The sequence below is a fragment of the Brevibacterium sp. Marseille-P9724 genome (assembly GCF_902500275.1).
In the GTDB taxonomy this organism is placed as follows: Bacteria; Actinomycetota; Actinomycetes; order Actinomycetales; family Brevibacteriaceae; genus Brevibacterium.
On record NZ_LR722991.1, the window covers coordinates 172719 to 229049 of the forward strand.

The 56331-nt window shown below is 62.0% G+C and carries 59 protein-coding genes and 4 tRNA genes (1 of these 63 cut by a window edge); 11 read left to right on the forward strand and 52 right to left on the reverse strand.

Features of this window, described 5'->3' with window-relative positions:
- The 25 genes from secY to rpsL all read right to left on the reverse strand — a co-directional run.
- Positions 1–73: the 5' portion of a preprotein translocase subunit SecY gene (gene secY / locus GC119_RS03550; RefSeq protein ID WP_070573456.1), read on the reverse strand. The gene continues 1229 nt to the left of window position 1, outside the view; 73 of the gene's 1302 nt are visible here — the first part of the coding sequence; it begins with the start codon at positions 71–73; its stop codon lies off the left edge, out of view.
- Between the two features lie 231 nt (positions 74–304).
- Positions 305–760 carry a 50S ribosomal protein L15 gene (rplO, locus tag GC119_RS03555; RefSeq protein ID WP_070573454.1) on the reverse strand — a complete coding sequence of 152 codons (456 nt, stop codon included), beginning with the start codon at positions 758–760 and terminating at the stop codon, positions 305–307.
- A gap of 1 nt (position 761) precedes the next feature.
- Entirely contained in the window at positions 762–947 is a 186-nt protein-coding gene (gene rpmD, locus GC119_RS03560) for a 50S ribosomal protein L30 (RefSeq protein WP_070573452.1), read from the reverse strand.
- Positions 947–1576 (reverse strand): 30S ribosomal protein S5, encoded by a 630-nt coding sequence (gene rpsE, locus GC119_RS03565; RefSeq protein ID WP_019174652.1) that lies wholly within the window; start codon positions 1574–1576, stop codon positions 947–949. Before rpsE ends, rpmD begins: the two co-directional genes overlap by 1 nt.
- Complete coding sequence (rplR, locus tag GC119_RS03570; RefSeq protein ID WP_070573450.1) at positions 1573–1953, reverse strand: 50S ribosomal protein L18; 381 nt, start codon at positions 1951–1953, stop codon at positions 1573–1575. Before rplR ends, rpsE begins: the two co-directional genes overlap by 4 nt.
- A 2-nt stretch (positions 1954–1955) precedes the next feature.
- Positions 1956–2492: a 50S ribosomal protein L6 gene (gene rplF, locus GC119_RS03575; protein WP_070573448.1), complete on the reverse strand. Its 537-nt coding sequence runs from the start codon at positions 2490–2492 to the stop codon at positions 1956–1958.
- A gap of 17 nt (positions 2493–2509) precedes the next feature.
- Positions 2510–2908, reverse strand: a complete 399-nt coding sequence (rpsH, locus tag GC119_RS03580) for a 30S ribosomal protein S8 (protein WP_070573446.1) — start codon at positions 2906–2908, stop codon at positions 2510–2512.
- A gap of 77 nt (positions 2909–2985) precedes the next feature.
- On the reverse strand, positions 2986–3558 hold the full coding sequence (rplE, locus tag GC119_RS03585) for a 50S ribosomal protein L5 (RefSeq protein WP_070573443.1): 573 nt from the start codon (positions 3556–3558) through the stop codon (positions 2986–2988).
- The gene (gene rplX / locus GC119_RS03590) at positions 3558–3929 is read right to left on the reverse strand and encodes a 50S ribosomal protein L24 (RefSeq protein ID WP_019174647.1); all 372 of its coding nucleotides are present in this window, start codon (positions 3927–3929) and stop codon (positions 3558–3560) included. Before rplX ends, rplE begins: the two co-directional genes overlap by 1 nt.
- A gap of 2 nt (positions 3930–3931) precedes the next feature.
- Entirely contained in the window at positions 3932–4300 is a 369-nt protein-coding gene (gene rplN / locus GC119_RS03595; protein ID WP_019174646.1) for a 50S ribosomal protein L14, read from the reverse strand.
- Positions 4301–4440: 140 nt separating this feature from the next.
- The gene (gene rpsQ, locus GC119_RS03600; protein WP_026022713.1) at positions 4441–4716 is read right to left on the reverse strand and encodes a 30S ribosomal protein S17; all 276 of its coding nucleotides are present in this window, start codon (positions 4714–4716) and stop codon (positions 4441–4443) included.
- The gene (rpmC, locus tag GC119_RS03605; protein ID WP_070573441.1) at positions 4716–4967 is read right to left on the reverse strand and encodes a 50S ribosomal protein L29; all 252 of its coding nucleotides are present in this window, start codon (positions 4965–4967) and stop codon (positions 4716–4718) included. Before rpmC ends, rpsQ begins: the two co-directional genes overlap by 1 nt.
- Position 4968: 1 nt before the next feature.
- Entirely contained in the window at positions 4969–5385 is a 417-nt protein-coding gene (gene rplP, locus GC119_RS03610; protein WP_070424739.1) for a 50S ribosomal protein L16, read from the reverse strand.
- Between the two features lie 3 nt (positions 5386–5388).
- Positions 5389–6192: a 30S ribosomal protein S3 gene (gene rpsC, locus GC119_RS03615; RefSeq protein ID WP_019174642.1), complete on the reverse strand. Its 804-nt coding sequence runs from the start codon at positions 6190–6192 to the stop codon at positions 5389–5391.
- Positions 6192–6566 (reverse strand): 50S ribosomal protein L22, encoded by a 375-nt coding sequence (gene rplV, locus GC119_RS03620; RefSeq protein WP_019174641.1) that lies wholly within the window; start codon positions 6564–6566, stop codon positions 6192–6194. Before rplV ends, rpsC begins: the two co-directional genes overlap by 1 nt.
- Positions 6567–6605: 39 nt before the next feature.
- Positions 6606–6887: a 30S ribosomal protein S19 gene (gene rpsS, locus GC119_RS03625; RefSeq protein WP_026022711.1), complete on the reverse strand. Its 282-nt coding sequence runs from the start codon at positions 6885–6887 to the stop codon at positions 6606–6608.
- A 15-nt stretch (positions 6888–6902) separates the two neighbouring features.
- On the reverse strand, positions 6903–7739 hold the full coding sequence (gene rplB, locus GC119_RS03630) for a 50S ribosomal protein L2 (protein ID WP_070573437.1): 837 nt from the start codon (positions 7737–7739) through the stop codon (positions 6903–6905).
- Between the two features lie 30 nt (positions 7740–7769).
- On the reverse strand, positions 7770–8072 hold the full coding sequence (rplW, locus tag GC119_RS03635) for a 50S ribosomal protein L23 (RefSeq protein WP_019174638.1): 303 nt from the start codon (positions 8070–8072) through the stop codon (positions 7770–7772).
- Positions 8069–8716 (reverse strand): 50S ribosomal protein L4, encoded by a 648-nt coding sequence (gene rplD / locus GC119_RS03640; protein ID WP_070573513.1) that lies wholly within the window; start codon positions 8714–8716, stop codon positions 8069–8071. Before rplD ends, rplW begins: the two co-directional genes overlap by 4 nt.
- 5 nt (positions 8717–8721) lie before the next feature.
- On the reverse strand, positions 8722–9396 hold the full coding sequence (gene rplC / locus GC119_RS03645) for a 50S ribosomal protein L3 (protein ID WP_070573435.1): 675 nt from the start codon (positions 9394–9396) through the stop codon (positions 8722–8724).
- Positions 9397–9410: 14 nt separating this feature from the next.
- Positions 9411–9719, reverse strand: a complete 309-nt coding sequence (gene rpsJ / locus GC119_RS03650; RefSeq protein ID WP_019174635.1) for a 30S ribosomal protein S10 — start codon at positions 9717–9719, stop codon at positions 9411–9413.
- Between the two features lie 436 nt (positions 9720–10155).
- The gene (gene tuf / locus GC119_RS03655; RefSeq protein ID WP_070573433.1) at positions 10156–11349 is read right to left on the reverse strand and encodes an elongation factor Tu; all 1194 of its coding nucleotides are present in this window, start codon (positions 11347–11349) and stop codon (positions 10156–10158) included.
- A 108-nt stretch (positions 11350–11457) separates the two neighbouring features.
- On the reverse strand, positions 11458–13563 hold the full coding sequence (gene fusA / locus GC119_RS03660) for an elongation factor G (RefSeq protein WP_070573431.1): 2106 nt from the start codon (positions 13561–13563) through the stop codon (positions 11458–11460).
- Between the two features lie 66 nt (positions 13564–13629).
- Complete coding sequence (gene rpsG, locus GC119_RS03665) at positions 13630–14100, reverse strand: 30S ribosomal protein S7 (protein ID WP_019174632.1); 471 nt, start codon at positions 14098–14100, stop codon at positions 13630–13632.
- Positions 14100–14474 (reverse strand): 30S ribosomal protein S12, encoded by a 375-nt coding sequence (gene rpsL, locus GC119_RS03670; protein ID WP_019174631.1) that lies wholly within the window; start codon positions 14472–14474, stop codon positions 14100–14102. Before rpsL ends, rpsG begins: the two co-directional genes overlap by 1 nt.
- A gap of 426 nt (positions 14475–14900) precedes the next feature.
- On the opposite strand from rpsL, the gene GC119_RS03675 reads away from it, so the two are divergent.
- Positions 14901–15584 (forward strand): DUF1707 domain-containing protein, encoded by a 684-nt coding sequence (locus GC119_RS03675; protein ID WP_151952459.1) that lies wholly within the window; start codon positions 14901–14903, stop codon positions 15582–15584.
- 145 nt (positions 15585–15729) lie between these two features.
- Positions 15730–16755, forward strand: coding sequence for an ATP-dependent 6-phosphofructokinase (locus GC119_RS03680; protein WP_070573427.1), 1026 nt, complete (start codon positions 15730–15732; stop codon positions 16753–16755).
- A 152-nt stretch (positions 16756–16907) separates the two neighbouring features.
- Here GC119_RS03680 and GC119_RS03685 read toward each other — a convergent pair whose 3' ends face one another.
- From GC119_RS03685 to rpoB, 4 genes are all read right to left on the reverse strand, one after another.
- Positions 16908–17090: a hypothetical protein gene (locus GC119_RS03685; protein WP_151952460.1), complete on the reverse strand. Its 183-nt coding sequence runs from the start codon at positions 17088–17090 to the stop codon at positions 16908–16910.
- A gap of 38 nt (positions 17091–17128) precedes the next feature.
- Positions 17129–17908 carry a hypothetical protein gene (locus GC119_RS03690; protein ID WP_151952461.1) on the reverse strand — a complete coding sequence of 260 codons (780 nt, stop codon included), beginning with the start codon at positions 17906–17908 and terminating at the stop codon, positions 17129–17131.
- 525 nt (positions 17909–18433) lie between these two features.
- Positions 18434–22312, reverse strand: coding sequence for a DNA-directed RNA polymerase subunit beta' (locus GC119_RS03695; protein ID WP_070776535.1), 3879 nt, complete (start codon positions 22310–22312; stop codon positions 18434–18436).
- Between the two features lie 59 nt (positions 22313–22371).
- Positions 22372–25854, reverse strand: a complete 3483-nt coding sequence (rpoB, locus tag GC119_RS03700; protein WP_151952462.1) for a DNA-directed RNA polymerase subunit beta — start codon at positions 25852–25854, stop codon at positions 22372–22374.
- Positions 25855–26320: 466 nt separating this feature from the next.
- Here rpoB and GC119_RS03705 point away from each other — a divergent pair, with 466 nt between their 5' ends.
- From GC119_RS03705 to GC119_RS03720, 4 genes are all read left to right on the forward strand, one after another.
- Positions 26321–29797: a proline-rich domain-containing protein gene (locus tag GC119_RS03705; RefSeq protein ID WP_151952463.1), complete on the forward strand. Its 3477-nt coding sequence runs from the start codon at positions 26321–26323 to the stop codon at positions 29795–29797.
- 24 nt (positions 29798–29821) lie between these two features.
- The gene (locus GC119_RS03710; protein WP_151952464.1) at positions 29822–30610 is read left to right on the forward strand and encodes an MBL fold metallo-hydrolase; all 789 of its coding nucleotides are present in this window, start codon (positions 29822–29824) and stop codon (positions 30608–30610) included.
- 152 nt (positions 30611–30762) lie between these two features.
- On the forward strand, positions 30763–31995 hold the full coding sequence (locus tag GC119_RS03715) for an amidohydrolase (protein ID WP_151952465.1): 1233 nt from the start codon (positions 30763–30765) through the stop codon (positions 31993–31995).
- Between the two features lie 10 nt (positions 31996–32005).
- Entirely contained in the window at positions 32006–33628 is a 1623-nt protein-coding gene (locus tag GC119_RS03720; protein WP_151952466.1) for an MFS transporter, read from the forward strand.
- Positions 33629–33792: 164 nt separating this feature from the next.
- On the opposite strand, the gene rplL is transcribed toward GC119_RS03720, so the two are convergent.
- From rplL to GC119_RS03795, 15 genes are all read right to left on the reverse strand, one after another.
- Positions 33793–34182 carry a 50S ribosomal protein L7/L12 gene (rplL, locus tag GC119_RS03725; protein ID WP_070573410.1) on the reverse strand — a complete coding sequence of 130 codons (390 nt, stop codon included), beginning with the start codon at positions 34180–34182 and terminating at the stop codon, positions 33793–33795.
- A 72-nt stretch (positions 34183–34254) separates the two neighbouring features.
- The gene (gene rplJ, locus GC119_RS03730) at positions 34255–34779 is read right to left on the reverse strand and encodes a 50S ribosomal protein L10 (protein WP_070573406.1); all 525 of its coding nucleotides are present in this window, start codon (positions 34777–34779) and stop codon (positions 34255–34257) included.
- A gap of 367 nt (positions 34780–35146) precedes the next feature.
- Positions 35147–35839, reverse strand: coding sequence for a 50S ribosomal protein L1 (rplA, locus tag GC119_RS03735; protein ID WP_070573405.1), 693 nt, complete (start codon positions 35837–35839; stop codon positions 35147–35149).
- 63 nt (positions 35840–35902) lie between these two features.
- Positions 35903–36340, reverse strand: coding sequence for a 50S ribosomal protein L11 (rplK, locus tag GC119_RS03740; protein WP_019174620.1), 438 nt, complete (start codon positions 36338–36340; stop codon positions 35903–35905).
- 204 nt (positions 36341–36544) lie between these two features.
- Positions 36545–37270, reverse strand: a complete 726-nt coding sequence (gene nusG, locus GC119_RS03745) for a transcription termination/antitermination protein NusG (RefSeq protein ID WP_070573403.1) — start codon at positions 37268–37270, stop codon at positions 36545–36547.
- Positions 37271–37336: 66 nt separating this feature from the next.
- Positions 37337–37594 carry a preprotein translocase subunit SecE gene (gene secE, locus GC119_RS03750; protein ID WP_151952467.1) on the reverse strand — a complete coding sequence of 86 codons (258 nt, stop codon included), beginning with the start codon at positions 37592–37594 and terminating at the stop codon, positions 37337–37339.
- A 64-nt stretch (positions 37595–37658) separates the two neighbouring features.
- A tRNA-Trp gene (locus GC119_RS03755) sits at positions 37659–37731 on the reverse strand.
- A 112-nt stretch (positions 37732–37843) separates the two neighbouring features.
- Positions 37844–38923: a UDP-N-acetylmuramate dehydrogenase gene (locus GC119_RS03760; protein ID WP_151952468.1), complete on the reverse strand. Its 1080-nt coding sequence runs from the start codon at positions 38921–38923 to the stop codon at positions 37844–37846.
- On the reverse strand, positions 38920–39378 hold the full coding sequence (locus tag GC119_RS03765; protein ID WP_070573397.1) for a MaoC family dehydratase: 459 nt from the start codon (positions 39376–39378) through the stop codon (positions 38920–38922). The genes GC119_RS03760 and GC119_RS03765 overlap by 4 nt, the downstream gene beginning before the upstream one ends.
- Positions 39371–39820 (reverse strand): MaoC family dehydratase N-terminal domain-containing protein, encoded by a 450-nt coding sequence (locus GC119_RS03770; protein ID WP_151952469.1) that lies wholly within the window; start codon positions 39818–39820, stop codon positions 39371–39373. Before GC119_RS03770 ends, GC119_RS03765 begins: the two co-directional genes overlap by 8 nt.
- Before the next feature lie 134 nt (positions 39821–39954).
- Positions 39955–40028 (reverse strand) — tRNA-Met (locus tag GC119_RS03775).
- Positions 40029–40054: 26 nt separating this feature from the next.
- Positions 40055–40127: transfer RNA gene (locus GC119_RS03780), tRNA-Thr, on the reverse strand.
- A 94-nt stretch (positions 40128–40221) separates the two neighbouring features.
- The gene (locus GC119_RS03785; RefSeq protein ID WP_176745876.1) at positions 40222–41013 is read right to left on the reverse strand and encodes a glycerophosphodiester phosphodiesterase; all 792 of its coding nucleotides are present in this window, start codon (positions 41011–41013) and stop codon (positions 40222–40224) included.
- Positions 41013–42350 (reverse strand): NADP-specific glutamate dehydrogenase, encoded by a 1338-nt coding sequence (gene gdhA / locus GC119_RS03790; protein ID WP_083304083.1) that lies wholly within the window; start codon positions 42348–42350, stop codon positions 41013–41015. The genes GC119_RS03785 and gdhA overlap by 1 nt, the downstream gene beginning before the upstream one ends.
- A gap of 186 nt (positions 42351–42536) precedes the next feature.
- Positions 42537–42618: transfer RNA gene (locus GC119_RS03795), tRNA-Tyr, on the reverse strand.
- A gap of 105 nt (positions 42619–42723) precedes the next feature.
- Here GC119_RS03795 and GC119_RS03800 point away from each other — a divergent pair.
- Together GC119_RS03800 and GC119_RS03805 are read left to right on the forward strand one after the other, a co-directional pair.
- Complete coding sequence (locus GC119_RS03800) at positions 42724–43494, forward strand: ABC transporter permease (RefSeq protein WP_218079158.1); 771 nt, start codon at positions 42724–42726, stop codon at positions 43492–43494.
- Between the two features lie 43 nt (positions 43495–43537).
- Complete coding sequence (locus GC119_RS03805) at positions 43538–44026, forward strand: YajQ family cyclic di-GMP-binding protein (RefSeq protein WP_070776544.1); 489 nt, start codon at positions 43538–43540, stop codon at positions 44024–44026.
- A gap of 99 nt (positions 44027–44125) precedes the next feature.
- On the opposite strand, the gene GC119_RS03810 is transcribed toward GC119_RS03805, so the two are convergent.
- The gene (locus GC119_RS03810) at positions 44126–45514 is read right to left on the reverse strand and encodes an FAD-dependent oxidoreductase (protein ID WP_226829230.1); all 1389 of its coding nucleotides are present in this window, start codon (positions 45512–45514) and stop codon (positions 44126–44128) included.
- Between the two features lie 119 nt (positions 45515–45633).
- On the opposite strand from GC119_RS03810, the gene rarD reads away from it, so the two are divergent.
- Entirely contained in the window at positions 45634–46674 is a 1041-nt protein-coding gene (rarD, locus tag GC119_RS03815) for an EamA family transporter RarD (RefSeq protein ID WP_151952470.1), read from the forward strand.
- A gap of 44 nt (positions 46675–46718) precedes the next feature.
- Here rarD and GC119_RS03820 read toward each other — a convergent pair whose 3' ends face one another.
- The 6 genes from GC119_RS03820 to GC119_RS03840 form a co-directional block, all read right to left on the reverse strand.
- Positions 46719–47789, reverse strand: coding sequence for a polyprenyl synthetase family protein (locus GC119_RS03820; RefSeq protein ID WP_151952471.1), 1071 nt, complete (start codon positions 47787–47789; stop codon positions 46719–46721).
- A gap of 79 nt (positions 47790–47868) precedes the next feature.
- Complete coding sequence (locus GC119_RS03825) at positions 47869–49191, reverse strand: geranylgeranyl reductase family protein (RefSeq protein ID WP_151952472.1); 1323 nt, start codon at positions 49189–49191, stop codon at positions 47869–47871.
- Positions 49188–49895, reverse strand: a complete 708-nt coding sequence (locus tag GC119_RS03830) for a demethylmenaquinone methyltransferase (RefSeq protein ID WP_151952473.1) — start codon at positions 49893–49895, stop codon at positions 49188–49190. Before GC119_RS03830 ends, GC119_RS03825 begins: the two co-directional genes overlap by 4 nt.
- An 89-nt stretch (positions 49896–49984) precedes the next feature.
- Positions 49985–50125, reverse strand: a complete 141-nt coding sequence (locus GC119_RS10920; protein ID WP_193215606.1) for a hypothetical protein — start codon at positions 50123–50125, stop codon at positions 49985–49987.
- Between the two features lie 117 nt (positions 50126–50242).
- On the reverse strand, positions 50243–50563 hold the full coding sequence (locus GC119_RS03835; RefSeq protein WP_151952474.1) for a hypothetical protein: 321 nt from the start codon (positions 50561–50563) through the stop codon (positions 50243–50245).
- Between the two features lie 84 nt (positions 50564–50647).
- Positions 50648–51709 carry a hypothetical protein gene (locus GC119_RS03840; protein WP_151952475.1) on the reverse strand — a complete coding sequence of 354 codons (1062 nt, stop codon included), beginning with the start codon at positions 51707–51709 and terminating at the stop codon, positions 50648–50650.
- Between the two features lie 257 nt (positions 51710–51966).
- Between GC119_RS03840 and GC119_RS03845 the strand changes: the two genes are divergently transcribed.
- Positions 51967–53310, forward strand: coding sequence for an isochorismate synthase MenF (locus tag GC119_RS03845; RefSeq protein ID WP_151952476.1), 1344 nt, complete (start codon positions 51967–51969; stop codon positions 53308–53310).
- Positions 53311–53385: 75 nt separating this feature from the next.
- Here the strand turns inward: GC119_RS03845 and GC119_RS03850 are convergent, their stop codons facing one another.
- The gene (locus tag GC119_RS03850; protein ID WP_226829232.1) at positions 53386–55296 is read right to left on the reverse strand and encodes a thiamine pyrophosphate-binding protein; all 1911 of its coding nucleotides are present in this window, start codon (positions 55294–55296) and stop codon (positions 53386–53388) included.
- Between the two features lie 34 nt (positions 55297–55330).
- Here GC119_RS03850 and GC119_RS03855 point away from each other — a divergent pair, with 34 nt between their 5' ends.
- Complete coding sequence (locus GC119_RS03855; protein ID WP_193215607.1) at positions 55331–56299, forward strand: CPBP family intramembrane glutamic endopeptidase; 969 nt, start codon at positions 55331–55333, stop codon at positions 56297–56299.
- Positions 56300–56331: the final 32 nt, after the last annotated feature.

Sequence of the window (56331 nt, forward strand, 5' to 3'; positions counted from 1 at the left end):
TAATGCCCAAAGTGAAGAGGAGTTTGTTCCTCAGATCCGGGGTCCGGAAGGCTCTACCGATAGCGCCGAACAAACGTCCTCCTGAGATCAAGAACCCGCACCCTGGACAAACTCAAGGCACGACAATTCCGCAGACAGATACCGCAGGTACTTTACTCCGCTCCAACAGGCCAAGCAAACCCGAATCTGACATACCAGGCGACCGGCACGTCGCCCAACGCTTCCCAAAACAAAAACAGACGAGGCGGAGATCAAGGTGACCTCCGCCTCGTCAGCGAAATCAGACAGCCTAAGCTGCCGTCAATCAGGCTTCAGTTGCAGTACCGCCGGCAGCCTTGATCTTTTCGATCGCGGAACCGGAGAACTTTTCAGCCGTGATGTTGATCTTCGCGGTGAGTTCACCCTCACCGAGAACCTTGACGGGCTGCTTGGCGCGGACAGCACCCTTTTCCACCAGATCGGCAACCGTGATGTCGCCGCCTTCCGGGAACAGCGCCTGCAGCTTGTCCAGGTTGATGACCGCGTAGGTCACCTTGTTCGGGTTCTTAAAACCGCGCAGCTTGGGCAGACGCATGTGCAGCGGCGTCTGTCCGCCCTCGAAGCCGTGGGGAACCTGGTAGCGGGCCTTCGTGCCCTTGGTTCCGCGGCCTGCGGTCTTACCGCCCTTGCCTGCTTCACCACGACCGTAGCGGTGCTTGGCGGTCTTCTCGCCCTCAGCGGGGCGCAGGTGGTGAAGCTTGAGTGCACGTTCTTCAGCCATGTCAGTCCACCTCTTCGCACTTGACCAGGTGGCGAACAGCGTTCACCATACCGCGAACCTCGGGACGGTCCTCGCGAACCACCGAGTGGTTCAGACGCTTAAGACCGAGAGTGCGGATGGTTTCACGGTGCTGCGGCTTGCCACCGATCGTCGACTTGATCTGCGTAATCTTCAGCTTCTTAGCCATCAGGCGCTTGCCCCGCTTTCTGCTGCGCGCAGAAGAGCGTGCGGAGCAACTTCGTCAACCGGCAGGCCACGGCGAGCCGCGACTTCTTCCGGACGCTCCAAGCCCTTCAGCGCTGCAATGGTGGCGTGCACGATGTTGATCGCATTTGCCGAACCCAGCGACTTCGAAAGGATGTCGTGGATGCCAGCGCAGTCGAGGACGGCACGGACAGGACCACCGGCGATAACACCGGTACCGGCCGAAGCCGGACGGAGCAGGACAACGCCCGCGGCGTCTTCACCCTGCACCGGGTGCGGGATGGTCTTCTCGATGCGGGGGACGCGGAAGAAGTTCTTCTTCGCTTCCTCAACACCCTTGGCGATGGCCGCGGGAACTTCCTTGGCCTTGCCGTAGCCCATTCCGACCATGCCATCGCCATCGCCCACAACGACCAGGGCGGTGAAGGAGAAACGGCGTCCGCCCTTCACAACCTTGGACACGCGGTTGATGGTGACAACGTGCTCAATGAACTGGTTCTTGTCTTCGCGCTCACCGCGTCCACCGCGGCGACCGCCCTGGCCGCGACCGCGACCGCGACCGCGATCGGGGTTCTGCTGCTCAGTCTGGTTTGTCTTCTCTTCGTTGCTCACAGCGCCAGACCTCCTTCACGTGCGCCCTCTGCGATTGCGGCCACACGGCCGTGGTAGGCGTTGCCGCCGCGGTCGAACACAACAGCCTCAACACCGACGGCCTTCGCACGTTCGGCGATGAGCTCGCCGACCTTGCGTGCCTTTGCGGTCTTGTCGCCGTCGAACGAACGCAGCTCGGCTTCCATAGTCGAGGCCGAAGCAACGGTATTGCCGGCTTCGTCGTCGATGACCTGGACGAACACGTGACGCGACGAGCGGGTCACCGAAAGACGCGGACGTTCGGGCGTGCCGTTGATGTGCTTGCGCAGACGGGCGTGGCGACGGTTGCGTGCAGCAGTCTTGGACTTGCCGCGGCTCTTCTTCAATCCGAAGGCCATGGTTACTTACCAGCCTTTCCAACCTTGCGGCGAACCTGTTCGCCTGCGTAGCGGACACCCTTGCCCTTGTAGGGTTCGGGCTTGCGAAGCTTGCGGATGTTCGCAGCGACTTCGCCGACAAGCTGCTTGTCGATTCCGCTGACGGTGAGTTTGTTGTTGCCCTCAACCGTGAAGGTGATTCCCTGCGGGGCGGCAACCGGGATCGAGTGCGAGTAGCCCAGCGACATTTCGATGTCGCTGCCCTTCGCCTGAACACGGTAGCCGGTGCCGACGATCTCGAGCTTCTTTTCGTAGCCCTGGGTCACACCGACGATCATGTTGTCGACCAGGGTGCGCGACAGACCGTGCAGGGCGCGAGATTCGCGCTCCTCGTTCGGACGCTCAAGGGTGATGACGCCGTCTTCGAGCTCAACCTTGATCGGTTCAGCAACCGTGTGGCTCAGTTCGCCCTTGGGGCCCTTCACGCTGACGGTCTGGCCGTCGATCTTGACCTCAACACCGCTGGGAACGGAGATGGGGCGCTTGCCGATACGTGACATTGTGCTCTCTCCTTCCCTTACCAGACGTAGGCGAGGACTTCCCCGCCCACACCCTTCTTAGCTGCCGTGCGGTCAGTCATCAGACCGGACGACGTGGACAGAATCGCGATGCCGAGACCGCCGAGAACCTTCGGCAGGTTGGTGCTCTTGGCGTAGACGCGAAGACCGGGCTTCGAGACGCGCTTGAGGCCGGCGATCGAACGTTCGCGGTTCGGGCCGAACTTCAGGTCCATCTCCAGAGTCTTGCCGACGCGGGCGTCTTCGACGCGGTAGTCGGCGATGTAGCCCTCGGCCTTGAGAATGTCGGCGATGTTCGCCTTCAGCTTGCTGTGGGGCATGCTGACATCCTCGTGGTACGCCGAGTTGGCGTTGCGCAGACGCGTAAGCATGTCTGCGACTGGGTCAGTCATAGTCATTGGGCTTTAGCCCTTCCTCGCTGCGGTTTCTGTGCCGTTTCCGATTGTGGATCGACACGGACCTTCAACGTAGTGGTTCAGTTTGCTTTAAAGGGGAAGCCCAGGTGCTTGATAAGCGCCCGGCCCTCTTCGTCGGTCTTGGCGGTAGTGACGATCGTGATGTCCATACCGCGAACGCGGTCGATGTTGTCCTGGTTGATTTCGTGGAACATCGACTGTTCGGTCAGGCCGAAGGTGTAGTTTCCGTTGCCGTCGAACTGGCGGTCCGAGAGTCCGCGGAAGTCGCGGATACGCGGCAGTGCCAGCGAAATGGTGCGGTCGAGGAACTCCCACATGCGCGCCCGGCGCAGCGTGACGTGAGCGCCGATCGGCTGGCCTTCGCGCAGCTTGAACTGTGCGATCGACTTGCGTGCGCGGGTGACAACCGGCTTCTGACCCGTGATGAGGGTCAGGTCGTTGATTGCGCCTTCGATGAGCTTCGAGTCGCGGGCGGCGTCACCAACTCCCATGTTCACGACGACCTTTTCGATCGTGGGAACCTGCATGGGGTTCGCGTAGTTGAACTCCTCCTGCATCTTCGCGACGATCTCGTTGCGGTAGAACTCGCGCAGTCGAGGTGCAGGACGGCTGGTTGCTGTTGCTTCAGTCATCAGATGTCCTCTCCGGTACGACGCGAGTAGCGGACGCGGACGGTCTTGGTGCGGCCGTCGCGTTCAACCTTTTCCTCGCGGAAGCCCACGCGGGTCGGCTTGTTGTCCTTGGGGTCAACGAGCATGACGTTCGAAACGTGAATCGGAGCTTCGTGAATCTCGATGCCTCCGGCAGTAGCGCCGGCTGCGGTCTGAGTGGCGCGCTTGTGCTTGGTGATGCGGTTGACGCCTTCGACCAGAACACGCTGGCGTTCGGGGTACACGGCCAGAACCTTGCCCTGCTTGCCGCGGTCGCCTCCGCGCTCCTGCTTTGCACCGGCGATCACCTGAACGGTGTCGCCCTTCTTGATGTGCAGCTTAGGTGCCGTCATTCTTACAACACCTCCGGTGCGAGCGAGATGATCTTCATGAACTTCTTTTCGCGCAGCTCACGGCCCACGGGGCCGAAGATGCGGGTGCCGCGCGGTTCACCGTCGGTCTTGAGGATGACGGCTGCGTTTTCGTCGAACGAAATGTACGAACCGTCGTTGCGACGCTGCGCCTTGCGGGTGCGCACAACAACGGCCTTGACGATGTCGCCCTTCTTGACGTTGCCGCCGGGGATTGCGTCCTTGACCGTAGCGACGATCGTGTCGCCGACGGACGCGTAGCGACGTCCTGAACCCCCGAGGATCCGGATGGCAAGGATCTCCTTGGCACCGGTGTTGTCAGCGACTTTCAGTCGCGACTCCTGCTGGATCAATGTCTTCTCCTGTCGTCTCGCTGGTTCTCTTTATGAGCCTTGCGGAACGGTTGTGTTTACAGTGCCCGTGTGCGGTTCCCCGGTAGCCGCCCCCAGGAGTGGGGGCGGGACCGGGGCGGACCGCAGCCGGTGGCCGCGAATTACTTGGCGCGCTCGATGATCTCTACGAGTCGCCAGCGCTTCGTTGCCGAGTACGGGCGGGTCTCAGCAACACGCACGAGGTCGCCAACACCAGCGGTGTTGTCTTCGTCGTGGGCCTTGAACTTGGTGGTCGTGCGCATGATCTTGCCGTACAGGCGGTGCTGCTTGCGGCGCTCGACCTCAACCACGATGGTCTTGTCCATTTTGTCAGACACAACGTAGCCGCGCGCGGTCTTACGGCTGCCGCGCTGGGTGGTTTCTGTCACTTCAGACATCACTTGCCCTCTTCCTTAGCGTCAGCCGGGTTGGTGCGGAGCAGAAGCTCGCGTTCGCGAAGCACGGTGTAGATGCGTGCAATGTCCTTCCGGACGGCCTTCACGCGACCGGGGTTGTCGAGCTGGCCGGTTGCGGCCTGGAAGCGCAGGTTGAACAGTTCAGCCTTTGCCTTCTTGAGCTCTTCGCCCAGACGTTCGTTGTTGTAGCCGTCGAGAACGTCCATGGTCAGATCCTTGGATCCTACTGCCACGTCATTCACCACCTTCACGAGAAACAATGCGGGCCTTCATCGGAAGCTTGTGGATGGCAAGCCGCAGAGCTTCGCGAGCCACTTCTTCCGAAACGCCGCCGAGCTCGAACATGATGCGTCCGGGCTTGACGGGTGCAACCCACCATTCGGGTGAGCCCTTACCGGAGCCCATGCGGGTCTCGGCGGGCTTCTTGGTAATGGGACGGTCCGGGAAGATGTTGATCCAGACCTTGCCGCCGCGTTTGATGTGGCGGGTCATGGCAATACGAGCAGCTTCGATCTGACGGTTGGTCACATAAGCGGCGTCGAGTGCCTGAATGCCCCATTCACCGAATGCCAGTTCGGTTCCGCCCTTGGCGTAGCCGTCGAGGCTGGGGTGGTGCGGCTTGCGGTACTTAACACGACGAGGGATCAGCACGTGTCAGCCCTCCGTTCCGGCTGCGGCTTCTTTCGAAGCTGCAGCATTGTCGTTCTTCTGCTGAGCTGCGCCCTGACCGCCGCGTCCGCGTCCACCGCGGCCGCGTCCGCGTCCACCGCGTCCGCCGCGCTGGTTGGTCTGTGCAGCTTCCTGAGCGGCAAGTTCCTTGTCAGTCATGTCGCCGCGGTAGACCCAGACCTTCACGCCGATCCGGCCGAAGGTGGTGTGCGCTTCGTAGAAGCCGTAGTCGATGTTCGCCCGCAGGGTGTGCAGCGGCACACGGCCTTCGCGGTAGAACTCCGAACGGCTCATTTCAGCGCCGCCGAGACGGCCGGAGCACTGCACGCGGATGCCCTTGGCACCTGCGCGCTGTGCGGACTGGATTGCCTTGCGCATAGCGCGGCGGAATGCCACGCGGCTGGCAAGCTGCTCTGCTACACCCTGGGCGACCAGCTGTGCATTGACCTCGGGGTTCTTGACTTCGAGGATGTTCAGCTGGATCTGCTTGCCGGTGAGCTTCTCAAGCTTGGAGCGCAGGCGGTCGGCTTCCGCACCCCGGCGGCCGATGACAATGCCGGGGCGTGCCGTGTGGATGTCCACGCGAACACGGTCACGGGTGCGCTCGATGTTGATTTTTGCAAGGCCCGCGCGTTCGAGGTCGGTTTCGAGCATCTTGCGAATGCGGATGTCTTCGCCGACGTAGTCCTTGTAGCGCTGACCCTTAACGGTCGAGTCCGAGAACCACTTCGAACGGTGATCGGTGGTGATGCCCATCCGGAACCCGGTGGGGTTGATCTTCTGACCCATCAGGCGTTCTCCTTCCCATCAGCGTCCGAGCCGTCCGTGAGGACCACGGTGATGTGGCTGGTGCGCTTGTCGATGCGGTGTGCACGACCCTGGGCGCGAGGACGGAACCGCTTCATGGTCGGTCCTTCATCGACGTAGATCTCTGAGATCACGAGGTCGTCTTCATTGAATGCAACGCCGAGCTTGTCAGCTTCCTGACGGGCGTTGCTGATGCCCGATGCGACGAGTTTGTAGACAGGCTCAGATGCAGCCTGGGGAACAAACTTGAGCATCGCGAGGGCTTCGGTTGCCTGCTGACCACGAACGAGGTCAACGACACGCCGAGCCTTCATGGGCGTCACACGCAGAAAGCGTGCCTTCGCCTTGGCTTCCATCGTTTCCTTCTCTCCTTATAGGACGCGTAGGGGCGCGGCTCAGCCGCGGCGGCCCTTGCGGTCGTCCTTGTCGTGGCCGCGGAACGTCCGCGTCGGTGCGAATTCGCCGAGCTTGTGCCCGACCATTGATTCGGTGATGAACACCGGGACGTGCTTGCGTCCGTCGTGGACCGCGATGGTGTGTCCCAGGAAGTCCGGGATGATCATCGAGCGACGCGACCACGTCTTGATTACGTTGTTGGTGCCCTTTTCGTTCTGAGCGGCGACCTTCTGGAAAAGGTGCTCGTCAACGAAGGGGCCCTTCTTCAAGCTACGAGGCATTTTCTAGGCTCCCTATCAGCGCTTCTTGCCGGTGCGACGGCGGCGCACAATGTACTTGTCGCTTTCGCGGTTCGGACGGCGGGTGCGTCCTTCCGGCTGGCCCCAGGGGCTGACCGGGTGACGGCCACCCGAGGTGCGGCCTTCACCACCACCGTGCGGGTGGTCGATCGGGTTCATTGCAACACCGCGGACGGTGGGACGCACGCCCTTCCAGCGCATGCGGCCGGCCTTGCCCCAGCTGATGTTGGCCTGCTCGGCGTTGCCGACTTCGCCGACGGTCGCGCGGCAGCGAGCATCGACGTTGCGGATTTCACCCGAGGGCATGCGCAGCTGTGCGTAGCGGCCGAACTTCGCAACGAGCTGAGCCGAAGTGCCGGCGCTGCGGCCGATCTTGGCTCCGCCGCCGGGGCGAAGTTCGATTGCGTGGATCACGGTGCCGACGGGGATGTTCTGCAGCGGCAGAGCATTGCCCGGCTTGATGTCAGCCTGTGCTCCGGCTTCGACGCGGTCGCCCTGCTTGAGCTTGTTCGGGGCGAGAATGTAGCGCTTCTCGCCGTCGACGTAGTGCAGCAGTGCAATGCGCGCGGTGCGGTTCGGGTCGTACTCGATGTGTGCGACCTTTGCCGGGACGCCGTCCTTGTCGTGACGACGGAAGTCGATCACGCGGTACTGGCGTTTGTGGCCACCGCCCTGGTGACGGGTGGTGACTCGGCCCTGGCTGTTGCGGCCGCCCTTCTTCGGCAGCGGACGCAGAAGCGACTTCTCCGGCGTAGACCGGGTCACTTCGACGAAGTCCGCGACCGACGAGCCACGGCGGCCCGGGGTCGTGGGCTTGTACTTACGGATTCCCATGAGTCTTCAATTCCTTCTGAACTGGATCGCTTAGAGCGATCCGCCGAAAATGTCGATCGATCCTTCGCGAAGGGCGACGACGGCGCGCTTGGTGTTCTTGCGCTTGCCGTAACCGGTGCGGGTGCGCGTGCGCTTGCCCTCGCGGTTGAAGGTGTTGACCTTGTCGACCTTGACGCCGAAGATGCTTTCGATGGCGTACTTGATTTCGGTTTTGTTCGACCGCGGATCAACGAGGAAGGTGTACTTGCCTTCGTCCATGAGCCCGTAGGTCTTCTCCGAAACGACCGGCGCGATGATGATGTCGCGCGGGTCCTTGATGGTTACGCTGCTCACTTGGCTGCCTCCTCGTTCTTGCCGAGGTACGCCTTGAGCGCAGCCTCGGTGAAGATGATGTCGTCGGCCATCAGCACGTCGTAGGTGTTCAGCTGTCCCCAGTGCAGCGTGTGCACGTTGGGCAGGTTGCGAACCGACAGTTCGGTGACGCGGTCGTCGTCGGTGACGACGACGAGCTGGTTCTTGTTGCTCGAAAGCTTTTCGATTGCTGCGCGAGCAGCCTTGGTCGAAGGCGTGTCACCGTCGACGAGGGCAGTCACAGCGTGCACCTGGTCGAAGCGCGCCCGATCAGAAAGTGCGCCGCGCAGTGCTGCAGCCTTCATCTTCTTGGGGGTGCGCTGCGAGTAGTCGCGCGGAACCGGACCGTGGACGATGCCGCCGCCTGCGAACTGCGGAGCGCGGATCGAACCCTGGCGTGCGTTGCCGGTGCCCTTCTGGCGCCACGGCTTGCGGCCACCACCGCGGACTTCAGCGCGGGTCTTGGTTTTGTGCGTTCCCTGGCGAGCTGCGGCCAGCTGCGCAGTCACGACCTGGTGGATGAGCGCGACGTTCGTCGGCACATCGAAGATCGCGGCGGGCAGTTCAGCGGTTCCGGCCTTTTTGCCGGCTGCGTCGAGAACGTCGATTGACTTGGTTTCAGCCATCGGAGTCATGCTCCCTTCACTGCAGAGCGAACGAGGACGACAGCACCCTTGGCTCCCGGAACAGCACCCTTGAGCAGCAGAACGCTGTTTTCAGCGTCGACCGCGTGAATCGTGAGGTTCTGGGTGGTCTGCTTGACGTTGCCCATACGGCCGGCCATGCGCTGGCCCTTGAAGACGCGGCCGGGTGTGGCTGCGCCGCCGATGGAGCCGGGCTTGCGGTGGTTGCGGTGCTGACCGTGCGATGCGCCGACACCGGCAAAGCCGTGGCGCTTCATAACGCCTGCGTGGCCCTTGCCCTTGGTGTTGGCGGTCACGTCAACCTTGGTGCCGGCTTCGAAGACGTCAACGCCGAACTCCTGGCCGAGCGAGTATTCGCCGGCATCAGCCGTGCGAAGCTCAACGAGGTAGCGGCGAGGTGTGACGCCGGCCTTGTCGAAGTGACCGGCGGTCGGCTTGTTGACCTTGCGCGGGTCGATTTCGCCCGAGCCGATCTGGATTGCTGCGTAGCCGTCGGTTTCGACGTCGCGGATCTGGGTGACAACGTTGGTGTCAACGGCGACGGCGGTGACGGGAACGAGGTTGCCCTCTTCGTCCCACACCTGGGTCATGCCGAGCTTCTTGCCGAGCAGGCCCTTGAATGTGCGGGTGGTGGGAAGGGCCTTGGAACGGGTGTTAGCCATTGAAAGTCCCTCCCTTAGAGCTTGATCTCGATGTTGACGTCGTCGGCGAGGTCAAGGCGCATGAGCGAGTCAACTGCCTTGGGCGTCGGGTCGACGATGTCGATGAGCCGCTTGTGGGTGCGCATCTCAAAGTGCTCGCGGCTGTCTTTGTACTTGTGGGGCGACCGAATAACGCAGTACACGTTCTTTTCAGTCGGCAACGGCACGGGGCCCACAACCGTAGCGCCAGCGCGTGTGACAGTCTCCACGATCTTGCGTGCAGCGCTGTCGATCACAGCGTGGTCGTACGACTTGAGCCTGATGCGGATCTTCTGTCCGGCCATGGCGTCGTAACTCCATCCTTTGTTCTTCCTGGCCATCAACCGCCCGTCCTTGCGGATCTGGCGGTTTGCACCAGCTGTTCTTCCGACCCCCGCGGTCGGGCGTGTCGCAACAATCTTTTTAAAAAAAGCTGCCTGGGCAGTGCGACTCGCTGTCAGAGTTGTTTCGGTGAACCGAACCCGTAGCGGATTCACTTCCGATGTTTCCGGGCATCCGGCTGATGCCGAGCAGGGGTCTGCGCCCGAAAACGCAACTTTCACATCTTTGCACACCTAGCACACAAGCTCAAATCGGAGGCTGATGTTGTGCGTCACGGCGTTCCGCAGTTCCTTCGGCCGTCTCACCCTCTGCGCTGTTGGCAGTCGCTTCCTCGCCTATGCAGACAGCAAAGAGCCCCGCGGCCGAAACCACGGGGCTCTCTGTCAGGCTGTCAGAAGATCAGGCGTGGATCTTGGTGACACGGCCTGCGCCGACGGTGCGTCCACCTTCGCGGATAGCGAAGCGGAGGCCTTCTTCCATGGCGACCGGCTGGATGAGCTCGACCGACATTTCGGTGTCGTCGCCGGGCATAACCATCTCGGTGCCTTCAGGCAACGTGATGACGCCGGTGACGTCCGTGGTGCGGAAGTAGAACTGCGGACGGTAGTTCGAGTAGAAGGGGTTGTGACGGCCGCCTTCTTCCTTCGACAGGATGTAGACCTGTGCGTCGAACTTGGTGTGCGGCGTGATGCTGCCGGGCTTCACGATGACCTGACCGCGCTCAACGTCTTCGCGCTTGGTGCCGCGCAGAAGCAGACCGACGTTTTCACCTGCACGAGCGTCCGGCAGGGTCTTGCGGAACATTTCGATAGCGGTGACGGTGGTCTTCGAGGACTGCGGCTTGATGCCGACGATCTCGATTTCTTCGTTCGGCAGCAGGATGCCGCGCTCAACACGACCGGTGACGACGGTGCCGCGACCGGTAATGGTGAAGACGTCTTCCACGGGCATGAGGAAGTCCTTGTCGATGTCGCGCTCCGGTTCCGGAACGTTTTCGTCGACAGCTTCCATGAGGTCCTGGACCGACTTGACCCATTCCGGGTCGCCTTCGAGGGCCTTGAGAGCCGAAACGCGGATGACAGGTGCGTCGTCGCCGGGGAATTCCTGGTCAGACAGGAGTTCGCGGACTTCCATTTCGACGAGGTCGAAGAGGTCTTCGTCGTCGATCATGTCGGACTTGTTCAGAGCCACGACGATGTAGGGAACGCCGACCTGGCGAGCGAGCAGAACGTGCTCACGGGTCTGCGGCATCGGGCCGTCGGTTGCAGCGACAACCAGGATTGCGCCGTCCATCTGGGCGGCACCGGTGATCATGTTCTTGACGTAGTCAGCGTGACCGGGGGCGTCAACGTGAGCGTAGTGACGCTTTTCGGTCTCGTACTCAACGTGCGAAACGTTGATGGTAATACCACGTTCACGCTCTTCAGGAGCGTTGTCGACCTGGTCGAATGCACGTGCTTCGTTGAGGTCGGGGTACTGGTCTGCAAGGACCTTCGTGATTGCCGCGGTCAGAGTCGTCTTACCGTGGTCAACGTGACCAATGGTACCGATGTTGACGTGCGGCTTAGTCCTTTCGAAGCTAGCCTTTGCCACTGGGTTCCTCCTAGTGATTGGTGCGGCGCAAGCTTGTGAGCGCCGCGCCTTTTTACTTGTTGCGCTCGGCGGGACAGCGTGCAGCTGCCCCGCCGAGCAACGGGGAGATTATTCTCCGCCGCGGGTCTTTTGGATGATTTCGTCCGAAACGTTCTGCGGAACTTCGGCGTACGAGTGGAACTGCATGCCGTAGACGGCACGTCCCTGCGTCTTGGAGCGCAGGTCGCCGATGTAGCCGAACATTTCCGACAGCGGGACGAGTGCACGCACAACCTTAATGCCGGTGGCGTCTTCCATCGACTGCACCTGTCCGCGACGCGAGTTCAAGTCGCCGATGACGTCGCCCATGTACTCCTCCGGAGTGCGGACTTCGACATCCATGAGCGGTTCGAGCAGCACGGGGCGCGCCTTGGGAGCAGCCTCCTTGAATGCCATCGAACCGGCGAGCTTGAACGCCATTTCCGACGAGTCGACGTCGTGGTAAGCACCGTCGACCAGGGTGGCCTTGATGCCGACCATCGGGTAGCCGGCGAGAACACCGACCTGCATGGCATCCTGGATGCCCGCATCCACCGACGGAATGTATTCGCGGGGCACGCGGCCACCGGTGATCGCGTTGTCGAATTCGTAGATCTTGTCGCCTTCGACCTCCATCGGCTCGATGGTGATCTGAACCTTGGCGAACTGGCCCGAACCACCGGTCTGCTTCTTGTGCGTGTAGTCGTACTTTTCGACTGCCTTGCGAATGGTTTCGCGGTACGCAACCTGAGGCTTGCCGATGTTGGCTTCGACCTTGAATTCGCGCTTCATGCGGTCGACGAACACATCGAGGTGAAGTTCGCCCATGCCGCCGATTTCGGTCTGGCCGGTTTCTTCGTTGAGGTTGACCGTGAACGTCGGGTCTTCCTTGACGAGCTTCTGAATAGCCGAGGACAGCTTTTCCTGGTCGCCCTTCGTCTTCGGTTCGATAGAAACGAAGATGACGGGCTCGGGGAATGCCATCGACTCCAGAACAACCGGGTTGGACGGATCGGCGAGGGTGTCACCGGTAGTGGTGTCCTTCAGGCCGATGAAGGCATAGATGTGACCTGCAAATGCCTCTTCAACAGGGTTTTCCTTGTTGGAGTGCATCTGGAAGAGCTTGCCTACGCGCTCACGCTTGCCGGTGGTGGTATTCAGCAGCGTGTCACCGGACTTCACGTGACCGGAGTACACGCGAATGTAGGTGAGCGAACCGAAGAACGGGTGCGTTGCAACCTTGAAGGCCAGAGCCGAGAACGGTTCGTCCTTCGAGGGTTTGCGCACAACCTCTTCGTCCTCCTTGCCGTAGACGAGGCCGGTGACCGGCGGAACGTCAAGCGGCGAAGGCAGGTAGTCGATGACAGCGTCAAGGACCTTCTGCACACCCTTGTTCTTGAAAGCCGAACCGCACATGACGGGGAAGGCTTCTGAGGCAATCGTGAGCTGGCGGATGCCGGCCTTGATTTCGTCGATGGAGAGTTCGCCTTCTTCGAGGTACTTCTCCATGAGCTCTTCACTGGCTTCGGCAACGTCTTCGACCAGGGCTGCACGGTATTCTTCCGCGCGTTCCTGCAGGTCAGCAGGGATTTCGATTTCCTGCATGTCCTGGCCCATCTTGGTTTCGTCCGGCCAGACGTAGGCCTTCATTTCGAGGAGGTCGACAACGCCCTCGAAGTCGCTTTCAGCGCCGATGGGCAGCTGAATGACCAGCGGCTTAGCGCCGAGACGGTCCTTGATGGTGCCGACGGTGTAGTAGAAGTCAGCACCGAGCTTGTCCATCTTGTTGACAAAGCAGACGCGCGGGACGTCGTACTTGTCAGCCTGACGCCAAACGGTTTCGGACTGCGGCTCAACACCTTCCTTGCCGTCGAACACAGCGACAGCGCCGTCGAGAACGCGGAGCGAACGCTCCACTTCCACGGTGAAGTCGACGTGCCCGGGGGTGTCGATGATGTTGATCTGGTTGTCTTGCCAGTAGCAGGTCGTCGCGGCCGATGTAATCGTGATGCCGCGCTCCTGTTCCTGCTCCATCCAGTCCATGGTCGAAGCGCCGTCGTGGGTTTCGCCCAGCTTGTAGTTGACGCCGGTGTAGAACAGGATTCGTTCGGTGGTGGTTGTCTTACCGGCATCAATGTGAGCCATGATGCCGATGTTGCGGACCTTTTTAAGGTCAGTCAGCACTTCAAGTGCCACGGTGTCCCTCTCTCGTAAGAAGTACCTGGACAAGCAGCACCCGCCGAAACGGGCACCGCCTGATGATTACCAGCGGTAGTGAGCGAAGGCCTTGTTGGACTCAGCCATCTTGTGCATGTCCTCGCGGCGCTTCACAGCAGCACCAAGGCCGTTGGAAGCGTCGAGGATTTCGTTCATCAGACGCTCGGTCATCGTCTTTTCGCGACGCTGACGAGCAAACTGAACCAGCCAGCGCAGAGCCAGCGTGGTGGAACGGGCGGGGCGGACGTCAACCGGCACCTGGTAGGTGGCACCGCCGACGCGGCGGGAGCGGACCTCCAGCGACGGGCGAATGTTGTCGAGGGCCTTCTTCAGAAGGGTGAGAGCCTCGACGTTGGCCTTCTCCGAAGCGCTTTCGAGTGCGCCGTAGACGATGCGCTCAGCGGTGGAGCGCTTGCCGTCGAGGAGGACCTTGTTGATGAGCTGGGTGACCAGCGGTGAGTTGTAGACCGGGTCGATTGCGACCGGGCGCTTGGGTGCGGGGCCCTTACGCGGCATTACTTCTTCTCCTTCTTCGCTCCGTAGCGGCTGCGAGCCTGCTGACGGCCCTTGACGGGCTGAGTGTCGAGTGCACCGCGAACAATCTTGTAGCGGACACCGGGGAGGTCCTTCACACGGCCTCCGCGCACGAGCACGATGGAGTGCTCCTGGAGGTTGTGGCCTTCACCCGGGATGTAGGCGGTCACTTCGATCTGCGAAGAGAGCTTGACACGTGCGACCTTGCGCAGTGCCGAGTTGGGCTTCTTCGGCGTGGTCGTGTACACGCGAGTGCACACGCCGCGACGCTGCGGGCTGCCCTTAAGAGCAGGCGTAGCGTTCTTCGCCGGCTTGTCGTGCCGTCCCTTGCGGACGAGCTGCTGAATTGTAGGCACTTATCAGGTTCTCCGATGCTTCTCGTTATTCCTAATCTCCTGAGGATTCAGGAGCGTATCCTTCTGCGGCCGGGTGAAGCTGCGTGCCCGACTGCAGACGTGGCTTCCACCGCCGTTTCCAGTGCAGCCGCACTGTCTGTCGGTATATGGCGAAAAACCACCGGTGTTGATGTTTTCCGTGTGATGATGAAAACTTCACCGCCATAGGGCAACAACACCGCCTGCCGAAAAATCGCAGATACACCTAGGGTAACCCTCGGCGAGCCACTCGGTCAAAACACGGTTGGACGGTGCTTGACCTGGCGATTTCAGGCGTTCCAACTGTAACGCGCCGGCAGCCGTGTTCTGCAAGGAGTTTGCTTGAGGTTCGCTCATTCTCCGAAAACATTCCACGACGCACAGTCCGCCCAGCACTATTGTTGAAGAATGACTGATTACCGGCCCTCCGCCAGCGACGCCTTCGACCAGCACCAGCACCGCATTCGCGCCTCTGATCGCGACCGTGACGATGTCCTGCAGGTCATCTCCAACGCACACGTCGCGGGTCGGCTCTCACCAGAGGATCTAGACGAGCGCCAGAACGCCATTCTGGCCTGCATCTACCTTCACGAACTGCTTCCGATCATTCACGACATTCCCGAAGGCCGCGAAATCGAGTCCCGAATCAGGGAGGAAACAAACGCCCCTAAGCCGGGCGGCACCTCGTCAGCCGTGCAGCCAAAGAACGCCGTCGTTCCCGCGCGACCCGGAGACGGGCCGACAGTGACAGACATTGCAGTTCTCGGCGGATCCTCCAAATCGATCGCTGCGAACACCCCGCAGGTGACATCCTTCGCGCTGATGGGCGGCAGCGACCTCTATTTGTCTGAAGTCTGCGGGCCGGGCGCAGAAATCACGATCTTCAGCATGAACACAATGGGCGGTTCAGACATATACGTGCCCGCCGGCGTGCGCATCATCGACCACTCGGTGAATATCCTTGGCGGCAACGACATCAAACCCAATGCCTTTGGCGACGGCTCAAACGGAACGCTCATCATCAAAGGCTTCAACCTCATGGGCGGAAACGACGTCCACCTGGACCCTGGAGTCCAGACCGGCGGCAGGTGACCGCTGGCCAGAACATACAGCGTTAGGTGAGCGGCACCTCGTAAGAACACCTCGTAGAAACAGGCCGCCCGCACAACATCGAGCGGCCCGCACCCTGATGCCCGTATGACACACGACCTCCGCACACACGGACGAAAGGACCAATGTGAAGATCGGAATTCTGACCTCCGGCGGCGACTGCCCCGGCCTCAACGCCGTCATCCGCGGCGCCGTCCGCAAAGGCGTGCGGCTTTCAGGTGATGAATTCGTCGGCATCCGCGACGGATGGCGGGGCCTGCTGGAAGGCGACCTGCATCCGCTGACCACACACGATGTGCGCGGAATCAGCGGCCGCGGCGGGACTGTTCTCGGCACATCACGCACCCACCCCTACTCCGGGGGCGGGCCGGATGCCATGCGCCAAGTGATGCGCGACAATGAGATCGACGGCGTCATCGCCATCGGCGGTGAAGGCACGCTCGCTGGGGCCGCGCGACTCGCTGACGACGAAGGACTGCCCGTAGTCGGCGTGCCCAAGACCATTGACAACGACCTCGGCAGCACCGACTACACGTTCGGATTCGACACGGCAGCGGCAATCGCCACACGCTCCATCGACGCACTGCGCACAACAGCAGAATCACACCACCGGTGCATGGTTGTCGAAGTCATGGGCAGGCACGTCGGCTGGATCGCACTGCACGCCGGCATGGCCGCAGGAGCACAGGCCATCCTGCTGCCCGAATTCCCCGTGACCATGGAACGCGTCGCCGAGTGGGTTCAAAGCGCCCGCAACCGAGGCCGCGCCCCCATCGTCGTGGTTGCAGAAGGATTTGTGCCCGTCGGCGTTGACGCAGAAGAAGGGGTTGCCGGAATCGCCGCCGACGGGAGGCCGAGGCTCGGGGGAATCGGCGACTACGTCGCAGCCGAAGTCGAACGCATGACGGGCATCGAAACTCGCGCGACAATCCTCGGCCACCTGCAGCGCGGAGGGGTCCCCACCGCCTACGACCGCGTACTCGCCACACGTCTGGGCCTAGCCGCAGTCGACCTCGTCCACGACGCCAGCTGGGGCTATATGACCAGCCTGTCCGGCACAGACATCATCCGCGTGCCCATGGCCGACGCAGTGGAATCACTGAAAGCTGTACCGAAGGAGCGCTGGGACGAACTCGAAGCGCTGCTGGGGTAGGCGAAGCCTCGGCGGCTCGATGGTTCAGCCACAAGAAAACTCCCGTTAGCTGCAGGTCTGCGCCTTAGCAACAGCTGCTGACGGGAGTTTTTGCTGCTCAAGCGTGGGCGGCGGCTATGGGACGGCTCCCGAGGCGGAGGACCAAGGCGCGCTTAGCCGAGTGCACCCACTGCAGCTAGTCGTTCCCTCAGGCGGAGAGGGTTCTGCAGGTCGTGCCACATGATCCGCACCACCGTGTATCCGAGCACGTACAGCCTGTGTTCACGCTGCTTTTCGAGCATGAACTGATCACCGCGCTCATTGATGCCGCCGACACCGGTGTCTCGGTACTTCACGGCCCCGTCGAACTCGATGATTATGCGCTTGTCAGGAATCAGGCCGTCAACGGGGCAACGAAGTCACCGTTCTCATCGACAATGTTCGCCTGCTGGACCATTCCTTTGACGCCAAGGTTGCGCACCGTGACCATGCAGACACTTTCACCGTACAATTCGGCCAGCCCCGTCGAATACTCCATGAGTTTGACCACCCGCTGCGAGGCAGCGAACTTCACGTTGGCGTCGATGAGCTCGCGGGCAGAGTGTTTGTAGGCCTGGGCCTTATTCGGTTCCGAGCGCAGCAGAGCGTCGAACGCGGCGACCGCGTGCTCAAGCGAATTGTCGTTCGCGATATCCAGCACCGTGCGCACCGAACTGGTGACAGCAACGCTATGCCACAGGGTTGTCTCTTCAGGTTGGCGAATCTGCCTCTGGCGCCGAACAAACCTTTCACCTGCCCGGGACCGTGACGGGTTCATGATCTGCACCTTGCTTGGAACGGTCAGCACGGGAAGCCCGTAGATCAGGGCGGCAGTTTCGTGGCTGAGAACATCGCGTTCACTCAGCCGTCGGCCGATGACTTCAGCTTTGCCGAGGTGCTTCTTCTCCTGCAGCTGGAACCATGCGCGCCCCTTCCCTGTTGAGGCGGCCTCCCCTATCAGGTGCAGAATCTCCGGTTCTGCGAAACGGTTGAACTGAGTGTGTTTGGCGCAGGTGCGATTGACGAAATAGCAGGACCGATACAGCCGTTCGAGGCAACAGCCGACGGCCCTTTCGACCTGCCACTTTTGAGCGCCGAAAGCCTTTGCCTCTTGAAGCGAGAACACGTTGAACATATGCAACTGTCGTCCGAGAACCTATCGCTCCACAACCCCCAGTCCATATCTGTGGATAACCCTGTGGATTCTGTGGGCGATTGTGGATGAAGTGGCTTTCGCCAAAGGGTGAGGACGCCCTCGGCGCGTTTTTGGGACCCAGTTCGGCGACCCGGCAAAACCCCGAAACCGTAAAACACCCTTAGCAACAAGCAAACTCCCGTTAGCTGCGGATCTGCGCCTTAGCAACAACTGCTGACGGGAGTTTCTGTTGCTAAGGCGTGGGCCGCAGTTGTGGGGTCTGCGAGGTTGAGATCCGGTGCCGAGGTGGAGGGCTCGGTCCCAGCCGGGCGGCACCTCGCAGCGCACCTACCCACAGAACACAAGCGGCCCGGAGGGAAAATCCCTCCGGGCCGCTGTGCGCCGGGCTTGGGCTTGGCGGTCTACCCGCTCAGCAGCTTGCCCACGGGTGAGAGACAAGCGCCTCTCCCCCGCTTAGTCGCGCTGGTGATTCAGCTGCGCAGCCGAATCACACGCTTAGGCGAATCAGATGTCGCCGAAGCCGCCGAAGTCGTAGTCCTCGAGCGGAATGGTCGAGCCTTCGCCGGCGAATGCCGGGTAGAAGTCGCCGTAGGTGTTCGAGAACATTTCCTGCTTGGCTTCGTCAGTCGGTTCGACAACCAGGTTGCGGTAGCGGTGCATACCGGTACCGGCCGGGATGAGCTTACCGAGGATGACGTTCTCCTTCAGGCCCAGCAGCGGGTCGGACTTGCCTTCCATTGCCGCTTCGGTCAGGACGCGCGTGGTCTCCTGGAACGATGCGGCCGACAGCCACGATTCGGTGGCCAGCGATGCCTTCGTAATGCCCATGAGTTCGTCACGTGCGGAAGCCGGCTGGCCGCCTTCAGCGACGACGCGCTTGTTTTCGTCCTGGTAGCGGCCGCGGTCAACCAGTTCACCCGGCAACAGGTTGGTGTCACCGGATTCGATGACCGTCACGCGGCGAAGCATCTGACGCACGATGACTTCGATGTGCTTGTCGTGAATGCCGACACCCTGCGAACGGTAGACCTTCTGGACTTCGTCGACAAGGAACTTTTCGGCGTCGCGACGACCGCGGATGCGCAGCACCTGCTTGGGATCGATAGCACCTTCGACCAGCTGGGTTCCGGCTTCGATGTTCTGACCGTCTTCAACCAGAAGCTTTGCGCGGCGGCCGACTGCGTGCTCGATTTCGTCGGAGCCGTCCGCGGGGATCACGATGACGTAGCGCGTCTTGCGGCTGTCGTCGATCTTGACCTTGCCGGCGGCTTCCGAAATCGGCGCGTAGCCCTTGGGCGTCCGTGCTTCGAAGAGCTCGGTGACACGCGGCAGACCCTGCGTGATGTCACCGCCGCCTCCGGCAGCAACACCACCGGTGTGGAACGTGCGCATGGTCAGCTGCGTACCGGGTTCACCAATCGACTGTGCAGCCACGGTGCCGACTGCTTCGCCGATGTCGACAAGCTTGCCGGTTGCCATGGACCGGCCGTAGTGCTCAGCCGAGATCTGCGCGTCGGAGTCTGCGGTGAGGACCGACAGGACCTTGACTTCGCGGATACCGGCTGCGACCAGCTGGTCGAGCACATCGACCGAAATGTCGGTCTTGGCGGGCACCACGACGTTGCCGTCGGCGTCGGTGACGTCGACAGCGGTGAGGCGGCCCATAACCGAGGTTTCGGCCCATTCGTGCACGACAAGCTTGCCGTTGGCATCTTCCTGGGCGACGGGAAGCGTGATTCCGCGCTTCGAGTCGGTGGTTTCGGTGCGGATGATCACATCCTGCGAAACATCCACCAGACGACGCGTGAGGTATCCGGAGTCTGCCGTACGCAGAGCGGTGTCTGCCAGGCCCTTACGAGCACCGTGCGATGCGATGAAGTACTCGAGGACGGACAGGCCTTCACGGTAGTTCGACTTGATCGGGCGCGGGATGATCTCACCCTTGGGGTTCGTCACCAGACCGCGCATAGCGGCAAGCTGGCGAACCTGCGTCCAGTTACCGGAAGCACCGGATTCGACCAGGCGCAGAATCGAGTTCTCCGACGTGAAGTTCTTCTGCATTGCCTCGGCGATCTTGTCGGTGGTGTCCGACCAGATCTTGACCAGTTCGGTACGGCGCTCGTCGTCGGTGAGCGCACCGAAGGCGTACTGTTCTTCTACCTTGTCGACGAGTTCTTCGGCTTCGTTGAGCGACTGCTCCTTGGATTCCGGGGACACGATGTCGCTCATTGCGACGGTCAGACCTGAGCGGGTTGCCTGGTAGAAGCCGGTTTCCTTGAAGTTGTCGAGCGCCTGGGCGACTTCTACACGCGGGTAGTTGTCTGCAAGGCGGTTGACGATCTTCGACAGCTGCTTTTTGCCGATGGTCTCGTTGACATACGGGTAGTTTTCCGGCAGCGACCGGTTGAACAGCGCACGGCCCAGCGTGGTCTCAAGAACGAGGGTGTCGCCAGCTTCCCATCCTTCCGGCAGTTCCATCTTTCGATGCGGAACGATGTTGCTCAGGCGGATCTTCACTTTTGCGCCGAGGTCGAGTTCGCCGCGGTCGTAGGCCATGATGGCTTCGGCCACCGAACCGAACTCACGGCCGATGCCGGGAACGTCTTCGCGTTCGGAGGTCAGGTGGAAGATGCCGATGATCATGTCCTGCGTGGGCATGGTCACGGGCTTGCCGTCCGAGGGCTTGAGGATGTTGTTTGCCGACAGCATCAGCAGGCGTGCTTCGGCCTGTGCTTCAGCTGACAGCGGCAGGTGGACTGCCATCTGGTCACCGTCGAAGTCGGCGTTGAAGGCGGTGCAGACCAGCGGGTGGATCTGAATTGCCTTGCCTTCGACCAGCTGCGGTTCGAAGGCCTGAATGCCCAGACGGTGCAGGGTGGGTGCGCGGTTGAGAAGGACGGGGTGCTCCTGAATGACTTCTTCGAGCACGTCCCACACCTGCGGGTGCTGACGTTCGACCATGCGCTTGGCGGACTTGATGTTCTGCGCGTGGTTGAGGTCAACCAGGCGCTTCATCACGAACGGCTTGAACAGTTCCAGCGCCATGGTCTTGGGCAGACCGCATTCGTGCAGCTTCAGCGTGGGGCCGACAACAATGACCGAACGGCCGGAGTAGTCGACGCGCTTGCCCAGAAGGTTCTGACGGAAACGTCCCTGCTTGCCCTTGAGCATGTCGGACAGAGACTTAAGCGGACGGTTGCCCGGTCCGGTGACGGGGCGGCCGCGGCGACCGTTGTCGAACAGCGAGTCAACAGCTTCCTGGAGCATCCGCTTTTCGTTGTTGACGATGATTTCGGGTGCACCGAGGTCAAGCAGGCGCTTGAGGCGGTTGTTGCGGTTGATGACACGACGGTAGAGGTCGTTGAGGTCGCTGGTTGCGAAGCGGCCACCGTCGAGCTGCACCATGGGGCGCAGTTCCGGCGGGATGACCGGGATCGCGTCGAGCACCATGCCCTCGGGCTTGTTGTCCGTGGTCATGAATGCGTTGACGACCTTGAGGCGCTTGAGCGCGCGGGTCTTGCGCTGGCCCTTGCCGGTGCGAATAAGTTCGCGCAGCATTTCGGCTTCGGATTCGAGGTCGAAGTCCTTGAGGCGCTGCTGGATGGCAGCTGCACCCATGGAGCCTTCGAAGTAGATGCCGAAGCGGGCGACCATGTCGCGGTACAGGCTTTCGTCGCCTTCGAGGTCTGCGACCTTGAGGTTCTTGAAGCGGTCCCACACCTGTTCCAGGCGGTCGAGCTGGCGTTCGGAGTTGCGGCGGATGTTGCCGAGCTCCTTATTGGCCTGCTTTTCGACCTTGCTCTTAGCCGCAGCGGTTGCACCGTCGGCTTCGAGTTCCTTGAGGTCGTCTTCGAGCTTCTTGGTGCGGCGATCGAGGTCCGCGCTCATGCGGTCTTCGATCTGCTTCTTCTCAATGTCCACCTGGTTCTGCAGGGTGGGCATGTCCCGGTGGCGCGAGTCTTCATCGACCGACGTGATCATGTAGGCCGCGAAGTAGATGACCTTTTCGAGGTCCTTCGGCGCCAGGTCCAACAGGTAGCCCAGGCGGCTGGGCACACCCTTGAAGTACCAGATGTGGGTGACGGGCGCGGCGAGCTCAATGTGGCCCATGCGCTCACGGCGCACCTTGGCGCGGGTGACTTCCACACCGCAGCGCTCACAGATGATGCCCTTGAAGCGAACGCGCTTGTACTTACCGCAGGCGCATTCCCAGTCGCGCGTGGGACCGAAGATCCGCTCGCAGAACAGACCGTCCTTCTCTGGCTTAAGCGTGCGGTAGTTGATGGTTTCGGGCTTTTTGACTTCGCCGTGTGACCACTGGCGAACCTCATCAGCCGTGGCCAGGCCGATGCGCAGTTCATCAAAGAAATTAACGTCAGGCACGTAAATCCTCTTCCTTGGTGACCTTCAGAAGGTCAGTAAAAATTCGGGCTGGCTGGCTGTCAGACTTCGTCGACTGTCTGGGCTTCGTCGCGCGAGAGGTTGATGCCGAGCTCTTCAGCGGCCCGGTACATTTCGTCGTCTTCGCGCATTTCGACAGCGTGGCCGTCTGCCGACAGAACTTCGATGTCAAGGCACAGCGACTGCATTTCCTTGATGAGGACCTTGAACGACTCGGGGATGCCCGGGTCGGGCAGGTTCTCGCCCTTGACGATTGCCTCATACACCTTGACGCGGCCTGGAACGTCGTCTGACTTGGTGGTCAGGAGTTCCTGCAGCGTGTATGCCGCACCGTAGGCTTCGAGGGCCCACACTTCCATTTCGCCGAAGCGCTGGCCGCCGAACTGCGCCTTACCGCCCAGCGGCTGCTGGGTGATCATCGAGTACGGACCGGTGGAGCGGGCGTGGATCTTGTCGTCGACCAGGTGGTGCAGCTTGAGCATGTACATGTAGCCCACCGAGATCGGGTACGGGAACGGTTCGCCGGAGCGGCCGTCGAACAGACGAGCCTTGCCGGATCCGTCGATCAGGCGCTCGCCGTCGCGGTTGAGGCGAGTGCTGTCGAGCAGGCCGCGCAGTTCGGGTTCGTGCGCACCGTCGAACACCGGGGTCGCGACGTTGGTGCCGGGTTCGGCTTCGAAGTCGAAGCCTGCGTCTTTGAGCTCCTGCGCCCATTCGGGGCTGCCCTCGATCTTCCAGCCCTGTTTGGCTGCCCACCCGAGGTGGGTTTCGAAGACCTGGCCGATGTTCATTCGGCGAGGCACACCGTGCGGGTTGAGGATGATGTCGACGGGGGTTCCGTCTTCCATGAACGGCATGTCCTCAACCGGCAGGATCGTCGAGATGACGCCCTTGTTGCCGTGGCGTCCGGCCATCTTGTCGCCGACGGTGATCTTGCGGCGCTGGGCCACGTAGACGCGCACCAGCTGGTTCACACCGGGGGTGAGTTCGTCGTCTTCTTCGCGGTCGAAGACCTTGACGGCGATCACGGTTCCGGTTTCGCCGTGGGGCACCTTGAGCGAGGTGTCGCGGACTTCGCGGGACTTCTCGCCGAAGATGGCGCGCAGCAGGCGCTCTTCGGGCGTGAGTTCGGTTTCGCCCTTCGGCGTGACCTTGCCGACCAGGATGTCGCCGTCGGTGACTTCGGCGCCGATGCGGATGATGCCGCGGTCGTCGAGGTCGGCCAGAGCTTCCTGCGCAATGTTCGGGATGTCGCGGGTGATCTCTTCGGCGCCGAGCTTGGTGTCGCGGGCGTCGACTTCGTATTCCTCAATGTGGATTGAGGACAGCACATCGTCTTGGACCATGCGCTGGGACAGGATGATGGCGTCTTCGAAATTATAGCCTTCCCACGACATGAACGCCACGAGGAGGTTCTTGCCGAGCGCCATTTCGCCGTTCTGGGTGGACGGGCCGTCAGCCAGCACAGCGCCGGCTTCGACTCGGTCGCCCTCGGAGACGATGATCTTCTGGTTGTACGAGGTGCCGTGGTTGGAACGGCGGAACTTCTCGGCCCGGTAGATGGTCTGGGTGTCGTCGTCGTTCATGACGGTGACGTAGTCAGCCGAGACTTCGGTGACCACACCGGACTTGTCTGCCGTGATGACGTCGCCGGCGTCGATTGCCGAACGGTACTCCATGCCGGTGCCGACCAGCGGTGCTTCCGAACGAACCAGAGGGACGGCCTGACGCTGCATGTTGGCACCCATGAGCGCACGGTTGGCGTCGTCGTGTTCGAGGAAGGGAATGAGAGCCGTGCCGACCGACACCATCTGACGTGCGGAGACGTCCATGAAGTCGATTTCTTCCTTCGGCAGCAGTTCGGCTTCGCCGGAACCGCCCTTGGGGCGGGACAGGACGAAGTCTTCCGCGAAGCGCTGGTCTTCGGTCAGCGGCGCGTTGGCCTGGGCGATGTTGTACGGGAGTTCATCATCGGCCGTCAGGTAGCGCGTCTTGTCGGTGACAACACCGTTTTCGACAATGCGGTACGGAGTTTCGATGAAGCCGAACGGGTTGATGCGCGCGTAGGAGGCCAGCGAGCCGATCAGACCGATGTTGGGGCCTTCCGGCGTTTCGATGGGGCACATGCGCCCGTAGTGCGACGGGTGGACGTCGCGGACTTCCATGCCCGCACGGTCGCGGGACAGACCGCCGGGGCCCAGCGCCGACAGGCGGCGCTTGTGGGTAAGTCCGGCCAGCGGGTTGTTCTGGTCCATGAACTGCGACAGCTGCGAGGTTCCGAAGAACTCTTTGATGGCTGCCACGACGGGTCGGATGTTGATCAGCGTCTGCGGGGTGATCGCTTCGACGTCCTGGGTGGTCATGCGTTCGCGGACCACGCGCTCCATGCGCGACAGACCGGTGCGAACCTGGCCTTCGATCAGTTCTCCGACCGCGCGGATGCGGCGGTTGCCGAAGTGGTCGATGTCGTCCAGCGCCACCGGGATGTCGGCGCTTTCACCGTCACGAACGCCCTTGAGCGTTTCGTGACCGGCGTGCAGCGCGACGATGTAGTGGATGGCCGCCGCGATGTCTTCGGTGGTGAGCACGCCCTGCGTGACGTCTTCATCGAGTCCGAGCTTGCGGTTGACCTTGTAGCGGCCGACCTTGGCAAGGTCGTAGCGCTTGGGGTTGAAGTAGAGGTTCTGCAGAAGGTTCTCTGCGGCCTCGACGGTCGCCGGTTCGGACGGGCGCAGCTTGCGGTAGATGTCGATGAGCGCTTCTTCGCGCGTTTCGACGGTGTCCTTGGCCAGGGTTTCGCGGATCGATTCGAATTCGCCGTAGCGTTCGAGGATTTCCGACGAGGTCCAGCCGAGTGCCTTGAGCAGAACTGTGACCGACTGCTTGCGTTTGCGGTCGAGGCGGACGCCGACCTGGTCGCGCTTGTCGACTTCGAATTCGATCCAGGCACCGCGCGACGGGATGATCTTCGCGGTGAAGATGTCCTTGTCGGAGGTCTTGTCCGGAGCGGACTCGAAGTAGGCGCCGGGCGAGCGCACGAGCTGCGAAACGACAACGCGCTCGGTTCCGTTGATGATGAAGGTGCCCTTGGGGGTCATGAGCGGGAAGTCGCCCATGAACACCGTCTGGCTCTTGATCTCCATGGTGGAGGTGTTCATGAATTCGGCGGTGACGAACAGCGGCGCCGAATAGGTGATGTCGCGCTCCTTGCACTCGTCGATTGAGTACTTGGGCGGTTCAAAGCGGTGGTCGCGGAACGACAGCGACATGGAGCCCGAGAAGTCTTCGATGGGAGAGATCTCTTCGAAGATGTCTTCGAGTCCCGAGGTTTCCGGAATGGAGGTGTCGCCGTTCTCGATTGCTTCCGCAACTCGCTCCTGCCAGGCTTCCGAGCCGATCAGCCAGTCGAAGCTGTCGGTCTGCAGTCCCAGGAGGTTGGGAACTTCGAGAGGTTCGTGGATCTTCGCGAAGGAAATGCGCTGAGGCGGGTTAGCGGTCCTGATGTTTTCGTTGGCGGCGGCCAATGGGTTCCTTCCACGTTGTGGTCATCACTCGTGCACTGCAGCGTTGGACACCCGCGGGCCGATCAGGCCGCTGTAGCGACACTCGATCCGCTGACATTAGAACGGATTCGGCCGAGGTGTGCTAGTTTGATGCCCACCGCTATATGAAGGCACAGCAAACCCACTGCAACACAAACATTCAGGATAGCCGATTGGTCCTGCCGCAGCAAGGCCCCGTGTGGTAGGGTTTTGCCTCTCCACTCATTTTGCGCTCTGCACGGTCCGACGGATGTCGCGACGGGCAGGGCGCTTCTGCATGTGCCCTGTGCGCCCACCCATTCGGGCCTGCCAGGTGCCGCACTCCCCCACTTCTCGCCAGCACCTGTGACCTATAGTCACTGTCCAACATATTGGATTGCGGCGTATTTCCGGTAGTCAACTGTGAGGGGCTTCACGTTAATCTGGGCCTATCTATTGGGAGGCCCAGATGTTCAACCTGCCGCTTATGCTCGCGACACTCGGCTCGGTTCCGCTGCTGTTCTTGGCGACACTCGCCGCGCTCATCTACAGCCTCATTGGGCTTGCCCTGCCCCACGCGGGCGCCCAACAGACCGTCCGCTCCCCACAGACCCCGCCCGGGACCACGCCTGCCCGCCAGCCCGTCGGACCCAATGTGCCGCCCTTCCCGCCCGCCGAACCTCGTCAGCTGCGGACCGTGGCCGCTCACCACGGTCCTGGGCGTGGGCCGTATCCCCCGCGCCCGACTGCCCCTGACCCTGCTCCAGCCGGAATGAACAGCGACACCTCCGTCTACGCGAACATCCTGCTGGGTGTTGCGGCCACCTTCCTTGTGATCGCGGCATTCATCTTCGTAGGCATCGCCGAACACGCGCTCCTGCGCGGGGCAGCCGTCATCAGCACCGGGATCATCACCTACGGCGCCGGTCTGCTCATTTCGCTGCTGTCCTCCCGCCTCAAGCCGGTCGGCATTGCCCTGACGGCGGTCGGCCTCGTCCTCCTTCCGGTTTCGGGAGCCGCCCTCGGGGGTCTTGGCATCGCCGGTGCGAAGACTGCGTGGCTTGCCGCCTCGGCGTTCGGGCTGGTCAGCTGTGCCCTTGCGGCTGCCCTGCTGCGCTCAGAGTTCGTCACGTGGTTCGGCCTGCTTTTCCTCGGCTCGACGGTGCTGTCCGCCATCAACTTCGGCGGGCCGTCCTTTGCCTACTACGGGGTCGGCTTGGTGATCGTGTCGATGCTGTTCATAGTGGTCGGCCGCGTGCTCGAAGGCCCGGCGGCCGCTGCCCGGCCCTATCACTCACGAGGCGCCGCCGGGTTTCGCTCTTTTCTCTCCGCAGCCCGGGGCCAGCAGGTTCACTGGGCGCGGCCCTTCTCCCTGCTGGGGCAGATCATCGCTCCGGCATCGGGTGTCTGCGCGCTCATCACCCTGCCTGACGATTCACCGTGGGCGAAGGGCGTTTTCTGGCTGGTTCTCACGGTGTTCTACATCGTGTTGGGCACGTGCCGCAGCTGGACCTACGCCCTGGGCGCGGCGGTGCTTGCCAGCACAATCGGCATCACAACTCTGACGGGCTCCATATGCCGGACCACAGCCAGCCCCGAACCGACAGCTGGCGGCTTTGTGCCCACGTGCTCAGTGACTGTCTCAACCGCTGGGATCGCTGCCGGATTCATCCAAATCCTCATCCTGACAGCTGTTCTGCCGTTGTTCGCCCGCCGGGGCAGACAGCTGACGCTGCTCATTGCGCTGTACATTTCCACCGCGATTCTCACGGTGTCGATACTGGCTTTGCGTGTGACGTCGCGCCTCGGAGCAGTTTCCTCGTCCACACAGCAGAGCGAAGCGTCATTCAACGCGATGGCCCCGTCGCTGCTTGCCGCTGGAGTCATCCTGTTTCTGGCCGGGCTCGTGTGTGCATGGTCTGCCTGGCAATCGGACTCTGTTTTCCTCCAGGCGGCATCGGCACTGTCGCTGGCATCGGCGCCAATCCTGGCCGCCGGCTTGTCAGATCTCACACCGCCGTGGACCTCAAGCGCGGTGCTGCTTGTTATGAGCACTGTCATGGTCGTCGGACACGGCGCACTGTCTTTTGCTTCGCGGACCGAAGCGGGCAGGCAGCGCCGACAGCTGCGATCGACATCCACAGTCTGCACGACAGTCATCAGCATTGCCGGCGGCCTGCCGTTTACGTTTCTCGTGTGGGCAGACAATTCCACGCTGTGGTTGTGGATCTTCTTTGCAGCTTCCGCGGCAGCTGCCGCAATCTTTGCCGGGGCTGCTTTCCTCTTCCGCTCTGCTGTCATGTCCCTTGCAGCACTGTGCGCCGCCTTCGGCGCTTCCGCAGCACTGGGCTTCATCATCAGCCGCTCTGCAGGAGTGAACTACAGCGCGGCTGTCTTCATCCCACTGGCCGGGATCGGATCAGCTGTCCTTTGGGCAGTGTCGCACCGTTTGCGGCTGAAGGGGCGAGCTCGGCGGGCACAAGCGGCATACGCCATGTCAATCGTATGGGCGGCTGCTGCTGCCTCCGGAGTCTTCCGGCACACGTTCTTCGGCACTGACGGTCGAGTTCTCAGCGCTTCCATCGTCATGATCACCGCAGGTGTCGCGGCGTTGGCTGCAGCGGCGGGAACTCAGGGGGCGGTCTCCTATCTTCGCCGAAAGCACCCCGCCGAACCTGGGAGACTCCGCCTGTTCGCAGTTCCGGTCTTGATCTTCACCTGCGGGCTCTGGGCTGTTCAGACAACACGGTTTCTCGGTGTTCCAACTGCAGTGATTGCGACAGCGTTCGCCCTGACCGCGGTCGCAATCGCCTGGATGAGCGTGAGCCTGTCGATTCAATGGCTCCAGCTGGCAGCGGGGCTCACACTCTTCATGGGCCTCTTCTCAGTATTCGGCGAACTGACCAAGAGCTTCTCTCTGGGAATGCTGCTCGCATCTTGGGGTGTGTGGGCGGTGTCCTACGCCGGCCACTGGGTTCTCATTCTTTTCAACCGCAAGATTCTCGCTTCTCTCATCACGGCCGGTCTGGCACTGCTCATGGCCCTGTTCGCGCAGATGTTCGTGACGGTCGACCGCGGATGGCTCGAAAACCCCAAGCGTGCAGCTGCGGGACTGACATTCGCGATTTTGGCGCTCATGGTGTTCGGCGCCGCGCGATTCCTCAGGAATCCAAGCCACAGACTCGGGTGCCGGGAAGGTGCTTCGTATCTCGGAGCTGTCGCAGTCATGCTGGCAATCGACGGCTTCATCGACAGCCCCTTCGTCGTCCTGTGGCACGTACCCACAGCAGTTGCAGTCACATGGGGCCTCGTGCTGGCCCGCCGAGCCCGAAACACCCCTTGGTCACCCCCATCGGCAAGCCAATCGTTCACGCTGTTCGACCTGCGGATTCTCATCGTCTGGATGGTCCTGACGGCGGCCGGGATAGTGGCCGCAGCAACTGGGCCCGGCTGGCTGACGGTGCTGTTCTTGGCAGACCACGCGGTTCTGCTCGCCATCGGCGCACTGACGTCACGCCAATATGCACTGTGGTGGGGACTCATTGCGTGCGCTTTCGCTGTTTTCTGGGGGCTGCGCAGTCTCATCTGGTTGGCTCTCGTGCTTTTGGCGCTCATGCTCATCGGCGTTGTCGTGTGGATGCTGCTTCGACCAAAGAAACCCAAACCCCCGCAGGGCGTGCCAGGCGGTGCGGCCCGCCCACACCCCAGCGGCCCAGCAGGCCCTCGGCATGCGCCACACCCGCTCCAGCCACAGAGCCAGCAGATTTCGCCCTACCCACCAGCACCTCGCCGACAGCAGCATGGACCGCCGGGACTCCCGAAACCACCCGGACCGTTCCCACCCGGACCGGCACCTCGGCCCTCACGGCCCGGAATGTCCGACACCGCTCCCCCGCCCGGGCCCGGTTTCAGCCGCGATCCCCGCGCTGACCATCCCGGCCAGTAGACTTCAAGAACCACCGGAGGGCCTTTGACAGACAGCTCAGCGCAGCAGACCGGCATCTATGTCATTACAACTGACCCAGCCGCGGTCAACAGCTACCTCGTCGTCGGCACAGACAAGGCGCTGCTGGTGGACACCGGCTCGGGGCCCAGGCAAGCACAGCGCATCCTGACCGCCGTGCGTGGAATCACCGGCCTGCCGATTGCCGTAGTCAACACGCACGACCACTGGGACCACTTCTTCGGAAATGCCCACCTGCGCAGCGAGGGAATTGAAGACTTCTTCGCTTCAGAGCGCTTCGCTCAAGACCAGGCTGCAAGTGCATGGCTTCAGCTGGCGGAAGTTCCCGCGGCCGACGAACCCGAGCTCCCAGCCGATCCGACCGAACTCGTCGTCAAAACCACGCGAATCATAGGCCGTGGCGACACCATTGACCTCGGCGGCGCCGAGGTGACAGTGCACGAATACTGCGGACGCACGGAAAGCGACCTCGTTCTGCAGGTGGCAGATGCGCTCATCGTCGGAGACCTCATCGAAGAGGGTGCTCCGCCCCAGTTCGGTGACGACGCACTGCCCAGCGCATGGGCGCAGTCGCTGCGCGAGATCCTCACCATCGATGGGCTCAGCGTCTTCTGCCCCGGCCACGGCCAACCCGTCGACAGGGCATTCGTCCAAGCTCAGGCAGACGACATCGCGGCAGTCGCCGCACAGCTGGCAGACCCAGAAGGGGGTGATGCCGAAGTGAGCACCCGCCAGGCACAGCCGTTCACGTACCTTCCCACCACGGGGATCGGCGAAGCTAAGCGAATCAGGTGAGCGGCACCTCGTAAGACACAAGCTCTGAATGCGCCTGAGCCGGGACTTCCCGACTATCCCACCCAGATTCGGAACCTGAACGCCTGCTTCTGCGCAAGTGAATTTCTGAGAATTCCCTGGCAGTAGCCTTAACGCCCGCCTATAATTGAAGTATGTCCACCACAACTGACAGCGTCAGAAAGATTTTGGGTGGCCTCGCGTCTACCCGATCTGAACGCGAAGAACTGTACAAATACTTTCACCAACACCCTGAGCTCTCCATGCAGGAGCACGGCACCGCAGACCGGATCGTGCAAGAGCTCGAAGCCTCAGAAATCTCCACGCACCGCATCGGAGACACCGGTGTGCTTGCCATCATTGAAAACGGCGACGGGCCCGTCGTGGCTATGCGCGCAGACATAGACGCGCTGCCGGTCAAGGAAGTCTCGGGCAAAGACTACGCCTCCACAGCAACGCAGGTTGACCAAAAGACCGGCGCGGAAGTCCCCGTCGCCCACGCTTGCGGCCACGACTTCCACATCATGTCGCTGCTGACGGCACTGCAGGCCTTCAACGACAACAAGAACCAGTGGTCCGGCACATTCATCGGCGTCTTCCAACCCGCTGAAGAAACCGCCGAAGGCGCACGCGCAATGCTTGCAGCAGACCTGAAGAAGGCAATGCCCCAGCCCGATGTCCATCTCGGCCAGCACGTGCTGGCAAGCCTTCCCTGCGGTTTCGTGGGCACTCGCCGCGGCCCGGTGCTTTCTTCTGCTTTCTCAGTCAAAGTCACCGTGCACGGCAAAGGCTCCCACGGCTCCATGCCGGAACTGGGCGTCGATCCCGTTGTCTTGGCATCCACCATCGTGATGCGCCTTCAGACCATCGTCTCGCGTGAAGTCGCCGCCAAGGAAACCGCAGTGGTGACCGTCGGAGCCATCCACGCGGGCACTAAGTCCAACATCATCACCGATTCCGCCGAACTGCTCATCAACACCCGCGCCTACAGCAGCGATGTCAGCGCACACCTGAAAGAGGCTATCGAGCGCATTGTGCGAGCAGAGTGCACTGCTGCCCGCAGCCCCCAAGAACCCGAATTCACGTACTACGACCGCTACCCCCTCACCGACAACGACGGGGATGCCACAGACACCGTCCGCAAGGCATTCGACGCGTACTTCGGCGAAGAAGCCTGCGACCTGGACCCGGTGCCAGCGTCAGAGGACTTCTCAATCATTCCGGACGAACTCGGCGTGCCCTACAGCTACTGGGGCCTCGGCGGCTTTGCGGATATGAGCAGAGCAGTCGGCAACCACAATCCGGCTTTCGCCCCCGACCTCCAACCCACCCTCGACCGCGGCGCAGAAGCAGTCGTTGTTGCCGCTTCCGCCTGGTTGACCAAATAAGGATGAAGCCATGACCACTACAAGACAATCGGTCGAAATGGCTAAAGAATTCAAAGGCAATGACTCCGCCCTCTTGGGCATCGTACTTGCCGTCATCACCTTCTGGCTCTTCGCACAGACCACACTGAACATCGGCCCGGCGATGGGCCAGGACATCAACACGCCCGCGACGGTCATGAACATCGCCATCTCCCTGTCCGCCCTGTTCTCCGGGATGTTCATCGTGGTCGCCGGCGGTTTTGCCGACCGCATCGGCCGCGTGCGGATGACCACAATCGGCAACATCCTGGGAATCATCGGCTCCCTTCTGGTCGGTTTGGCCATCACCGGCGGCGTCGGCAACGTCATGCTGATCATCGGCCGCATCCTGCAGGGCCTTTCCGCAGCCTGCATCATGCCCGCCACGATGGCACTTCTCAAGACCTACTGGCAGGGAGCCGCACGACAGCGAGCCGTATCCATGTGGTCCATCGGCTCGTGGGGCGGCTCTGGTCTGGCCGCTATCTTCGGCGGCTTCATGGCTTCCACGGCACTCGGATGGCGTTCGATCTTCATCATCTGCGCGCTGATCTCCGTAGTTTCCATTCTGCTTATGCGTCAGATTCCCGAGGATGCTCCGGCAAAGGACGCAGGCGCAAAGACGGACGTGCCCGGCATCTTCACCCTGGCGACCTTCGTACTGACTCTCCTGCTGGTCGTCACGCAGGGTTCCACCATCGGCTGGACCAACTGGATCACATGGACGCTCCTGGCTGTTTCCATCATCGCATTGACCCTGTTCATTCGGGTGGAAAACAAGAGTGAAGCGCCCCTGTTGGACTTCTCCCTGTTCAAGAACCCGGTGTTCACAGGGGCGACCATCTCCAACCTCATGATCAATGCAACCGCCGGTCTTATCCCGGTCACCCTCTGGGTGCTACAGGACGCAGCCGGAATGGACGCGGCTACAGCCGGGTACTACACACTGGGCTACGCGATCTTCATCATCGCCTTCATTCGCGTCGGCGAGAAGCTGCTGCAGAGGTTCGGTGCTAAAAAGCCGATGATGTGGGGCGCGATGATCGTCATCGCCGCAATCATTCTGCTCATGGGCACCAACGTGATGACGCAGACCTACCTCGTCCTGGCAATTATCGCCTTCAGCCTGTTCGGACTGGGTCTGGCCTTCTACGCCACCCCTTCCACCGACGCAGCACTGAGTGCCCTGCCAGATGACAAGGCCGGCGCAGGCTCTGGTGTGTACAAAATGGCTTCGTCTCTTGGCGCCGCCTTCGGCGCCGCTATCCCGACGACCATCTACACCGTCCTGTCCACCTCGGATTCCACGCTGCTGGGCAACGCCATTGAATTCACGGGCCGTCAAGACAACACGGCAGTCCGCGAAGCCGCCATGCTCGGCCTGGGCGCCACACTAGTCATGGCCCTGATCGCGCTGTCCTCCATCATCCTCTTCGTGCCGGGTGATGCAGGCAGCAAGACATCCGACAGTGCGCCAACCAAGGCCGACGAACTGCTCGCAACAGCCAAGGAAGACCTCGCCGCTGCCGAAGAAAAGGCCGCCAAGGCTCAGGAAGAAGCCCGCTTGGCCCGCCAGCGCTACGAGGAAGCCCAAGAAGCACTGGCGAACGAATAGCCGCCCGTGCAGCACGCGGTGCCCATATCCGTGGCTGCGCTTTCGCAAAGAAGGTGAGCGGCGCCTCGTCAAACAAGGCGCCTCGTCAATCAAAGGGCCGAACAACAGCAGAACCCCCGGGAAATTCCCGGGGGTTCTGTCGTAGAACAGTCAGTGACCGATGATCACTTGAGCGAGACGGTGGCGCCTGCAGCTTCGAGCTGTTCCTTAGCCTTTTCAGCGTCTTCCTTCGAAGCGCCTTCGAGGATCGGCTTGGGAGCCGAGTCAACGAGATCCTTGGCTTCCTTCAGGCCCAGCGAAGTCAGAGCGCGGACTTCCTTAATAACCGGAACCTTCTTGTCGCCAGCGGATTCGAGGACAACGTCGAATTCGCTCTGCTCTTCAGCAGCGCCGCCGGCGTCGCCGCCGCCAGCAGCCGGAGCGGCAACAGCAGCGACCGGAGCAGCTGCTTCAACTTCGAATTCTTCTTCGAACTTCTTGACGAAGTCGTTGAGTTCGATGAGGGTCAGTTCCTTGAAAGCTTCAATGAGCTCTTCGGGGGTGAGCTTAGCCATGGTGGCAAAGTCCTTCCATTAATGGGTCTACAGCTGTTCGGCTGTAGGAAAACCGGTTTGTGGTTATGAAGCTCAGGCGGCTTCCGATTCCTGCTTGGCGCGCAGAGCGTCCACGGTGCGAACCGCCTTGACGGCGGGTGCAGTGAACGTGTAGGCGGCCTTGTAGAGGCTGCCCTTCATAGCGCCGGCTGCCTTGGCAAGCAGCACCTCGCGAGATTCGAGTTCCGCCAGCTTCGAAACATCCTCAGCTGTAAGAGCAGCACCGTCGAAGTAACCGCCCTTGATGACCAGCTTGGGATTCGCCTTGGCAAAGTCCCGCAGGGCCTTCGCAGCGTCAACAGGTTCGCCTTCGATGAACGCGATGGCGGTCGGGCCGTTAAGCAGACCTTCAAACGCGTCGATTCCAGCTTCCTTAGCCGCGATGGCCGTCAGCGTGTTCTTTACCACGGCGTAGGTGGTGTTCTCGCCCAGCGAACGACGCAGCTGCTGCATTTCGCCCACTGTGAGACCACGGTACTCGGTCAGCACTGCAGCGGAGGAGTTGTCAAAACGGTTTTTGATCTCCTTTACCGCGGCTGCCTTGTCAAGCCTCGCCATGGTATTCCTTTCAATACATCTGTTGGTTTGCCCAAAACAAAAAGCGCTCCGCAGGCAGGTGCGGAACGCTTGGCGTTCGGCTGAGGGCACACAATGTGCGCTTTCAGCTTTGTTCTCACCTGCGCGGGTCACTCTCGCTGAGAGTCTTCGTCGGACACTGCTGCTCGCGCAGCGGTTTCCGAGACCGACGGTCTTGGGCAGATTCAATTGTAGGGCAGTTCTGCAGGGAAACGCAAATCATGCCCCTACGAGGCGGAGCTCGCATCCCCGTTGGAAAGACGAGCTCCGCTCGTGGTCGCCCGGGCACTGTACTCAGCGCCCGGGCCTGATGCTCAGCTGCGGTTTCCCGGCCGGTGAGGCCGCAGGATCAGCGCAGGGACGCAACGTCCAGCGGAATCGCCGGACCGTTGGTCGTGGTGATCGTTGCCTTGCTGACGTAGCGACCCTTGGACGAGGACGGCTTGAGGCGTGCGATCTCTTCGACAGCGGCGGCGAAGTTTTCGCGCAGCTGGTCTTCCGAGAACGAAGCCTTGCCGATGATGAAATGCAGGTTCGCGTGCTTGTCAACACGGAACTCGATCTTGCCGCCCTTGATGTCCTGGACAGCCTTCGCGACGTCCATGGTGACGGTGCCGGTCTTGGGGTTCGGCATGAGTCCGCGGGGACCCAGAACCTTACCCAGACGGCCGACCTTGCCCATCATGTCCGGGGTTGCAACAGCAGCGTCGAAGTCAGTGAAGCCTCCGGCCACCTTTTCCAGCAGGTCATCGGAGCCGACGTAGTCAGCACCTGCTTCACGGGCAGCTTCAGCACGGTCTCCGGCTGCGAACACCAGGACCGTAGCGGTCTTGCCGGTGCCGTGCGGGAGGTTCACGGTGCCGCGCACCATCTGGTCGGCCTTGCGGGGGTCGACGCCCAGACGGAATGCAACTTCGACGGTCGAGTCGAACTTCGAAACGGCGGTTTCCTTGGCCAGGGCTACTGCCTGGTCCGGGGTGTAGTGAGTGTCAGCCGCGATTTTTTCGGCTGCGGCCCTGTAGGCCTTTGAGCGCTTTGCCATCTGCTATCTCCTTGCAGTTGTGGTGCGGGCCGCGCCGGCCCTACCACGTTTGGGTGTGCCTGATCAGGCCTTGATGTCGGTGGTGATGCCCATGGAGCGAGCGGTGCCGGCCACGATCTTGGAGGCGGCGTCGATGTCGTTCGCGTTGAGGTCAGGCATCTTGGTTTCGGCGATTTCGCGCACCTGGTCAGCGGTCAGGTGACCGACCTTGACGGTGTGCGGGGTTGCCGAACCCGACTTCAGTCCAGCTGCCTTCTTGATCAGCTGAGCAGCCGGCGGGGTCTTGGTGATGAAGTCGAACGAGCGGTCTTCGTAGACAGTGATTTCAACCGGAACGATGTTGCCGCGCATGGATTCTGTGGCCGCGTTGTAGGCCTTGCAGAATTCCATGATGTTCACGCCGTGCTGACCAAGGGCAGGACCGACCGGGGGTGCCGGGTTAGCAGCGCCCGCCTGGATCTGCAGCTTGATCAGACCGACAGCCTTTTTCTTGGGTGCCATGTTGGTCCTTAATCTGGTAGGTGTTCCCACGGTCAGAAGGGCCGTGGGCTTTGGACGCGGTTGTCCGCTCCGATGAGGGCGGACGGAGTCCAAACCACAACATTATTCCACGGTCGCACACTTTTGTTAAATGCGGACTCCAGGGAACACAGAAGCGGGTGCCCGGCGAACAGCCCGGCACCCGCTTTGAGCGTAAGCGCAGTATCAGATTTTGGAAACCTGGTTGAATCCGAGTTCCACGGGGACATCACGTTCGAAGATCGACAGAAGCACTGTGAGCTTCTGCTGCTCGGGACGAATTTCCTGAATGGTGGCAGGCTGGCCTTCAAAAGAGCCCTCCTTGACCATGACGGATTCTCCGATTTCGAATTCGGTTTCGATTGGCACGCCATCCGCGGCGGCCTGTTCGCCTGCGATCTTCGCAGCTTCGGCCTGCTGTTCTTCGAAAACCGGCGCGAGCATGCCCGCAACTTCGTCAATGCTCAGCGGGATGGGGTCGTAGGCGTTGCCGACAAAACCCGTGACACCCGGGGTGTGGCGGACGACGCCCCACGATTCATCGGTGAGCTCCATGCGCACCAGCACGTAGCCGGGCACGCGGACGCGGCGCACGGTCTTGCGCTGGCCGTTCTTGATTTCGACGACTTCTTCCATCGGCACCTGGATTTCGAAGATTTCATCTTCGGCGTTGAGCGATACCGCACGGTTTTCCAGGTTGACCTTGACGCGGTTTTCGTAGCCCGCGTAGGAGTGGATGACGTACCAGTCGCCGTCCTTCATGCGAAGGTCCGACTTGAATTCTTCGAACGGGTCGACTTCCGGTGCAGACTGCTGGTCTGCAGCGTCCGCGCCGTCGGCAATTTCGCCCGTTGTAGGGTCGAAGTTCTCTGCCTGTTCGGCTTCGACGTTTTCCGGAGTGTTCTCAGACACCGATTCTCCTTTGTTTTCGCAGTCGGCGGCGCGGGTCAGGTTCAGTGGGCCTGCTGTGCCCGGGTGCTACCAGAGCGGCCACAGCGGTGAGCCCGCAAAGATGAATCCGGCAAGTTTGCCGAACACGAAGTCGAGGATGGTCACGAGCACCATCATGACGGCGACGAAGCCCAGAACGACGAGGGTGTAGTTGATCAGCTCCTTGCGGCTGGGAGTGACGACTTTCTTCAGCTGGTCGACGACTTCGCGAAGGAACTGAATGATCGCGCCGAAGAAACCGCGCTTCTTCCGCGCTCTTTCAGAGCTTGCATGCGATTCAGCCACTCGTCCTCATTCTTCCGTCTGCGTTCCCAACCTTCGGGCTTCCCCGGCTGTGCCGGGAATAGAGCAGGGGTGACAGGACTCGAACCTGCAACCTACGGTTTTGGAGACCGTTGCGCTACCAATTGCGCCACACCCCTAAGCGAGCACCGGATCATCATAGCCGCAATGCTGCGACTGACGAAACGGGGCGTCACCGACACAACATATTAGCCGCTCGGTGTGCTCGCGTCGAACTGAACGCGTGCGCGCCTAGAGTTCCAGGCCCACGAGGTTCGGCTCTGGGACCAGAGTTATGCCGAATCTGCTCTGCACGCCATCGCGAATGTGCCGTGCCAGTTCGATGATTTCCTGTGCCTGAGCACCGCCCCTGTTGGTCAACGCCAGCGTGTGTTTGCCAGACAGCGCGGCATTTGAACCGTCGAGCTTGAAGCCCTTGGCAAAACCGGCCTGCTCAATGAGCCACGCGGCGGAGGTTTTGACTGCCGAAGGGTCGTCTCTGCCCGTGCTCGGGTCGACGACGGCATAGCGCGGTGCGCCTTCGGGAAGGGGCACCTGCTCAACATCGAGGATCGGGTTGGTGAAAAAAGACCCGGCCGACCAGGTGTCGTGGTCGCTGGGGTCGAGGACCATCCCCTTGGATCGGCGCAGTTCGAGCACGGCTTCGCGCACAGCCGTCGGGCTGGCGGCGCCTCCGACTTCCACGCCGAGCGCGTTGGCCAACTGCGCGTACTTGATGGGCACTGCCGAACCCGCATCGCCGGCTTTGGGCAGGCTGAAGGTGACCGAGAGGACCACGTAGCGCGGCTGACCGTGGTGCTGCGCTGTGCGCTTGAGGACCGAGGTTCGGTAGCCGAACTCAAGTTCTGCTTTGCGCACAATGTGGGTGCGGCCGAATTCACGGTCGAACAGAAACACCGATTCGATGGTGGAGGCCACCTCGGCGCCATAGGCTCCGACGTTCTGAATCGGCGTAGCGCCCACGGAGCCGGGGATTCCCGACAGCGGCTCAAGGCCGGTGAGACCCTGCTCGATGGTCCAAGCGACGAAGCTGTCCCAGTCTTCGCCCGCGTGGGCCGTCACCCGCGCCGCGCCGCGGCCCCTTTCGAGCTGAACGCCCTCTGTGCGGATAATGCCCACGGGCCCGGCAAAGCCGTCATCAGCCAACACGAGGTTGGAACCTCCGCCGATCAGGAGCGCCGGACCTTCCTGGAGGCGAAATCCGTCTGCAAATGCGACGAGTTCGTTTTCGGTTGTGAGGACTTCCGTGTTTGCCGCTGGGCCGCCGATTCGCAGGGTTGTGTATTCGGCGAGGCTGACCGGTGCGCTCATGCCAGACGCACCTTCACCTGGGTGCGGCCAAGAACCTTGATCCCTTCTGCTGTGACGTCGACGTCAAGCCTCACGGTGCGGCTTTCTTCGTCAATCGCCCCAACAGCCGCAGTGACTGCCAGTTCAACCGTGGGCTGTTCGGGGGATCCGCTTTCAGCATCGGGCACCACAACGGGCTTTGTGAACCGCGTGCGGTAGTCGATCACGGCGCCGGGGTCACCAGCCCACTGCGTGACGGGGCCAACGGCCAGGGCCATTGTGAGCATGCCGTGGGCAATGACGTTCGGCAGGCCGACTTCCTGCGCAAAGCGCTCGTTCCAGTGAATCGTGTTGTAGTCACCGGAAGCCCCCGCGTAGCGGACCAGGTCCGCCCGCGAAATCGGGATGGTGCGGCTGATCACTTCCTGGCCGACTTCAAGTTCTGTCAGCACGGGAGATTTCGAGGTGTCAGTCATCGTCGCCTCCTCGCACAACAATGGTCGAAGTAACGGTGGCAACGTGATTGCCGCCTGCGGTGAGTTCGGTTCGGGTGGTGATCATGGCGTGGCCCCCGGCTTCGCGCAGACCGTCGATGTGGGTAACACAGTCGAGTTCATCACCGGCGACAATCGGTCGGCTGTAGGTGAACTGCTCTCCGCCGTGGACCACCCGAGAGAAGTCGATGCCGGAGTTCTCATCGAAGATGTAGCGCTGTTCACTGCGCTGGGCGGGAATCACCGCGAAGGTCGGCGGGGCGACAAGATCGGCGTATCCGGCCGCGCGAGCCACTTGCGCATCTGTGTGGGCCGGGTGCTGCGCTCCTGTTGCGCGCGAGAATTCGGCGATCGCTTCGCGCGAAACCAAGTACGGCTGCGGAAGGCGGTATTCAGCCCCCTGCAGCTGCGTGTTGACTGCCATAGTTTCCTCCTCGTTCAGGGATCAAGTCTAAGCGGTTGGCGAGCGCTCTCTCGACACCACCACCGGGCGGCGGCGCCACGCATTCGGGCATAGAAAAAGGCTTCCAACAGAGGACTGTTGGAAGCCTTGACAAGTAGCGGGAGCGGGGCTCGATCCCGCGACCTCACGATTATGAGTCGTGCGCTCTAACCACCTGAGCTACCCCGCCACAGTGCAGCGCGGTGACTACACCAGAGCCCCAAAAGGGAATCGAACCCTTGACCTTTTCCTTACCATGGAAACGCTCTGCCGACTGAGCTATTGGGGCAACGAGACTTAACTCTACACACCCGATTGGCGAATGCAAAATCCGCACGGAGGGATCACGCAGAGACCTTCATCACAGCTGTTGAGCCCGCATCTCAAACATCGAACTTCGCTGTCAGATAGCCCTGTAGGCGACCCAGCTGATTCGTGATGATCCCGCTGACGCCAGCTGACAGAAGCGCATCCCAGCCTTCAGGGGTGTCAACGGTGTGGACGTTGACGCACAGGTCAAGTTCGCTGATCTCCTCAACCAGTTCGCGGCGGGATTTGAAGCCGCGGAAGGACGGCGCATAGCCGATTCCCTCAAGCCGCTGGACCAATTCGACATCGCCCTCTTTGGGCACCATCCGCAGGAGGATTCGCGGAATGTGCCCGGCAACCGCCTGGCAGTTGTGCAGGGTGTGCTGCGAAAAGCTCTGGAGGACCACCCGGTCAGCCATTCCGTGCTGCGCAATGAGGTCGACAACCGCAGCAACTCCCCCGGCTTCCCAATCGCCCTTCAGCTCCAGCAGCAGCCAGCCGCCGCGAAACGACATGCTGTACAGAACGGCATCCAAATGCGGAATCCGCTGTCCGGCAAATCCCGGCCCAAGCCATGACCCGGCATCGGCCAAAGAAATCTGTTCGTCCGACAGACTCGCAACCGCACCGGATGCGTCCGTTGTGCGATTGAGAGTCGGGTCGTGCAGAACCAGCGGAGTGCCATCAGCACTCAGGTGCACATCGATCTCAATGAAATCGGCTTCCAGCGCACGAGCCGCATCGAGTGCCGCCATCGTGTTCTCAGGTGCCGCGGAGGAATACCCCCTGTGGGCAATTGCCCACGGCTTGCCGCCTCGGCCGGGGACCCTGTCAATACCCCGCTCCCGAAGGAACTGCGTGAACATCACACCACCCCGAAGGCCAGCATTGCGTCGGCGACTTTGCGGAAGCCTGCAATGTTCGCACCCATCGCGTAGTTGCCAGGGTGGTTGTATTTATCGGCGGTTGCCAGGCACGTTTCGTGGATGTTCTTCATGATCTGCGTCAGGCGCTCCTCCGTGTATTCGAACGTCCACGAGTCACGCTCAGCGTTCTGCTGCATTTCCAGTGCAGAGGTGGCGACACCGCCGGCATTGGCCGCCTTGCCGGGGCCGAAGGGCACGCCGGCATCTGCGAATACGCCCACTGCGTCATGTGTGCACGGCATGTTCGCGCCTTCGGCAACAGCCCGCACTCCGTTTTTCACCAGCTGCGCGGCAGAAGCGCCGTCGAGTTCGTTCTGCGTGGCGCACGGCAGGGCAATGTCGACGGGGACTTCCCACACGCAGCCTTTTTTGACGTACTTCACGTTTCCGCCCCGGCGATCAGCGTATTCGCTGATGCGGCCGCGCTCTTCGAGTTTGATCTGCTTGAGCAGGTCGAGGTCAATGCCGTCGGGATCATAGACGTAGCCGCCGGAGTCACTGGCGGTCACAGCCAGACCACCGAGCTGGTGCACCTTTTCGATTGCAAAGATCGCAACATTGCCCGACCCGGAAACTCCGACCTTCGCACCGTCAAAGGAACCGCCGGTGCTGGCAAGCATTTCCCCGGCGAAGATCGCACAGCCGTAGCCGGTGGCCTCCGTGCGGACGAGCGAACCGCCCCAGGAGAGCCCTTTGCCGGTGAGAACACCGGACTCGTAGCGGTTGGTGATCCGCTTGTACTGGCCGAACAGGTAGCCGATCTCACGCGATCCAACACCAATGTCACCGGCCGGGACGTCGGTGTACTCGCCCAGATATCGGTAGAGCTCAGTCATAAACGACTGGCAGAAGCGCATCACTTCGTCGTCAGATTTGCCGTGCGGGTCAAAATCAGCCCCGCCCTTGCCGCCGCCAATCGGCAGGCCCGTCAGGGAGTTCTTGAAGATCTGCTCAAATCCCAAGAACTTGATGATTCCGAGGTTGACCGACGGGTGGAAGCGAAGCCCGCCCTTGTAGGGACCGAGAGCCGAATTGAATTCAACGCGAAAACCGCGGTTGACCTGCACTTGACCCTTGTCATCGACCCACGGGACGCGGAAGATCAGCTGGCGTTCCGGTTCGCACATCTGTGCGACGATCCGCGCGTCAGCGTATTCCGGGTGGCGATTGCCCAGCGCGCGCAGTGAGCTGAGAACTTCGCGGACTGCCTGATGGAATTCGGGTTCGGCTGGATTGCGGGCTATGACCTTTTCCTGCAGGTCGTCAATGGTTTCCAGTGGCACGCGGCTTCTCCCCTCGCATCGGACCCCGAACGGGCCGGACCTTGTCACTGTCTCACGTGAATAGTATTCCTCTGCCTGAATTCGCGTGCATGCGACCATGATTTGGACCACAGCCGTGCGCGGCCGCAGAAACTGGGGGTACACAAAAGGCTCCGACCACATGGTCGGAGCCTTTGGCTGTGGCAGATGAAGGATTCGAACCTTCGAAGGCAATGCCGTCTGATTTACAGTCAGATCCCTTTGGCCGCTCGGGCAATCTGCCGGGTTTGTGCTCCGTTTTTGGCTGAGCACTCGTAACACTATAGACGTTCGAGAATGAAAAGCGAAATCCTCTTCTACGACGCATCTGCCGACTACACTGCCCGGTGTGACCGCGCCCGCTGATTTTCTGTCTTCTGCCCCCGCCCTGATCGCGCTGCTGACGGTTCTGACCGTTCTTCTGCTGACTGCCCGAATCCGTGCGCCCTGGGCGCCGGTGTACGCAGTCGCCCGAGGCACCCTCCAGCTGGCCGTACTCGCCTTCGTTCTCACGGGGGCCATTTCTTCAGCCGGCTGGGTCGCGGCATTCCTGGTGCTCATGTTCTCGGTTGCCTGGTGGACCGCCTTCAAGCGCGCTCGCGCACTCGGCCGGTCCACGGGAACCGGCAGAACCGCCGCGGTCATCGGCCTGGGCATGTTCTTAGGGACCGGTGTGACTCTTGTGACGATCTTCGGTCTGCGCGGCCTGGAGTTCTCACCGTCGTACCTTTTGGCGCTCGGCGGGATCATCATCGGAAACTGCATGACCCTGTCCACGCTGACGGTGCGCAGGCTGAACGAACTGCTGCACGATCGCTGGCCGGAAGTCGAGGGCTGGCTCGCCCTGGGGGCGACACCTCGGCAGGCAACCAGCCCCCTGGCCCGGTCCGCCGTCTACTCCGCCATCGTCCCGACAACCGACACCACCCGAACCACGGGGCTTGTCACTCTGCCCGGCGCATTTGTCGGCGCGCTGTTCGGCGGGTCTTCTCCCTACGAGGCCGGGCTCTTCCAGGTGTTCGTGCTGGTGGGCATCCTCACCGCCGGTGCAGTCGTGTCGATCACGATTGCCATGACACTCGCACCCGGCGCCAAGAAGCCCGTCGTCACAGACTCCTAGCGCTTAGACTGTGGGCGACGTGTTGGCGAACAAGGAGGCACACATGGCTGGTTCAAGCTTTGACATTGTCAGCAAGGTCGACAAACAGGAAGCGGACAACGCCCTGAACCAGGCGGCAAAGGAAATCCACTCCCGCTATGACTTCAAGGGCGTCGACCCTTCGATTGAGTGGTCTGGCGAAAAGGTGCTTATGAAGGCCAATTCGGAAGAGCGCGTGCTCGCAGTCCTCGACGTCTTCCAGTCCAAACTGGTCCGCCGCGGAATTTCGCTGAAGTCACTCGACGCGGGCGAACCCTTCGCATCCGGCAAGGAGTACCGGATCGAAGCGGCAATCAAAGAGGGCATCGAGCAGAAGACCGCCAAGGAGATCTCCAAGATCATCCGCGATGAGGGCCCCAAGGGCGTTAAACCGCAGATCCAGGGCGACGAGCTGCGCGTGTCTTCGAAGAAGCGCGACGACCTGCAGGCGGTGATCGCTCTGCTCAAGGGCAAAGACCTCGACGTCGACCTGCAGTTCGTCAACTACCGCTGACGGGCTCGGGTGAGCGCAGGCTGCGCCACCGACAAGCGGACCAGAAAGGGCGAGGCGGAGTTCCGCCTCGCCCTTTGTGTTCAGGGGATCTCGTCTGAACTAGGCCATCTTCATAGCCGCATCGACCATTGCCTGCCGCGTGGCCAGCTTGATGCGCTCACGGCCGTGCGGTTCACCGGCAGCCTTTTCGGCAGCCTCAATGCGGTGGTAGCCCTCCCAGTCGATGTAGTCGATGCCCTTCTCAGCCAGCAGGTCGACGATGGCGTCTTCTTCCGGCTTGGCAGGCTGGGGCAGACGGCCCGCTTCGTAGTCTTCGATGATGTGGCCGATGGTTTCCAGCGCATCGCCCTTCGTGTGGCCGATCAGACCAACGGGACCGCGTTTGATCCAGCCGGTGGTGTACACACCGGGAATGTGATCTTCGGCCTGGGCGACATCGACCGATTCGCCGTCGATGACACGGCCTTCGATGTTCGTGATGACGCCGCGCCTGTCATCAAACGGCAGGCCGGGCAGCTTCGTGCCGAAGTAGCCGACCGCGCGGTACACGGCGTCCATCGGCCAGTCAGTGGTCTTGCCGGTGCCGTTGACTCCACCGGTGCCGTCGAGTTCCTGGCGCTCCGTGCGCAGTGCCGTCACACCTGTCTCTTCGTCGCCGAGGATTTCAACCGGCGCTTCCAAAAAGTGCAGGTGCAGGCGACGCTTGGCTCCGGTGTCTTCGCGCAGTGTGAAATCGGTAAGGGTTTTGGTTACCTGTTTAACCTGATTGGAGGTGCGGATGGCCTCCATTGAGCCTTCGTCGAATTCGAAGTCCTCCGGGTAGACCACAATGTCGACATCGGCGGCCTGACCGAGTTCGCGGATCTCCAAGGGGGTGAACTTCGCCTGGGCGGGACCGCGGCGGCCGAAGATGTGCACATCGGTGACGGCGCTCTTCTTCAAGCCTTCGTACACGTGGTCGGGAATTTCCGTCGAGAGCAGATCATCAGCCTGCTTTGCGAGGATGCGCGCGACGTCGAGAGCGACATTGCCGTTGCCGATGACGGCGACCTTTTCGGCTTCCAGCGGCCATTCCTGCGAAACGTCAGGGTGTGAGTCGTACCAGTTGACGAACTCGGCAGCACCGTAGGAGCGCGGAAGCTCAACACCGGGGATCGGCAGCTTCGTGTCGATGAAGCAGCCGGTGGAGAAGATGACCGCGTCGTAATGGTCCTGCAGTTCTTCCAGCGTGATGTCCGTGCCGTAGTCCACATTGCCGAACAGACGCAGCTGATGGCGATCCATCACGCGAATGAGTGCGTTCGTGATGCCTTTGATGCGCGGGTGGTCGGGCGCCACACCATAGCGGACCAGACCGAAGGGCGCCGGCAGGCGCTCGAAAAGATCGATGCTCACGTCGAAGTCACGTTCTTCTTTGGTCATGAGATCAGCGGCGTAGATACCCGCCGGACCAGCACCGACAATGGCCAAGCGCAGAGGACGACTCAAAGTATCACCTTTCCCTATATCCGACCGTCAATTGTACGCACCGCGATTTTGGAAATGAAGCTGTGCTCTATTGGCGAATAGTTGCTTTCCTCTCCGCAAGCGGGTCTACACTCGCCAATGTGACCGATGACTCAGAATCCGCACCACTTCAAGCCGCCGCAACGACGCCCGCCAGCAGCTCAGCCACTTCAACTGCTGCTCTTCCCGCAGACGAAGCCCGTCGCCGCCGCGACGGGCTGATCTTGGGAATCGGCGGCTATCTGTTCTGGGGCAGCATGCCGCTCGTCTTTGCGGCAGCCGCCCCGGCCGGCGCCTTCGAAATCCTCGCCCACCGAATCATCTGGTGCTTGGTGTTCTGCGCACTGCTGCTGGCTTTCGCCCGCGGCCTCAAGCGCACGTGGGACCTTGCGCGCAAACCGAAGATCTTCGGCACCCTGGCCGCCGCCTCGCTTTTTGTGGGCATCAACTGGCTGGTGTTCATCCTCGGCGTACAGGCCGGCCGCGTGACCGAGGTCGCGCTCGGCTACTACATCAACCCGCTGATCACAGTGGCGCTTGGCATCATCTTCCTGCGCGAGCGCCTGCGGCCCCTGCAGTGGACCGCAATGGGACTGGGGCTCGTCTCAGTTCTCGTCATCACAATCTCTGAGGGCATCGTGCCCTGGCTGGGCCTGGCGGTGGCCATCAGCTTCGGCCTCTACGGCCTTGTCAAGTCCAAGGTCGGCTCCCGCGTAGGCGCACTGGAGGGGCTGACAATAGAGTCCTTCATCCTCACGCTGCCCAGCATCGTCATCCTCGCTGTCGTGGAAGCCAACGGTCTGGGCACGTTCACCACGGAAGGCTTCTGGCACACCGTCCTGCTGCTGCTCATGGGGCCGATCACCGCTATCCCGCTGCTGCTGTTCTCCGCTGCCACGCGACGGATCCCGCTGAGCTGGGTGGGCATGATGCAGTACATCACCCCGACCATCCAGTTCCTGACCGCGCTGCTGATCTTCGGCGAGCACATGTCCCGGGGGCAGTGGTGGGGATTCATCATCATCTGGGTCACAGTCGCACTCATCGGCGCTGATTCGATTCGCGCAGGCAACCGCGCCCGCCGTGCAAAGCGCGCTGTACAGAACACCCCAAACACTGCCGGTGGCCCTGAAGCCGGCTGAAGCTTCGGTGCGCCCGAGCTCTGGCGGGCTCTGGACGGAGTGGTTCAGCCGACCCGGTTGACGACTCCGGCGGCAAACAGTTCGAAGGCCGCCTTGATGGGCCCGTCCGGGAGGTCGCGCAGCGCTTCTACGGCACGAGCCGACCACCGGCGGGCCTCGGCACGAGCATCCTCCATAACGGGATGGGCGACGAGTGCGGTGCGGGCCGCTTCGAGCGCTTCGTCAGAGGACAGATCAGCATCCAGCAGATCGACGATCCGCTGCGCTTCAGCATCCCCTGCCGCAGCTTCGCGGCGAATGAGAAGCGTCGGCATAGTCGGCACGCCCTCGCGCAGGTCCGTTCCGGGTGTCTTGCCGGATTCGTCTTCTTCTGAGGCCAAGTCGATGATGTCGTCGGCCAACTGGAACGCGACGCCGACGTTTTCGCCGTACTGCCGCAGGGGCTCCACGAGCTCAGCAGAACCGCCGGCAGCCAAGACCGCGAACTCACCGCACGCGGCAATGAGCGAACCCGTTTTGTCCGACAGCACGCGGATGTGGTGCTCAACGGCGTCTGCACCGTCTTCGGGGCCGGTGTACTCACTGAGCTGACCCAGCACCAGACGTTCGAAGGTCTCCGACTGCAGAAGAACGGCACGCGCACCGAGCTCCGAACACAGGCTGGACGCTCGTGCAAGCAGAACATCGCCGGTGAGAATGGCCACCGAATTGTTCCACACCTGGTGGGCAGCCGGTGCGCCGCGGCGCACGGGAGCTTCGTCCATAACGTCATCGTGGTAGAGCGTGGCCAAGTGGGTCAGTTCGACAACAGCACCGGCCTTCACCACATCGAAGCTTTCCGCGTCCGCTTCTGGGCTCAGCTGGGCCGCCCACTGTGCGGCCAGAAGAACCAATGACGGGCGCACTCGCTTGCCGCCGGCTGACAGAAGATAGCGGGACGATTCGTCAGCCAGGCGGTCAGTCTGGCGCACCGCGTCGTAAAGGAGCTGTTCGACCTGTTCGAGCTGACGATCGAGGTTGGCGCTCAGGTCAGCGCCAACAGCGGCGAAAGCACCAGGTTTGGGCTGGGTGCCCGGCTGTGCGGAGGGCGCGCTGGCCTCGCCAGAAGGTGCCATCGTCGTCTTCTCTTTCCTCAGATTCTCAATCGGTTCGGCTGTGCAGGGATCTGCGACCCCCCAGTCTACGTTCACTCTGCTAGCGATTCGAGGTGGCAGGTACGGCCGTGATGAGCGCGTGCACTGCCCGGTCGTGCAGGTCGCGGTGTGCCCGCGGGTCGTCTTCGTAAAGATTAGCCAACAGTTTGACCGCAAAATTCATCAGGTATCGCGAGCCCATGCCGTATTTGAGTCCCAGTTCCATAACCTTGGGATGGCCGATCAGGTGGGCGAAGCCTCGTCCCAGCGTGAAGTAGCTGCCGTATTCGTCCTGCACGGCCGTGCTGAACCCTGCAAGCTTTTCCCGGTAGACAGCCTGCGGGAACCCGCGGTAGGTGCTGATGATGTCAGCAGCGATCCGCGCCTGTTCGAACGCGTAGTCGATTCCTTCGCCGTTGAACGGGTTGACCATGCCTGCAGCATCACCCAGCAGCATGACTCCCCGGTCGAAGTGCGGGGTGCGGTTGAACGCCATCGGCAGGGCTGCCGAACGGATGGGCTGGCGCATTCCCTCGCTGCCGTCAGCCCCGCCGATGCCCCACTCATCGCCCATTGCGGCGATCCAGTCCTTCAGCACCGTCTGGTAGTTGACCTTGCCGAACTGCGGGCTGGTGTTGAGGATGCCCAGTCCCACGTTGACGGTGCCGTCGCCCAGGGGGAAGAGCCACCCGTAGCCGGGCATGGGTTCGCCCTCGGGGCTGCGCAGCTCAAGCCACGACTCAATGAACGGATCGTCGTGGCGCGGAGAGTCGTAGTAGGTGCGCACTGCCACACCCATGGGACGGTCATCGCGCTTGCGGTGTCCCATCTGCACGGCCGTGCGGGCGCTGACCCCGTCTGCCGCGATCACGATGGGCGCACGGAAGAACACTTCCTCGGCCGCTTCGCCGGCCTTGTTGGAACGCAGCTTCCGCCCCCGGACGTCTGCCGGGACGGCGCGAATGCCCGCAATCCAACCCTTGTCGAAAACGGGCTCTTCTGCTGACATCTGCTGGTACAGGACAGCACCCTGCTTTTCGGCGTGCCGGGCCAGCTGTTCGTCAAGGTCCATGCGGGCTCGGGTCAGTCCATAGGACGGAAAGCCCGTCACATCCGGCCACGGGATTTCCAGCCGGTGTCCCCCGCCGATCAGCCGCAGCCCGCGATTGCGGTGCCAACCGGCCTCATCCGGCACGGAAAAGCCCAGGTGGCCGAGCTCTTTGACCGCCCGCGGTGTCAGCGCGTCACCGCAGATCTTGTCGCGCGGGAACGCCGTCTTCTCCAACAGCGCCACATCGAGCCCGGCGTGTGCCAAGTGGGCGGCGGCCGCAGATCCGGCGGGACCGGCACCGACGATCACGACATCGGCATCGACGTTCTTCACTGGGCATCACCAGCGGGTTTGAGACCGTGGTGAATGGCGACGATGCCGCCGGTGAGGTTGCGGTACTTGACCTGATCAAAGCCTGCATCGCGGATCATATGGGCCAGCGGAAGCTGAGCCGGCCAGGCGCGGATCGACTCAGCCAGGTACACGTAGGCGTCTGGATTCGAGCTCACTGCTTTTGCCACCGCCGGAAGGGCCCGCATGATGTATTCCTTGTAGAAACGCGCAAACGGGCTGAACGTCGGGGTCGAGAACTCGGCAATGACCAGTCGGCCGCCGGGTTTGAGAACACGCAGCATTTCCGCAAGCGCCTTCTGAGGTTCCTGCACGTTGCGGAAGCCATAGGTGATGGTGACCACGTCAAAGGTGTTGTCGTCGAAGTCAAGATCAGTCGCGTCGGTGTACTGGAACTGGATTTCGGGGTGACGGCGCCGACCCACGTCCAACATGCCCTCGCTGATGTCACCGGCGATGACGGTGGCTCCGCGCTGGGCGTAGGGCACCGAGCTGGAGCCGGTTCCAGCCGCCAGGTCGAGGATGAGCTCACCGGGCTTCGGGTCGACCGACCGGGTGATCTCCACGCGCCACCAGCGCGAAATGCCGAAGGTCATGGCGTCGTTGGTGATGTCGTAGCGTTCGGCAACAGCGTCGAACATCGATGCGACATCCGCCTTGTTCTTATCCAGGTGAGCGCGATTCATGTGTCTCATAATCTCAGTCCTGCCCTCCCGGGAGCCAATCGGGCCGGTGCCAGTGCCGACGGCGGTGTTCGTTTTCAGAGTCTCCCCGATCAATACACCAGAGTTAGTTTGTAGAGCGTCTCCATGCCGATTGACGACATGGTCAGGATCAGATCGCGGGGCGTGTCGATGCACGCACCCGTGCGAATCGCCTGGATGCCGTAGGCAAGCAAGTTCCACGTCGCGATCATCTCCGCGAGCCGCGCAAACCGCTACTTCCGGTTTAGGTCCATGATTGCCATGGTCTCGAGCTAACAACGTGGGTGGGCACAACCTGTTGCACACAACCGGTGAGAAACCCTTGCCGGTCAGAACTTGAAGCTCTCTTCGTCGATGCCGGTCAGGTCCCACGACCTGGTAACCACAAGGTCCCCGTTGCCGGAGACCTCGACCAGGTTGGGAACCCACGCCAAGAACTGTTCGCCTTCGGACGGTTCTACCAAGAAGATCTTGGCATCAGGTCCTGAATCTGGAGCAGCTCCGATCTCAATCGCTCTCATGGCTGGATGACGCATAACGGTCTGGGGTGCAGGGACCTCTGTGCCGCCGACGTTCAGTGTTCCTGCGGCAACGAGCAGCACCTGCGGAGGGTTGCCTTCTGGTGCTGTGACCGTGGCCGGGTGACGCATCGCGTGGACGATCTGGCCCTCCAGCAGCAAGCGAGCCCGACGTAGCCGGACACGGTCCCGGTCGTTGAAGCAACCGTTGCAGGGTCAGAGTATTTTCCCGGTGAGACGCTCGATCGAGGAAATGTCCTCGACTGTCTCCGCAAAAACCTCCAGTTCTCGACGTTCGTCTTCGGAGAAGGTGGGCGGTACAAGCGACAGCAGTTCGCTTCCTCCCACCTCGAAACTCATCGCCGACGCGCGGTGGATCTCAAGCAAGAGGCGCGTCGATGCAAGCTTGAGTTCGTTGGTGGAGTCGAAGATTTCCCAGTCTCGGAAGTGAGCGCTGGTCATTCTGTCGCCTCGAATTTCGAAGGAGAATTTGAACATGATGCTGCCCGCAACCAGGACATCCCACTCCGCGGGGGTAGCGTCGGGCCTGCGCCGTGCAACGGCTGCGTTGTAAGCCGCGGTGACATCACCGTTATCGTCACGTAGAACGACGCGGACACGGTTGGCGGGATTTTGTCTGAGCAATTCCGTAACTGTGAAAACCTTCCATTCCTCGGTTAGCTCCAACGAGTCGCGCATGTCCGGCATCTCACTACTCAAAGGCGCAACGAATGCCCTTACCTCTTCAACCAGTTCGGACGCGCCGACGATCACATCCTCCTCCCAGACAGAGTCGTCCTCGGTGAGCAACCGTGAGTCTCTCAGGGACTCAACTAGACGCATAGTCGCTACCGTCAATGCCGCCAGGTGAGAGAACACGCGGACTGCCGCCGCGTATCTCTCGCGGAAGGGGAAAGCCAACGCTTGCCGCTTCGGTCCCCTGGCGTCGGTATGGACGAGGTCGGCGTAGAGCCATGCGGCAGCGAGTTGTGTATCCGAGACCATGTTGGTCGCCTCGGTTCCGTCGGCACGTGCCGACTGCATCGAATACGCTTGAGTCTGTATCCCGTCAATATCGGAGACTTCCCAAGCACGCCGGAGACCGCGCAGGCGGGCACGAAGCGCGTCTTCCACGTCTGCATCGCCGACAAGACGCTCGATTGCGTCAAAGACCTTCGCGTAGTGGACGGGCTCGGACTTCAAAGTCAGGGGCCTGACTCTCGAAGCTAGCGACTCGAAGACCTCCTCGTCAGCGGGGAGGCGACGCGTGAGAGTCATCCGACCGGCTAAGTCGAGGCTCCCGTCGAAGCTGCCATTCGCATGCCGCAGCAATTCGTCCCAATCCTGGGCAATCGAGTGCGCGTGCACCCGCCGCGCACGTAGGACAAACCGCCGCAACGTTTCGTGATCGCCTAATCTATCCACACCCTCGATTATCGCCCCACACCTTCGATTAGCGCCGCTCGCACCGTCTGGGCCAGCTACCAATCACACGATTAACTAACCTCCCCGATCAGTACAACTAGACTGGCCGTGTGCTCAGCGATTCTGTTTCCCTGCGGGTGCGCTCGTGGTTCATCGACGGCGTCGACCCCCACGCACCCGCACCGTTTGCGGGCGGCCTGCCATCAACCGTGCAGGAGTTTTTGGCACAGCTTCCCCAAGACAGGTTCAACTGCTGGGTGCGAGGACACTCCGGTCTGGTGGGCTTCGGCAGAGCAGCACGACTGCGCGCCAGCGGCAGTGGGACCGTCGAGGGGCGCACCCGCTTCGATCAGCTGTCCCAGCAGTGGCGCACTGTGTCTGAGCGCGCTCAGGTCGAAGACGCGGTCAGACTGCCGGGATCGGGCCTGGTGGGCTTCACCGCAATTGCCTTTGCCGATGATTCCGACACGGATTCCGTCATCGACATTCCGCGTTTCATCATGGGCCGCCGTCACGAACGCGTGTGGCTGACCTCCATCTGCCCCGAAGACGGCGCCGATGACGACTTCACGCTCGAATCAACAGCGCTGAGCCCCGTTGCGGGTGCCTCGCTGCACGAGGGCCGCATCAGCCAGGAGCAGCACATCCGCAATGTGTCCGACGCGGTCGCACTCATGCGGGCACCCGGCAGCCGGTTCAAGAAGATCGTCCTGGCCCGCGACGCTGTAGTCGACACGCCACGCGACATCGACGTTCGGGCGGTGCTCGGAGCGCTCAACGCCGCCTACCCCGCCACGTGGACGTTCAATGTGGCCGGCATGATCGGCGCAACACCGGAGCTTCTGGTGGGTGCTCACGATGGCGTTGTGCGCTCCCGCGTGCTCGCCGGCACGTACCAGGTGCGCGATGACGCCCAGGCGGAACTTGCGCAGGCCCGCCAGCAGCTTGCCGGTGCTAAGGACTCCCAGGAGCACATCTACGCCACGCACTCACTCGAAGAGAGCCTGCGGCCCTACAGCAGTGACCTGCACGTAGACGAACAGCCCTATCTGCTGACCCTGCCCAATGTCATTCACTTGGCCACCGACGCTCACGGCACTCTCGATTCCCCGTCCGGCAGGCCGAAAGACCGCCCGTCGATCATCGATCTGGCCAAGAGCATTCACCCCACGGCAGCTGTCGGCGGCGTGCCGCGCAATGAGGCCATGCGCGAAATCGCCCACATTGAAGGGGCCGACCGCGGTCGCTATGCAGGGCCGGTCGGATGGATTGACGACGCGGGCAACGGCCAGCTGGGCATTGCGCTGCGCTGCGGACAGTTGGAGTCGCGCACCCGCATTCGGCTGTGGGCCGGCGGCGGGATCATGCCCGATTCAGACCCGCAATCCGAACTTGCAGAATCGTGGGCAAAGCTCGGCCCTATGCTCCAGGCGCTCGGCGTCAGCCGCCCGTAAGCGCCGCTCGCCGCCAGCAGAGCACCCCGGCGGGAGGACGCCTCACCCCACCGGGCCAGGGCTCAGTCCAGACGCTCAGACCAGCGGGACTTCAAAAAGTCCCGCACTGCCGGTCTTCGCTGCAACAAGAAGATCGTCGACTGCCACCTGCTGGTACGGCCAGCCGTAGGCTTCGGCGAGCGCCCGGAAGTTGCGTCCGTGGCGTGTTGCGAAGTACCGCGCAAAATGACTTCTCAGGTGCCCGGCACCGTGCTCCAGACCGCCGAAGATGGCTCCGCCGTCATCATTGAGGACGAAGATCTGCAGGGCGGGCAGATTCTCGCTTCCGCCTTCGCGCAGCAGCCCTCCCACGTCGTGCAGGGCTGCGACATCCCCGATGATCAAACGCAGCGGGCACTGCTTCGACACGGGTCCCGTCAGCGCCATGCCGGCAGCCGTGGCAATCAACCCGTCGATCCCGGCCAGCCCTCTGCTGGCGCTCATCTGCACACGCCCAAGAGCCTCGTTCCCAGCCAGCGCAGAAGCGTAGCGGCCCGCATTGGAACTTGCGAGGAAGATCTGGGCGACGGTGCCGTGTTCGGCTGCGTTCTCGGCGGCAGCACCGACAATCGCTGCGACAGCAGACACCCCGGCGGGCGGTTCAGCTGGGGTCGGCGGCACCTCGTGCCATTGGGCGGCCGCCTCACGGTGATGCGAGCGGACTTCCGAGGCGACGGTCGGCTGGCCTGCGATCACGCCGGTGGTGCGGCCTAGCAGGGTTTCGCGCACTCCCGCAGCCCGTTGAATATGCGATTCGGATGCAGCGGTGCGAGCCCACCGCTTCGCATCAGCATCTGGTGTCTGGCCGTTAAGCCCGGCCGAAGCCAAGTACGAGCCGTATTCATCCGCCCGTACCCAGTCGAGGTCCGTTTGGATTTCTGCCGTCGGCAGGTTCGCCAACAGCCGCTGGTCTTGACGGTACTGGGTGATTCTGCCGGTACGGACAACCCCGGTGATGGATTCGGCAAGGCCATCGTCGAGAATCCCCGGGTGGCCGGGCACCGACAGGTGGAACAGCGGTGAGGACGGTTCGGCAAAAACCGGGACTCCGAAGGCCACGGCAAGTTCCCCTGCTCGGTGCGCGCCGAAGTCGCAGTCGCTGCCGGCCAGCAGAACAGTTCCAGGGCGGCTGAGCATTTCCAGCGCTTGCGCGAATCCCGCGTGCACGTGCGGACGGTGTTCAAGGCGATTGGCTTCGCCGACCTCGGGCCTCCAGGGCATGTCTTCGGGCTTCGGCGTGAGCTCACCGTCGAACTGCACGTTGAACTGGACCGGCCCCGGTGTGGACAGTCCACGCAGCCCCGAACTCATGGCGTACAGGGCGTTCATACCCGCACCCGCCCCCTCCGAGCCGACCGCAGCGGCAACCGCAGCGTGTACGGAGGCGGTGAGCGACGCCTCGTCAGGTTCTGCAGGCACATCAAAGCGCAGACGAACATCGCCGAGCACGTGCGACTGCCTGTCGATCGTCTGATTGGCCCCGGTCCGGCGCAGGCGCTCGGGCCGGTCAGCACTGAGGATGAGCAGCGGAAGCTGCGAATACGAAGCCTCCAGAACAGCCGGGTGCAGGTTCGCCACCGCTGTTCCCGAAGTTGTGAGAACAGCGACCAGCCCCGGAGTCTGGGGCGAGGTGCTGCCACTGACCCCGCCCGCGACGGCACTGGGTTCCGCACCGCGAACACCCGCAGCCGCCGCACCGCCGAAAGCCCGAACAGACGCATCAGCAACGGCCGTCCGACGCAGCCCCTTGGCCAGTCCCAGCGCAAAGAACGCCGCATCGCGTTCGTCAATGCGCACGTGGGTATTCACCAGACCTGCATCGGCAAGTTCCGCAAAGGCGTAGGTCAGCGGTGCCGAACGCGAACCGGGGGCAATGACAACGTGCTCAAGACCGCGGCGAATAAGAGACAGGGCGATAGTGCGGGCTGTCGCAGTTGAAGTGTTCACGCACCCGATTCAACCAGACCCTAGAATGTCGACCATGGTCTACCCTCCCAGCCCCTATTCGGACGCACCGGCACCGGAGATCCCGGACTTCAAACGTCCCGACTCTCACCGGATCTGGCAGCTGCTTGCAGGAATAGTCGCCTTTGTCATCGCTCAGCTGGTCACGGTCGCCGTTGTTGCGTCGATTGCCGGTATCGGGGCTCTCGACACCGCGTCCGCGGGACAGGGCGGCAGCCATGCCGAGTCGTACGGTCTGGGGATCGGACTCATGGCCGGCAGTGCTGCCATGTTCGTTCTCTACCTGCTGATCATGCGCTTTATCGCGCGTGCCCCGGGGCACGGTCTGCGGGGGAAGAACAAGGTGACGGAGTTTCTTCTGGGCCTGACCCTCGCGTTTGTCATCCTCGGGACTTCCGTCGGCGTGATTGCGCTGGCCGGGGGCTTCCGAATCACCGGTGTGACTGCCCGCGATGAGCTTCTGCCTGCTTTTGTCCTCGCTCTGGGGATCGGACTGGGCCCGGCCTTTACGGAAGAGCTGCTGTTCCGCGGGTTCTTCCTGCGCATCTTCGACGCCTGGTGGGGGTGGGTGCCGTCGCTGCTCATCACGAGCGCGATCTTCGGCCTTGTGCACCTGGGCAACCCCGATGCCACGCTGTCCGGTGCGATCTTCATTGTGATCGAAGCGGGGCTGCTGTTGGGCGGAGCCTACCTCCTGACGCGCCGTCTGTGGTTGGCAATAGCCATCCACGCCGGGTGGAACTTCATGCAGGCGTTCGTCTTCGTGTCTCCGGTTTCCGGCACGGGCGAGGCGGTGGGCCTGTTCCAGGTGGAATGGTCGGGATCGTCGTGGCTGACCGGTGGAACGATGGGCCTTGAGGGTTCTGTCATCACCGCCGCACTCGGTCTGCTGGCAGGCATCGGGCTTCTGCTGCTGGCTGGAAAACACCGGACGCTCCTGCCGCGCGAAGCCGTCATCCGCAAGCAAAGGGCTGCCAAGGCCTGAAATGCGCACCCGATGGCAGACGGCTTTCTCAC

Bases quoted from the DNA above. Each gene is read 5' to 3' on its own strand.
- GC119_RS03770 (WP_151952469.1), bottom strand. From the start codon at position 39,820: ATGGCAGTCAACACGCAGCTGCAGGGGGCTGAATACCGCCTTCCGCAG.
- rplA (WP_070573405.1), bottom strand. From the start codon at position 35,839: ATGGCAAAGCGCTCAAAGGCCTACAGGGCCGCAGCCGAAAAAATCGCG.
- rpmD (WP_070573452.1), bottom strand. From the start codon at position 947: ATGGCTAAGAAGCTGAAGATTACGCAGATCAAGTCGACGATCGGTGGC.
- GC119_RS03675 (WP_151952459.1), top strand. From the start codon at position 14,901: ATGACTGATTACCGGCCCTCCGCCAGCGACGCCTTCGACCAGCACCAG.
- rplL (WP_070573410.1), bottom strand. From the start codon at position 34,182: ATGGCTAAGCTCACCCCCGAAGAGCTCATTGAAGCTTTCAAGGAACTG.
- rplE (WP_070573443.1), bottom strand. From the start codon at position 3,558: ATGACTGAAGCAACAGCAACCAGCCGTCCTGCACCTCGACTGCGCGAG.
- GC119_RS03855 (WP_193215607.1), top strand. From the start codon at position 55,331: ATGGTCTACCCTCCCAGCCCCTATTCGGACGCACCGGCACCGGAGATC.
- rpsH (WP_070573446.1), bottom strand. From the start codon at position 2,908: ATGACTATGACTGACCCAGTCGCAGACATGCTTACGCGTCTGCGCAAC.
- GC119_RS03785 (WP_176745876.1), bottom strand. From the start codon at position 41,013: ATGTTCACGCAGTTCCTTCGGGAGCGGGGTATTGACAGGGTCCCCGGC.
- GC119_RS03690 (WP_151952461.1), bottom strand. From the start codon at position 17,908: ATGTTCAACGTGTTCTCGCTTCAAGAGGCAAAGGCTTTCGGCGCTCAA.
- GC119_RS03720 (WP_151952466.1), top strand. From the start codon at position 32,006: ATGACCACTACAAGACAATCGGTCGAAATGGCTAAAGAATTCAAAGGC.
- GC119_RS03835 (WP_151952474.1), bottom strand. From the start codon at position 50,563: ATGCGTCACCCGGCCACGGTCACAGCACCAGAAGGCAACCCTCCGCAG.
- GC119_RS03760 (WP_151952468.1), bottom strand. From the start codon at position 38,923: ATGAGCGCACCGGTCAGCCTCGCCGAATACACAACCCTGCGAATCGGC.
- rpsS (WP_026022711.1), bottom strand. From the start codon at position 6,887: ATGCCTCGTAGCTTGAAGAAGGGCCCCTTCGTTGACGAGCACCTTTTC.
- rpsG (WP_019174632.1), bottom strand. From the start codon at position 14,100: ATGCCGCGTAAGGGCCCCGCACCCAAGCGCCCGGTCGCAATCGACCCG.
- rplJ (WP_070573406.1), bottom strand. From the start codon at position 34,779: ATGGCGAGGCTTGACAAGGCAGCCGCGGTAAAGGAGATCAAAAACCGT.
- rplB (WP_070573437.1), bottom strand. From the start codon at position 7,739: ATGGGAATCCGTAAGTACAAGCCCACGACCCCGGGCCGCCGTGGCTCG.
- rpsC (WP_019174642.1), bottom strand. From the start codon at position 6,192: ATGGGTCAGAAGATCAACCCCACCGGGTTCCGGATGGGCATCACCACC.
- rplF (WP_070573448.1), bottom strand. From the start codon at position 2,492: ATGTCACGTATCGGCAAGCGCCCCATCTCCGTTCCCAGCGGTGTTGAG.
- rplD (WP_070573513.1), bottom strand. From the start codon at position 8,716: ATGGCTGAAACCAAGTCAATCGACGTTCTCGACGCAGCCGGCAAAAAG.
- rplC (WP_070573435.1), bottom strand. From the start codon at position 9,396: ATGGCTAACACCCGTTCCAAGGCCCTTCCCACCACCCGCACATTCAAG.
- rpsQ (WP_026022713.1), bottom strand. From the start codon at position 4,716: ATGTCTGAAGTGACAGAAACCACCCAGCGCGGCAGCCGTAAGACCGCG.
- GC119_RS03820 (WP_151952471.1), bottom strand. From the start codon at position 47,789: ATGGCACCTTCTGGCGAGGCCAGCGCGCCCTCCGCACAGCCGGGCACC.
- rplO (WP_070573454.1), bottom strand. From the start codon at position 760: ATGGCTGAAGAACGTGCACTCAAGCTTCACCACCTGCGCCCCGCTGAG.
- GC119_RS10920 (WP_193215606.1), bottom strand. From the start codon at position 50,125: ATGATCGCGACGTGGAACTTGCTTGCCTACGGCATCCAGGCGATTCGC.
- GC119_RS03715 (WP_151952465.1), top strand. From the start codon at position 30,763: ATGTCCACCACAACTGACAGCGTCAGAAAGATTTTGGGTGGCCTCGCG.
- GC119_RS03765 (WP_070573397.1), bottom strand. From the start codon at position 39,378: ATGACTGACACCTCGAAATCTCCCGTGCTGACAGAACTTGAAGTCGGC.
- rplV (WP_019174641.1), bottom strand. From the start codon at position 6,566: ATGGAAGCCAAGGCGAAGGCACGCTTTCTGCGTGTGACGCCCATGAAG.
- rplR (WP_070573450.1), bottom strand. From the start codon at position 1,953: ATGGCCTTCGGATTGAAGAAGAGCCGCGGCAAGTCCAAGACTGCTGCA.
- rplK (WP_019174620.1), bottom strand. From the start codon at position 36,340: ATGGCACCCAAGAAAAAGGCTGTCGGTCTGATCAAGCTGCAGATCCAG.
- rpsJ (WP_019174635.1), bottom strand. From the start codon at position 9,719: ATGGCCGGACAGAAGATCCGCATCAGGCTCAAGTCGTACGACCACGCT.
- GC119_RS03830 (WP_151952473.1), bottom strand. From the start codon at position 49,895: ATGAATCGCGCTCACCTGGATAAGAACAAGGCGGATGTCGCATCGATG.
- GC119_RS03705 (WP_151952463.1), top strand. From the start codon at position 26,321: ATGTTCAACCTGCCGCTTATGCTCGCGACACTCGGCTCGGTTCCGCTG.
- GC119_RS03840 (WP_151952475.1), bottom strand. From the start codon at position 51,709: ATGACTCTCACGCGTCGCCTCCCCGCTGACGAGGAGGTCTTCGAGTCG.
- rplX (WP_019174647.1), bottom strand. From the start codon at position 3,929: ATGACGGCACCTAAGCTGCACATCAAGAAGGGCGACACCGTTCAGGTG.
- GC119_RS03805 (WP_070776544.1), top strand. From the start codon at position 43,538: ATGGCTGGTTCAAGCTTTGACATTGTCAGCAAGGTCGACAAACAGGAA.